General features: G+C 62.7%; 45 protein-coding genes (1 of these 45 running past the window's edge). 33 read left to right on the top strand and 12 right to left on the bottom strand.

Annotation, left to right across the window (positions count from 1 at the left end):
* The 3 genes in view from GX444_10700 to GX444_10690 are tightly spaced (at most 18 nt apart) and all read right to left on the bottom strand, a layout consistent with a single transcriptional unit that may run on beyond the window.
* Positions 1-401, bottom strand: partial view of a hypothetical protein gene (locus GX444_10700; GenBank protein ID NLH49059.1) — the 5' end (the start) only. The gene continues 1,099 nt to the left of window position 1, outside the view; only the first 401 of its 1,500 coding nucleotides appear in the window; its start codon is at positions 399-401; the stop codon falls past the left edge of the window.
* Between the two features lie 3 nt (positions 402-404).
* Positions 405-1,166: an outer membrane lipoprotein-sorting protein gene (locus GX444_10695; protein ID NLH49058.1), complete on the bottom strand. Its 762-nt coding sequence runs from the start codon at positions 1,164-1,166 to the stop codon at positions 405-407.
* Between the two features lie 18 nt (positions 1,167-1,184).
* On the bottom strand, positions 1,185-4,100 hold the full coding sequence (locus tag GX444_10690; GenBank protein ID NLH49057.1) for an MMPL family transporter: 2,916 nt from the start codon (positions 4,098-4,100) through the stop codon (positions 1,185-1,187).
* Between the two features lie 267 nt (positions 4,101-4,367).
* Between GX444_10690 and GX444_10685 the strand changes: the two genes are divergently transcribed.
* A complete protein-coding gene (locus GX444_10685; protein NLH49056.1) occupies positions 4,368-6,683 on the top strand; it encodes a TonB-dependent receptor in 2,316 nt (771 codons plus the stop codon).
* On the opposite strand, the gene GX444_10680 is transcribed toward GX444_10685, so the two are convergent.
* From GX444_10680 to GX444_10670, 3 genes are read right to left on the bottom strand one after another with little or no spacing between them, the layout of a single operon-like run.
* The gene (locus GX444_10680) at positions 6,664-8,604 is read right to left on the bottom strand and encodes a DUF2723 domain-containing protein (protein ID NLH49055.1); all 1,941 of its coding nucleotides are present in this window, start codon (positions 8,602-8,604) and stop codon (positions 6,664-6,666) included. The two genes, GX444_10685 and GX444_10680, sit on opposite strands and share 20 nt — an antisense overlap.
* The gene (locus GX444_10675) at positions 8,601-10,334 is read right to left on the bottom strand and encodes a hypothetical protein (protein NLH49054.1); all 1,734 of its coding nucleotides are present in this window, start codon (positions 10,332-10,334) and stop codon (positions 8,601-8,603) included. The genes GX444_10680 and GX444_10675 overlap by 4 nt, the downstream gene beginning before the upstream one ends.
* Complete coding sequence (locus GX444_10670) at positions 10,331-12,049, bottom strand: glycosyltransferase family 39 protein (protein ID NLH49053.1); 1,719 nt, start codon at positions 12,047-12,049, stop codon at positions 10,331-10,333. The genes GX444_10675 and GX444_10670 overlap by 4 nt, the downstream gene beginning before the upstream one ends.
* An 84-nt stretch (positions 12,050-12,133) precedes the next feature.
* Here GX444_10670 and GX444_10665 point away from each other — a divergent pair, with 84 nt between their 5' ends.
* From GX444_10665 to GX444_10585, 17 genes are all read left to right on the top strand, one after another.
* A complete protein-coding gene (locus tag GX444_10665) occupies positions 12,134-14,251 on the top strand; it encodes a hypothetical protein (protein ID NLH49052.1) in 2,118 nt (705 codons plus the stop codon).
* 81 nt (positions 14,252-14,332) lie between these two features.
* Positions 14,333-16,054, top strand: a complete 1,722-nt coding sequence (gene lnt / locus GX444_10660; protein ID NLH49051.1) for an apolipoprotein N-acyltransferase — start codon at positions 14,333-14,335, stop codon at positions 16,052-16,054.
* 18 nt (positions 16,055-16,072) lie between these two features.
* A complete protein-coding gene (locus tag GX444_10655) occupies positions 16,073-17,158 on the top strand; it encodes a peptide chain release factor 2 (protein ID NLH49050.1) in 1,086 nt (361 codons plus the stop codon).
* Between the two features lie 64 nt (positions 17,159-17,222).
* Positions 17,223-18,713 (top strand): lysine--tRNA ligase, encoded by a 1,491-nt coding sequence (gene lysS, locus GX444_10650; GenBank protein ID NLH49049.1) that lies wholly within the window; start codon positions 17,223-17,225, stop codon positions 18,711-18,713.
* Positions 18,714-18,717: 4 nt separating this feature from the next.
* Positions 18,718-19,983, top strand: a complete 1,266-nt coding sequence (locus GX444_10645; protein NLH49048.1) for an FtsX-like permease family protein — start codon at positions 18,718-18,720, stop codon at positions 19,981-19,983.
* Between the two features lie 4 nt (positions 19,984-19,987).
* Positions 19,988-20,671 carry an ABC transporter ATP-binding protein gene (locus tag GX444_10640; GenBank protein ID NLH49047.1) on the top strand — a complete coding sequence of 228 codons (684 nt, stop codon included), beginning with the start codon at positions 19,988-19,990 and terminating at the stop codon, positions 20,669-20,671.
* Positions 20,668-22,965 (top strand): outer membrane protein assembly factor BamA, encoded by a 2,298-nt coding sequence (gene bamA / locus GX444_10635; GenBank protein ID NLH49046.1) that lies wholly within the window; start codon positions 20,668-20,670, stop codon positions 22,963-22,965. Before GX444_10640 ends, bamA begins: the two co-directional genes overlap by 4 nt.
* A 15-nt stretch (positions 22,966-22,980) precedes the next feature.
* Positions 22,981-23,502: an OmpH family outer membrane protein gene (locus tag GX444_10630; GenBank protein ID NLH49045.1), complete on the top strand. Its 522-nt coding sequence runs from the start codon at positions 22,981-22,983 to the stop codon at positions 23,500-23,502.
* Between the two features lie 90 nt (positions 23,503-23,592).
* Positions 23,593-24,612, top strand: coding sequence for a UDP-3-O-(3-hydroxymyristoyl)glucosamine N-acyltransferase (lpxD, locus tag GX444_10625; GenBank protein NLH49044.1), 1,020 nt, complete (start codon positions 23,593-23,595; stop codon positions 24,610-24,612).
* Positions 24,613-24,615: 3 nt separating this feature from the next.
* Positions 24,616-25,401 carry an acyl-ACP--UDP-N-acetylglucosamine O-acyltransferase gene (gene lpxA, locus GX444_10620; GenBank protein NLH49043.1) on the top strand — a complete coding sequence of 262 codons (786 nt, stop codon included), beginning with the start codon at positions 24,616-24,618 and terminating at the stop codon, positions 25,399-25,401.
* 44 nt (positions 25,402-25,445) lie between these two features.
* Positions 25,446-26,363, top strand: coding sequence for a Gfo/Idh/MocA family oxidoreductase (locus tag GX444_10615; protein NLH49042.1), 918 nt, complete (start codon positions 25,446-25,448; stop codon positions 26,361-26,363).
* A 1-nt stretch (position 26,364) separates the two neighbouring features.
* A complete protein-coding gene (locus tag GX444_10610; GenBank protein ID NLH49041.1) occupies positions 26,365-27,186 on the top strand; it encodes an LpxI family protein in 822 nt (273 codons plus the stop codon).
* 16 nt (positions 27,187-27,202) lie between these two features.
* Complete coding sequence (locus GX444_10605; GenBank protein NLH49040.1) at positions 27,203-28,861, top strand: hypothetical protein; 1,659 nt, start codon at positions 27,203-27,205, stop codon at positions 28,859-28,861.
* Position 28,862: 1 nt separating this feature from the next.
* Positions 28,863-30,722 (top strand): lipid-A-disaccharide synthase, encoded by a 1,860-nt coding sequence (gene lpxB, locus GX444_10600; protein ID NLH49039.1) that lies wholly within the window; start codon positions 28,863-28,865, stop codon positions 30,720-30,722.
* Positions 30,712-32,490, top strand: coding sequence for an ABC transporter ATP-binding protein (locus GX444_10595; protein NLH49038.1), 1,779 nt, complete (start codon positions 30,712-30,714; stop codon positions 32,488-32,490). The genes lpxB and GX444_10595 overlap by 11 nt, the downstream gene beginning before the upstream one ends.
* A 6-nt stretch (positions 32,491-32,496) precedes the next feature.
* Complete coding sequence (locus tag GX444_10590; GenBank protein NLH49037.1) at positions 32,497-34,032, top strand: glycosyltransferase family 39 protein; 1,536 nt, start codon at positions 32,497-32,499, stop codon at positions 34,030-34,032.
* 10 nt (positions 34,033-34,042) lie between these two features.
* Positions 34,043-35,305, top strand: coding sequence for a 3-deoxy-D-manno-octulosonic acid transferase (locus tag GX444_10585; protein ID NLH49036.1), 1,263 nt, complete (start codon positions 34,043-34,045; stop codon positions 35,303-35,305).
* A 14-nt stretch (positions 35,306-35,319) separates the two neighbouring features.
* Here GX444_10585 and GX444_10580 read toward each other — a convergent pair whose 3' ends face one another.
* From GX444_10580 to GX444_10570, 3 genes are all read right to left on the bottom strand, one after another.
* Positions 35,320-37,911 carry a HEAT repeat domain-containing protein gene (locus GX444_10580; protein ID NLH49035.1) on the bottom strand — a complete coding sequence of 864 codons (2,592 nt, stop codon included), beginning with the start codon at positions 37,909-37,911 and terminating at the stop codon, positions 35,320-35,322.
* Between the two features lie 55 nt (positions 37,912-37,966).
* Positions 37,967-40,183 carry a tetratricopeptide repeat protein gene (locus tag GX444_10575; GenBank protein NLH49034.1) on the bottom strand — a complete coding sequence of 739 codons (2,217 nt, stop codon included), beginning with the start codon at positions 40,181-40,183 and terminating at the stop codon, positions 37,967-37,969.
* A 116-nt stretch (positions 40,184-40,299) separates the two neighbouring features.
* Positions 40,300-40,545: a hypothetical protein gene (locus tag GX444_10570; GenBank protein NLH49033.1), complete on the bottom strand. Its 246-nt coding sequence runs from the start codon at positions 40,543-40,545 to the stop codon at positions 40,300-40,302.
* A 335-nt stretch (positions 40,546-40,880) separates the two neighbouring features.
* Between GX444_10570 and GX444_10565 the strand changes: the two genes are divergently transcribed.
* From GX444_10565 to GX444_10495, 15 genes are all read left to right on the top strand, one after another.
* On the top strand, positions 40,881-41,057 hold the full coding sequence (locus GX444_10565) for a hypothetical protein (protein NLH49032.1): 177 nt from the start codon (positions 40,881-40,883) through the stop codon (positions 41,055-41,057).
* 530 nt (positions 41,058-41,587) lie between these two features.
* A complete protein-coding gene (locus tag GX444_10560; GenBank protein NLH49031.1) occupies positions 41,588-42,574 on the top strand; it encodes a hypothetical protein in 987 nt (328 codons plus the stop codon).
* A gap of 128 nt (positions 42,575-42,702) precedes the next feature.
* Positions 42,703-43,317, top strand: coding sequence for a 16S rRNA (guanine(966)-N(2))-methyltransferase RsmD (gene rsmD / locus GX444_10555; protein NLH49030.1), 615 nt, complete (start codon positions 42,703-42,705; stop codon positions 43,315-43,317).
* Positions 43,305-43,805: a pantetheine-phosphate adenylyltransferase gene (gene coaD, locus GX444_10550; protein NLH49029.1), complete on the top strand. Its 501-nt coding sequence runs from the start codon at positions 43,305-43,307 to the stop codon at positions 43,803-43,805. The genes rsmD and coaD overlap by 13 nt, the downstream gene beginning before the upstream one ends.
* Before the next feature lie 16 nt (positions 43,806-43,821).
* Positions 43,822-45,012: a pyridoxal phosphate-dependent aminotransferase gene (locus GX444_10545; GenBank protein ID NLH49028.1), complete on the top strand. Its 1,191-nt coding sequence runs from the start codon at positions 43,822-43,824 to the stop codon at positions 45,010-45,012.
* Between the two features lie 97 nt (positions 45,013-45,109).
* Positions 45,110-47,146, top strand: coding sequence for a hypothetical protein (locus GX444_10540; GenBank protein NLH49027.1), 2,037 nt, complete (start codon positions 45,110-45,112; stop codon positions 47,144-47,146).
* Between the two features lie 72 nt (positions 47,147-47,218).
* Entirely contained in the window at positions 47,219-47,551 is a 333-nt protein-coding gene (locus tag GX444_10535; protein ID NLH49026.1) for a cytochrome c3 family protein, read from the top strand.
* Between the two features lie 158 nt (positions 47,552-47,709).
* Positions 47,710-48,297 carry a hypothetical protein gene (locus GX444_10530; GenBank protein ID NLH49025.1) on the top strand — a complete coding sequence of 196 codons (588 nt, stop codon included), beginning with the start codon at positions 47,710-47,712 and terminating at the stop codon, positions 48,295-48,297.
* Positions 48,298-48,510: 213 nt separating this feature from the next.
* Positions 48,511-49,107 (top strand): ribonuclease HII, encoded by a 597-nt coding sequence (locus GX444_10525; GenBank protein ID NLH49024.1) that lies wholly within the window; start codon positions 48,511-48,513, stop codon positions 49,105-49,107.
* Positions 49,104-49,520 (top strand): YraN family protein, encoded by a 417-nt coding sequence (locus tag GX444_10520; protein NLH49023.1) that lies wholly within the window; start codon positions 49,104-49,106, stop codon positions 49,518-49,520. The genes GX444_10525 and GX444_10520 overlap by 4 nt, the downstream gene beginning before the upstream one ends.
* Position 49,521: 1 nt before the next feature.
* Complete coding sequence (locus GX444_10515) at positions 49,522-50,967, top strand: HAMP domain-containing histidine kinase (protein NLH49022.1); 1,446 nt, start codon at positions 49,522-49,524, stop codon at positions 50,965-50,967.
* A complete protein-coding gene (locus tag GX444_10510; protein NLH49021.1) occupies positions 50,964-52,343 on the top strand; it encodes a sigma-54-dependent Fis family transcriptional regulator in 1,380 nt (459 codons plus the stop codon). The genes GX444_10515 and GX444_10510 overlap by 4 nt, the downstream gene beginning before the upstream one ends.
* A gap of 6 nt (positions 52,344-52,349) precedes the next feature.
* A complete protein-coding gene (locus GX444_10505) occupies positions 52,350-53,405 on the top strand; it encodes a hypothetical protein (protein ID NLH49020.1) in 1,056 nt (351 codons plus the stop codon).
* Entirely contained in the window at positions 53,402-54,499 is a 1,098-nt protein-coding gene (locus tag GX444_10500) for a hypothetical protein (protein ID NLH49019.1), read from the top strand. Before GX444_10505 ends, GX444_10500 begins: the two co-directional genes overlap by 4 nt.
* 165 nt (positions 54,500-54,664) lie before the next feature.
* The gene (locus GX444_10495) at positions 54,665-55,444 is read left to right on the top strand and encodes a hypothetical protein (protein NLH49018.1); all 780 of its coding nucleotides are present in this window, start codon (positions 54,665-54,667) and stop codon (positions 55,442-55,444) included.
* A 755-nt stretch (positions 55,445-56,199) separates the two neighbouring features.
* Here GX444_10495 and GX444_10490 read toward each other — a convergent pair.
* The 3 genes from GX444_10490 to GX444_10480 form a co-directional block, all read right to left on the bottom strand.
* Positions 56,200-56,850, bottom strand: coding sequence for a hypothetical protein (locus tag GX444_10490; protein ID NLH49017.1), 651 nt, complete (start codon positions 56,848-56,850; stop codon positions 56,200-56,202).
* A gap of 175 nt (positions 56,851-57,025) precedes the next feature.
* Positions 57,026-57,463 (bottom strand): hypothetical protein, encoded by a 438-nt coding sequence (locus GX444_10485; GenBank protein NLH49016.1) that lies wholly within the window; start codon positions 57,461-57,463, stop codon positions 57,026-57,028.
* Positions 57,456-57,671: recombinase family protein (locus tag GX444_10480; GenBank protein ID NLH49015.1), on the bottom strand; the 216-nt coding region annotated here is incomplete at its 5' end. The genes GX444_10485 and GX444_10480, both read right to left, overlap by 8 nt.

Below are 57,671 nucleotides of genomic sequence, written 5' to 3'. Positions count from 1 at the left end.
ATGCGCTGTTTGCCGATTTTCAGGTCCAGGTCCTTCACGCCGAGGCCGGAAACCTGCAGGTAGGCTTCATCCAGTTCCAGCCGCACGGGATCGGTCTGCGACCGGTCCTGCTGCTGGTCGATGGTCAGGGTGTGATCGTCGACGCGCTCGTCGATGCCGATGTTCACCAGGTGCAAGCTGCCGTAGACCATCGCCATGCCCGTCGGGATGGCGGTGACCTCGAGGCCCAGCACGTTTTCGTTGTAGTTGAATTCGCTGGGGCCCTCGATGGTGGCGCGGTTGATGGACTCGAAGAAGCCGCTCCAGGTCAGACCGGCCTTGGGCGCGGCGCCGGCCGCGGCCGCCCACAGGCAGAGCGTCGGCGCGAGCAAAAGAAGCCAGGACCGGAAGCGACGGGCCATCCGTTATTTCTCGGGGCGCCGCAGGTAGCGCGTGGTGAAGATGTCCTCGCTGATGTTCGTGTCGTATTCGACGTTGGTCATGTCGATGGTCGTGTAATGGCCGGAAGCCAGGTCGGTCATTTTGACGTGGCGCGGCGCGGTGTAGCCCTTGATGGTGGTGAAGTTCTCGCGGTCCTCGGTCTTGACGTGCTTGCCGCTGATCTTGTCGAAATATTTGAGCTGGGTGATGAGCAGCGTGTTGCGCTGGAGGGTGATCTCCAGCTTGGAATAGCTGAGCATCTTGTCCGGCTTGGGCGTCAGTTTCAGCAGGTAATTATCGGCCGTCGTTTCCAGCAGGTCGGCGTTGTAATCGTTGGAGAGGTGGGTGGTGGACAGGTCTTCCTGCGAGAAATCGGCGCCCATCAGCGACTGGTTGCGCACGTGCGAGGCGATACGGCGGACCTTTTTGTAGGCGGGCAGGTAGGTGAAGCTGGTCTGGTCGTCGATGACCAAGACCGCCATGCCGCGCTCGGTGGCCGGTTCCATGAACTTGGTCATCCGCTTCTTGTCCTTCTGCCAGACGCGCAGGACCCGTTTTTTCTCGATGCCGCTCTTGTCGACCAGAATCATGGTCATGTCGAATTTGAGATCTTTCATCGCGTTGGCGACGTCGTCGGCTTTGCGCAGGATCGCGTTACCGTCCATCTCCTGGGCGTGAGCGGTCGCCGCCAGCAGGCACCCGACGCCCAACAAAACCGCCAAAGACAACCGTTTCCAGTTGAACATGCTGATTTCCTTTCTCGATCAACTTTTCGAGCCGCGCGCCGCGTCGCGGAGCCAGCGGGGGCGAAGCCGCCCGAGCGCCGCCGGATAAACCGTAAACGTCGCCGCCGCGGCGACGACCAGGGCTAACGCAATCAACAACCCAAACCGTTTTTGGGGAGTCATTTCTGAAAAAACCAGCACCAGGAACCCCAGTGCGACGGAAAGCGCGCTCATGCTAATGGCCCGTCCGGTGGTCGTCAAGGCGCGCACCGTCGCGCCGGCCGGCGACGCGCCCGCCGCCGCCTCTTCCCGCAGCCGGGCGGTGAAGACGATCGCGTAGCCGACGCTGATCCCCAGGGCGATGCCCGAAATCATCACCGCGCTGTTGTCGAGCGGAAACCCGAGCGCGCCCATCACCCCGAAGTGGATCAGCACCGTCAACGCCGCCGGCGACACGGCCAGCAGGCCGCCGAGGGGCGAGCGGAGGTAGAGCGCCAGGAGGATCCACAGGACGGCGAGCACCAGGGCCAGCATTTCGAGCTGCACCGGCAGCAGCCGGGCGTCGAACTTGCCGGAAACGACCGGCCAGCCGGTCAGCTTGATTTCCCAGCGCACCGCCTCGCCGTCCGCCGGTTCGCGGCCGAGGATCCGGCGGTAGTTTTCGCGATCGGCGAAGACGTGCTGGGCGTTGACGCCCCACAGGTCGGCGCGCAAATCGGCGGCCAGGCGTTCCCGGCCGGGTTGGTCGAGCTTGAAACGGTAATCGTCGGCCAGCCAACCGAGTAATTTTGATTGGACTCGTTGATACCGCTGTTCGTTCGCGGCGCCCGCCGCCAGGTTCGCCAGGGCGTCCGCCGCGAACGAAACGCTGTCCGGATCCTCCTGCAGCACCGCCGGCGGCAGCTTGGCTTGCAGCACGACGGCGAAACCGGGGGCGGTGAACGTTTCGGCCAGGGACAGCGCCTCGGCCAGTGGCTCGGCGTCGAAATTTTCCGGCAGCGGGATGTCGCAATCGGCACCGCTCAGGTAATGCGCGGCGATTTTCCGGAATGGTTGCCGCAGGCCGCTTTCCAGCGCGGTCGACGTCGACATGGCCTCGACCAACAAACGCTCCACGGCCGGCAATTCGGCCGGCAGGTCCGGCAAAACCGGCCGCAGATCGAGGCGGATTTTTTCGGCCAGGTGTTTGGCCTGGTATTGGCGCAGCGCGTCCCGCTGCTCGCCGGTCAGGCCGGTCCAGGGGACGGCGAAACCCTCACGCGGGAATTCGCGGTCGAGCAGGTCTTGAATGGTTGTCAGGCTCGACGCGAGGACACGGGGATCGCTGGCGCCCAGGCGCGCCTGGACGACGGCGTTTTGCGTGTCCTTGTCGATGAAGGGGGCGATCATTTTCTGGCCTTGCAGGAAGAACCAGAGGTTGTCGATCTTCTCGCGCGAATCGGGCACGCCGGGCTCGCCGTGCATCAGCCGGTTGAGCAGCGCGACGACGTCGACGATCGACTGCGGGTAGTTGACGCCGGGCACCGAACGCAGCCGCTTCATCAGGCGATCCATCTGGTCGAGCACAACCGGATCGCGCACGTCCTTGGCCTGGAAATTGACGAAGAAAAACTGCGAGCCGCCGAACTTGTCGCGCAATAGCGCCTCGGAAACGCGGGTCTCGCTGGCGGGCGGAAAGTACGTCATCAGGTCGGCGTAAAGCGGAATCCGCGCCAGCAGCGCGCCCGCTGTCAGCACGAGCGCCAGGGCGACGAGCAACACGGCCAGGGACCGTTCGGAGGCCAGGCGGCCCAGGCGGCCGAGCAGGCCGTTTTCGGGCGCGGCGAACGGGCGGCGGCGCAGAAACGGCCGCGCCGGCCGGAGCGGCAGATAGGAAAGCAGCGCGGGCAGGAAGGTGACCGACAACAGCGCCGACACCAGCGAGCCCAGGGCCGCCGCGACGCCGAACTGCTTGAACAGGGTCATCGGCGCGATCAGCAGGGCCAGGAAGCCCAGCGCTGCGGCCAGTCCGGACAGGAGAATCGGTCCGTTCACCTTGCCCAGCGCCGCCGCGACGACGGCCCGCTGGTCGGTCGCGTCCACCGATCCTTCATAATAGCGTCCGAGCACGTAGATGCCGGCCGACGCGCCCGTGGCGACGATCACCACCGGCGCCAGCGAGGTCAGCAGGGTCAGCGGAATGCCCGCCAGGCTCATCAAGCCCAGCGTCCATCCGTTCGCCAGGGCCACGACCGCCAGCGGCAACAGCACGCCCCGCGCGCTGCCGAAGCCCAGGAAAAGCACGAGAATCACGACCGCCACGGTGATGGGGATCAGGCGGGTCATGTCGGCGTTGATCATCTCCTGCATGGAATCCATGACCATGGCGTAACCGCCGAAATACAATTTGGCCTTGGGCGCGGTCTGGCGGGCGACCGCCTTGACCTGCCGCGCTGCCGCCTCGCGGTCGGCGTCGGCTGCCAGGCTGACCGCGATCAGCGCCGTGCGGCCGTCTTCCGAAACCAGACTGCCGGCCAGGTTCGGATTGTGCAGCGCCGCCTGGCGCAATAGCGTCAATTCGTTGGGCTGCGTCGGCAAGGCTTCGGGCGGGATGAGCTGCGCGATTTCCACGGAATCGCCATTGCGCCGGGTGTCCAGGACGTTGGTCAGGCTGAGCGATTGCGTCACGCCCTCGACGCGTTCGATCGCGGCGGTCAGTTCGCGCAGGGTTTTCAGGTTTTCAGCGGTGAACAGGTCGGCCGTTTCCAGGGCGACCATATTGGTGAAATTGCTGCCGAAGCGCTCGCCCGTTTCCATGAAGAAGCGGACGTCGGGGTCGCCGGCCGGTAAAAAGTGAAAAATATCGTTGTCGCGGCGCAACTTGGCCGCCTGGTAGCCCAGTAGGAGGGTGAGCGCGACGATCGCCGCCAGAACCGCGGCGCGTTGCCGAAGAATGAAATCCGCTAGCCGTTGCATGGTCTGATCCCACCTCGGTCGATGAAAACAGCGCGGCGTTTCCGCCCGGAATCGCACCGCCGATCGATTGTTGCAAATCGGCGATCAAGCTACTTGAGGGTGGGGGATAAATCAAGCTGCCGCCGTAGCGAAAAGGGGCGGGTTCGGCACGAATCGCGGGATTTCCCGAGGATTTTCGGCGACGAATAGACCCAGGAACCGCGGACCGGCATTGAACTTTGCGCCGACCGCCGTTAAGGTAACCGGTGATTCCCGGGAGAACATGGCGTGCGACGTTTCGGTTTCTTCATTCTGCTGATTTGCTGGCTGGCGCCGGGCCTGGCGCTGGCCGGCTCGATCAACGGCCTGGTGACCGACGAGGACGGCACGCCCGTGATGGGCGCCGAGGTGAAGATCGTCGGCAAGGCCCGGACGGTGTTTTCCGATGAGAACGGCCGCTACGAACTGACCGACCTGCCGGCCGGCAACTACAACCTGCGCTTTCACACCGAGGGCTACGATCCCGCGACGCGTCAGGTCGGCGTCAAAGCGGACGAGGCCGTGACGCTCGACGTGCAACTGCGCTTCAGCGTGACGTTCACCCAGAAGGAAATCGTCATCACCGACCGCGCGCCGGTCGACGAAACCCCGCAGACCAGCGCCCACACGTTCACCCGCGAGGAAATCCAGAGCAATGCCGGCGCGTTGGAAGACATCACCAAGGCCATCCAACAATTGCCCGGCATCGTCTCCAACACCGATTTCACCAGTGACATGTACGTGCGCGGCTCGGAAAACTACGAAAACCTGATCGTGCTCGACCGGCAGTTGCTGGCCAACCCGTATCACTTCGGGATCGGCATGTCGATCATCAACACCGACCTGGTGAAGAACTTTACCTTCTACGCCGCCGGCTTCCCCGCGCAGTATCCCTTCGCCACCGGCAGCGTGCTGGACATCACCTACCGCGACGGCAACCGCGATCACGTCGATGGCATCGCGGAGGTTTCGCTGCTCTCGGCCTCGGCGCTCGCCTCGGGCCCGGCCGGCAACCAGGTGACCTGGACCGTTAACGCGCGGCGCAGCTATTACGATTACATGCTGCGCCTGCTCAACTGGACCGACGTTCCGATTCCGGTTTTTTCCGACGTGATGCTGCGCGCGACGTGGGAACCCAACGACATGCACCGCCTGGTGGCCCTGGCCATCCGCAGCGAGGACGGGGCACGGGCGAACATCACCGAGGACAACCCGTCGATCGTCGACGAGGGTTCCGCCTACTACAATCAGATCACCCAGGTGTACGGCCTGAATTACAATTTCCTGCCCAATAGCTGGTTTTTGTCGAGCACCTCGGCCAGCTACCAGTTGCTCAACGCCAGCGGCAACGTCACCTCGGGCGCCAACAGCTATTTCGGCCGGGCCGACGCCGGCGGCTTCTACGTGAACGAGGACGTGCAGTTCAGCGTGCCGCGCAACGTCTTCAAGCTCGGCGGCGTCTACGGCCGGGTCGACCTGGACATCGGCGCGAAATTCCCCCTGTCGGAATACACGCCGGGCGCGCGGTCCTCGACCGAAAACAAGTACTACAACATCGAGTTTTCCGACTCCAAGCCCAAGCAGCTTTATGGGTTCTACGTGCAGCACGAGGCGGAAATCGTGCCCGAGCGGCTGCGCACCAACATCGGGGCGCGGCTCGACCGCTTCATGGCGACGAAAAACGGGTGGGTGTTCAGCCCGCGCGCCAGTATGTCCACCAACCTGACGAAGAGCACGGTCCTTAAAACCGGCTGGGGCATCTATTTCCTGCCGCCTTACAACAGTTTCGTTTCGGACGAAAAACTGGGCAACCCGAACGTGCGGGCGGAAAAATCGACCCATTTCGTCGTCGGCCTCGAACAGGGCGTCGGCGAAAACATGATGGTCCGGCTGGAAACCTACTACAAGGAATTCGACGACCGGATCTATCAGGACATGAGTGGCTCGGCGGGCAGCTTTCTCGAACAGACCGACTTCGTGTTGCAAAACGAAATCCCCGACATCCTCTACACCAATTCCGGTTTCGGCAATGCCCAGGGCCTCGAGGCGTTCTTCCAGAAAAAGCTGTCCGGCTGGTGGGACGGCTGGGTCGCCTATTCCGTCTCCGAGGTGCGCTACAACGACGGGATGGGCCGCTACGGCTGGTATTACCCGGAACAGGATCAGCGGCACACCCTGGCGCTGGTGGCCAACGTCCGCGCCCTGCAGGATTGGGTCTTTTCAACCAGCTTCCGCCTGACGACGGGCCGACCCAATACGCCGGTGGAGGGCTGGGAAGAGGAATTCCCGCGGACGTTCCTGCGCTTCTGGCAGGCGGAAAGCGGCCCGCTCAATTCCGACCGGTTCCCGCTGTACGACCGGCTCGACGTCCGCGCCGAACGCACCTGGCACTTGCACAAGCGCCTCGACCTCGCGGCGTTTGTCGAGGTCTACAACGTTTACAACGAGCGCAACCTGTACGGCTACTATTACGAGAACGAACAGGGGCTCGACGAGCCGGTGCGCAAACCGATCTACCAGTTGCCGTTCCTGCCCTTCGGCGGCATCAAGGTCTCGCTGCTTTAGCCAGTTCCCACTCGCGGGCCGCCTCGGCCGGCCGGCCGGCCGCTTCCAGAATCAAAGCCAGATTGTGATGGTGCCGCGCTTCGCGCGGATTCAGGGCGATGGCCTGGCGGTAAAGGGCGACGGCCTCGTTCAGGCGGTTTTGACGGGCGAAGAAGTTGGCGTTTTGCGCCAGCGCGGCGTCGTTGGCCGGATCGGCCGCGCGGGCTTTTTGATAGGCGGTTTCGGCCGATTCCGGTTGCGCTTGATTTTCCGCGAACCGCGCCAGCCGGACGTAATAGACGCTGTAATCGGTCGCGACGGTCTGCGTGTGATGGTCCCGCACCAGGTCCGGATCGAGAATGGCGGCCGTTTGATAAAAGCGCCAGGCCTCTTGCGGCCGGGCCGGCGGCGTGACCCACCAGGACAAGGCGCCGTCGTAGATCGGCGGTTGTCGCAGCCGCAACTCCTGCAACGCTTCGTCGTCGGCCGGGTTGGCCACGTGATCGAACACGAAGGCGAGCGGCAGCCGGCGATCGTCGAGCAGGTTGGCCACCGTCGACAGAAACAGCGGGTCGTGCAAGCCGGCCGCGACGTATTCCGGCCGCATCCGGATGGTGTCCGGCGGCAGGGTGCGGCCCATTTTTTCGACGACCCAATCCCCGCGGAAACCGCCGCGCGGCAGCACGGTCACGGTGGGTCGCCGCCGCTCGCCGATTTGCAGATACCAGAGCGGAAAGAGATTGTTGTCGCCGCCGACGAACAAGGCGTAGCTCGGCGCCGGATGGCTCAGCGCGTTCTGCCAGGCCTCGTAAGCCACCCAGTTTTTTGCTTGCTGATTCGCCGAGTAATGCTTCAGCGCGGGAAAGGCGATCAGCAGCACGAGCAGCAACTGAAAGACGCGCGAAAGCCAGGGACGACCGGCGGTTTCGGCCCGCGCTTCGAGTTCGGCGAGCGCCGCGCCCAGACCGACGGCGACGACGAGATAGGAACTGATCAGGTAGCGGCGCACCTGGAAGATTTCATCCTCGCCGATATAGTTGATGCGCAACAGCACGTTGAGCAGCGCCATCAGGAACAGGCCGAGCACGAAAACCGCGTCGCGCCGGGCCAGGACGATCAGGCCCAGACAGCCGAGCAGGAAAGCCGCCGCCCCGAATTCGTCCGGGAAGCTGGCGGCGATGACCCGCAGTATGGCGAGCTTCGGTCCCCAATCGGGATTGAACATTTTGCCGGCGTACTGGCGTTGCAACAGTGAATCGAGCAAGCGCGACGGCGTGCTCGGATCGCCCCAGTTGAGGGCCGGCCCGGTCGCGGCGCGGATCGGCAGATAGAGATAGATCGAGACGCCCAGGGCGACGAGGACAATACCCAGCAGCCAATCCCGACCTTGCAGCCGGCGGCGATGCGCGGCCACCCAGGCCAGCGGCACGGCGGCGACGACCAGCAGGATTTCGTGATTACCGAGCCCCAGGCCGAAGAGAAACGCGGCGGACAGCAGATAACGGCGGTCGAAAGTCTGCCGCCAGCGCAGGGAAAGATAGAGGACGCCCACGGCGAAAAACGTGTTGAGCGGGTAGGCGCGGATTTTCAACGACTGTTCCCACAGCGTGTAGGTGACCGCGAACAACAGGGCGGCCGCCAACGCGGCCCGGCGGCGGCCGGTCAGCGCCAGCAGAAAGCGGTAAAGCGCCCAGACCGTCAGCGCGCCCCAAAATGCGGAAAAGAAGTTGCCGCGCCAGGCCAGATGCGCCAGCGGCACTTGCGCGAAGGCGTGGCCGAGGGTCGCCAGCAGCGGATAGCCCGGCACGTGCGGAATCGCCAACAGGGCCGCGCCGAGGGTCAGTTCGCCCGAATCGCCCAGGTGGATGGTGGGTACGAGCGTGGCGAGGTACAGCGCCAGCGGCGCGAAGAAGGCGAGGATCTCGTCGCGGCGGCGCGTCAAGACTCTTCCTCGTAGCGCAGCACGAAAACCGCCCACAACAACAGCGTCAGCGCGGTGGCCACGGCGATCAACTGGCCGATCAGGCGGATCGGCGTGTCGGCGAAATGCAGTTCGACGAAGTGCCGCCCCGGCTCGACGGTGACCGTCATCCGGCCGGTTTCCGGCTCCGGGCGCACCAGCGTCGCCACGCCGTCGACTTTCGCTTCCCAACCCGGGAAATAAAAATGATTGAATAAAACGTCCTGCTGAACGTTGGCCTGCACCTCGGCGATCATCTGCCCGTAACCCCAGCGCGAGCTGAGCACGGTCAGTTCGTCGCCGCCTGACTCGGCGGCGTTGTCGGGCAGGTGGTCGGGCACCTTGACGCAGGTTTTCGGCAGGTAATCGTTGCTGGCGGTGCTGGTCACGCCCAGCCGGCGGATCGTCTCAATGTCCAGAAACCGGTCGGGACGGACCAGGTTGGAGTCGCGGGCGGCGGCCGCGGCTTCCGGCGCGAAGACGAAGGCGAAGGAATTTTTCGCCGTGTCCTGAAAAACGTAGCGCGCGCGGCAGAAGGAAACCGAGGCCAGCAACGCCAGAAGCACGAGCAGCCAGCTAAGGTAGGGCCGGGTTTTTTCCGCGGCCAGGCCGAACGGATACGCCGCCAGAACCGCGCCGAAAGCCGAGGCCGGCAGCAGGAACCGCCAGGGGAATTGCACGAACGAGAGCAGCGGGAACCATCCCCACAGCCAGGCGGACGCGCCGACCGTCATGAACAGGCAGGCGGCCGCGGCGGCGAGGAAGAAGATCGCCGGGCGATTGGCGGTCAGCTTCTTGCGCACCGAGGGAAGCGCCAGAATCAACAGCGCCGCGATCAACGACAGCCAAAGCCATTCGCCGTACATGAATCCCATCCGGTCGTTGAAACCGGCCTGGCTGCTGCCGTAATCCCAGTGTCGCCGTAAAAGCTGCCAGAAGGCCAGGAAGTGGTGGCGGTACTCGAAAAAACCGCCGGTCAGGCTCGGCGCGGCTTGCACGTATTTCACTTCCCACATGGCCGGGAGCCAGAAAAACGCGCTGAGGCCGATGCCGTACATCAACGAGGCGGCGGCGCGGACGGCCTGACGCCGGCTTTCCGGTCGGACCATGACGAACAGCAGTAGAAACGGGCTGGCGATCATCGCGGTGATGTTGTGCGTCAGAATCAAGCCGGCGTAGGCCAACGCGGCCAGCACGGGGCCGTAGCGTCCCTCGGCGCGCTGGGTGCGCCACAGGCCGAGCAGGATCCACGGCATCCAGGCGAAGGCGGCGAATTCGGCGATGCCGTGCCGCACGTAAATGTCGGTCAGCAGGTAGGGCGCCAGGCCGTAAACCGCCGCGGCCGCGAACGCGCCGTCCGGATCGAACACCGCGCGGGCCAGAAAATACATGCCCGCCGCCGCCGCCAGCCAGAAGAGCAGGTAGGCCAGCTTCAACGCCCAGAAGGCGCTGCCGCCGATCACGTGCAACAGTTCGATCACGTAATAGGTCAGCGGCGCGTAAAAATTGAACAACGGGCTACCGTAATGAAAGTAAAAATCGGGCAACCAGCGCGGCGTGTAGTCGCCGTTGTGGGCGGCCTCGTGAAACGCCACGATCCGCACGAGATCGACGTAGGTGCTGTGGCCGGCCACCTGATAGGGCCGCAGCAGGGGCCAGACCGCCACCAGGAGAACGGCCGCCAGCAAGGCGAGGGTGATCGCGCGTTTCAAGGTTGGCCGCCTCCCGCGACTGGTTCCGGCGGGGAATCCGCCTCACCCTTCGTTTCGGCCGGCGGCAAAATCGCCGGGTCCGCTGCCGCCAACTTTTCCAGCGTCGCCGTCGCGCGCGCTTCGTCGCCCAGGTGCCGGTAGGCCTTGGCCTGATAGTAGAGAATCCAGGGGTCTTTCCGGGTCGTCCAGGCCGTTTCGTATTCCTCGGCGGCGCGGGCGAAATTCTTTTGCAGGACGAAATGGTTGCCCAGGATTTGATGCACCAGCCCGGGCTCGGTGCGCGGCAGCAGCGGGGTCACGCCGAGGTAGAAAATCAATCCGGCCGCGAGCCACCCGCCGGCCGCGAGAGAGAGTTGGCGGCGCGCCGGCGGTTCTTCCCGGCGGACGGCGAAAAGCACGCCCGCCCAGACGGCCAGCAAGAGCGCCAGGGCCAGCCCGGTCGCGACCCGGTCGGGCAGACCCAGCAGATTGCCCGGACCGATTCCCTCGCGCAGCATCGGCGCCGCGAAATCCCACAGCGGATTGACGAGCCGGTCCTGCATTTGCGGATCGGAAAACGCGCCGGCCCAGACCAGCAGGCTCGAGAGGACCGCCAGGCCGAGGTAGGCCCCGCGCCAAAGCGGTTTCGCGCCGGAGGCGAAGAGCGCTCCGGCCAGCAGCAACGGCCCGATGATCGGCGTCACGTGGCGCGGGCCCAGGCAGGCGCCGCCGCCGGCCTCGAAGTAGCCCGCGAACAGCGCCAGGTAGCCCGCCGCCATCGCCGCCAGCAGCCAGCCCTCGCGCGGTTGGCGGCGGATCGTCGGCCCGAGGCCCGCCGCGCCCAGCAGCAGCAAGGGGCTCCAGAAAAACAATCCCTTGCTCGGCGAAAAGGTCAGGAGCAGCAGGTTGCCGAGCGTCGGCCGGCCGATGCCCATGAAGCCCGACGCCATCGCCGCCGTGTAATGGGCGTCTTTTTTCGCGAGGTCGTACCCGAAGCGAAACGGTGCGCCGAACGCCGCGAGGTTGTAAGCGCCGATAACGGCCAGCGGCAGCAGGGCGCCGAGTGCGGCGAAGGCGGCGACGCGGCCGAGACGCCGCTCGAACGTCAGCAGGTAAAGCCCGGCGAACAGTCCGAGCAGTGCGGTCGGATATTCGAATAGGATGGCCAGGCCGAAGAAGAAGCCGCTCAACGCCAAGGCGTCGAGTTTTTCGGGCTCGCGCCGGTAGGCGATCAGGTACAGGACGCCGAGCGTCACCGCGTTGGCGGCGAACCCGTGCCCGTACAGCATGAAGAAATAGGGATACGCCACGGTGCCGACGCCGTAGGCCGCGACCGTCGCGGCGGCCATGAGCGGCTCCACGCCCAGTTGCGGCAATCGCCGGTTCAGTTGCCGCATCGTCAGCAAGGTGAAGAGCGTCAGCGTCAGCAGGCGGCAGAGGTGGCGCGCGGCGTCGAACGGCAAGCCGAGCGGCCGGACGAGGAAATAGGCCGGCATCAACGCCAGCGTGACGCCGGGGGCTTTGTCGCTGTAAACCCGGCCGTCGTAAACCGCGGCGTCGTTCGTCCGCTTGGCGTACGGACCCAAATCCAGATCGCCCAGATCGATGGCCTGCACGGCGGTGGCGAAGCGGCTCATGACGTTGCTGCCCGCGACCCGCGTGGCCGGTAACGCCAAGAGCAGAAACAACAAGAGCCAAACCGGCCCCGTGATGTTGTGCCGTTTCGCCGGCGACATACTTCCCCCGAGATCGTTTGTTTCACTATAACATAGTGATTCCCGTCTTGTGAGTCGACCGGATCGCGTGGCAAGATGCCGCCGATGACGCTTCATTTGGTTCATCCGCTGATCGCTGTCGCCTGTCTGGTGCCGCCTTTCTGGCTGGCGCGGCGGCTGAGCCGTCGATTGCTGCCCGGCGCCGATTCACTGCAAACCCTGATGGCCGCCCTGTTGATGGCCTTCGCCCTGGTGGCCGGGACCGGCGGCCTGCTCGGTTGGTGCGGTTGTTTTTCGCTTTTCGGTTTCGGGTTCGTCGCGCTGGCGACGCTGATCGCCGCGGTCCTCCTGGGCCGTTGCGAGCGCCCCCGATCCGGCGGCGAGGATCCCGCCTGGCCGGCCGCGCCGGCCTGGATGCGGTTCGTCGGCCTGCTCGCGCTGGCGATCGTCGCCGGCGCGGTGGGGGCCCGGCTGGCGCAACCGGTCGTCGAATACGACGCGCTGACCTACCATCTTCACTTTCCCGCGCAGTGGCTGAACGCGGGCCGGATTTTTCTGATCGACACGCCGTACGGCGACGCGGCGCCGGCGTACGCGCCGGCCTGGGGCGAGGTGTGGTTCGGGTGGTTGATGGCGCCTTGGCGCGGGGCCGTGACGAACCTGACGCAATTCAAGCTGAGCGGCGTCGACGCCGTCGCCAAGATCGGGCAATTGCCGTTTCTGGGCTTGGCGATCGCCGCGCTGCTGTGGCTGGGGCGTTCGCTGGGCGGGCGTTCGGCGGCCGTCTATTGGCCGGCGCTGCTTTTCTGTTTCGTGCCGTGGGCCGGCCGCCAGGCGTCCGCGCCGGCTGTCGATCTGTTCATGGCCTCGTTCTTTCTTTCGTCGCTGGCCTGGTCGCAAGATTATCGAATGTCCGGCCGGCGGGCCGCGGCCGCGCTGGCGGGGTTGAGTTTAGGCCTGGCGTTCGGCGTCAAGGCCGTGGTTCCGGCTTACGCGCCGCTGATCGCACTGCCGTTTCTCGTCTTCGCCGCCGGGCGGCGCGACGGCCGGGCGCTTTTCGCCTGGCTGCTGCCGCTGCTGGCGTTTGGCCTGCCCTGGTATCTGCGCAATTGGGCGCTGACCGGCAATCCGCTTTTCCCCCTCGATGTTTCGGCCTTCAGCCGGCACCTCTTCGCCGGGGCCTATACGCGTCAGGCCATGCTGCAAAGCGCCTTCCACGTTCCGGGACCGGGAGCGGCACTGGCGGTGGCGACGCACGCCTGCGGGCTTTGGCTGGCGCCGCTGGGCCTGGCCGGGATCGTCGCCGGAATGGTTGCGGCCTGGCGGCAGCCCGCCTGGCGGCCGTTCGCCTGGATCGCGCCGGTGGCGCTGGTCTGGCATTTCCTCTTCGTGCCGTTCAGTTCCCAGGACCGGTTTTTACTGTGGGTGGTGGCGCTGGCGTTTTTACCGCTGGCGGCCTGGCCGGAACGCGGCCCCTGGCCGAAGGTTCTGGCGGCGGCGGCTTTGGCGGGAATCGGTCTGACTTTGATCGGGCCGGGGACGGATTTTTCCCTTGGCCTCCTGCCGGTACGGGCGCGCGGGCTGCTGTCGGGCGAGGGCTGGGGCGTCGGTTTGCTAGTGTTTGCCGTCGCGGCCCTGGTTTTATGGATCGGCCGGTGGCGGGGGGCGGGTTCACCGACCCCGTGGGTTCTGGCTTTCGCTCTGGCGGCGACGCTGGCGACCATCTTCGCTTCGCCGCACGGCGGGGCGTTTGTCAAAACCGAAATCTCCACGTTCGGCGATTTGCCGCTCGCCGGTTACCTGCCGATCTGGCGCGAGCGCGGGCAGGTGGTGGCCTATGCCGGGACTAATCGGCCCTATTACCTCGCGGGGCGCGACGGGACGAACCGGGTCGTTTCGGTTCCCTCGGACGGCTGCCTGGATTGCCGGCTGCACGATTACGTCCGGCGTCTGCGAAAGGGCGGGTTGTTGGATCGCTCGCGGGAAAAAGCTCCCTGGCGCGAGCACAATCCGAGTTACGAGGCTTGGCGGGCGGCCTTGGAAGCAGCGGGGGTGACGATGTTTTTCGCGGAAAAACTGGCGGCGACCGAAGCGGTTTATCTGGCCCATGAGCCGGACGGTTTCCCGCCCGAATGCGCCTGGGCCCGCGAGCATCCGGAACGGTTTTCGCGATTGGCCGCCGGGCCGGATTTCGAGCTTTACCACTTCCGGCCGCAACCCTAATCTTTCTCCGCGAATAGCTGTTTTTTTTCAAACGCTTTTGCTATTATCCGCCGACTTTGAACACCCGAGAGCAAAGAGCCGATGACGAAGACGATGACGAACAAGGATTGGCGGTCGCGATTGCCGGCCGGACTGACCGCCCATTGGCCGGGCGCGCTGGCGATTCTTTTCTACCTGGTCGGGTTCGCATTTTTCCCATTTCTCAACTGGTTGCTGATCTCGCCGCTCTTGCTGGGTGTTTACCGCTGGGTAAAAGCGGAGGATTGGCCGGCGCTGCTGACGGGGCTGCTCTACGTCCTTTGTTTCCCGCACGCGCGGCTGGGTTTCCTGGGATTCGTCTGCCTGGCGCCGGTTTTGTACGCCGCGCTACGCGATTCGGGGCGCCGCGCGTTGTGGCTGGGCTTCCTGGCCGGCACCGTCGGCAACCTAGGCAAGTTGTACTGGCTCGTTTATACGATTTCCTATTTTTCGCCGATTCCCTTCCCGGTGGCGGTGCTCATTCTGCTGTTGCTTTGCTCGACCCTGGGCTTGTTCTGGGGACTGCAATTCCGGCTGCTGCATTGGGCGGTGCGCGAGCGGCGACTGCCGCTGTGGCTGGTTTTCCCGGCCGGCTGGGTGTGCTGGGATTTCTTCCTGATCTGGTTCCTCGGCGGATTCCCTTGGGAAGTGCTGGGCGACGCCGCCTTTCACATCCCGGTTTACAACCAGACCCTCGATCTGGTCGGTTCGTTCGGTCTGGGTTGGGTGTTCGCGTTCGGCAACGTGGTCGCCGTCGAGCTGTGGCGATTTGTCCGCAAGGAACGGCCGTTTCCCACGGCTTTCGCGGCGGCGCTCGCCGCCTTGGTGGTGGCGGGTTTCCTTTACGGCGCGGTGCGGACGCCGCAGATCGAACGCGCGATGCGCGCCGGCCGGACCGTCAAGGTCGGGATGCTGCAGGGCAACGTCGATCAATCCATCAAATGGAAAGCGGGCTTCCGCGAAGAGATCATGGAAAACTACGCGCGGCTGGCCGAGGAAACCAAAAACGACGGCGCCGAGTTGATCATCATGCCGGAAACCGCGATCCCGCGGCGGCAGGACCGCATGATGAGCCTGCATCCCGAAATCAGCCGCTACGCCACCGACACCGAGCGCTACGTGCTGACCGGGGTGCCGAGCAAGGCGATCCGAACCAACGTCGACGACCCGCGCGGGCCGGACATCCGGTACAACAGCGCGGTGTTGATTTCACCCCAGGGCGATGACTTGCAATGGTACGACAAGAACCGCCTGGTGCCCTTCGGCGAATACATCCCTAAAAAGCACTGGCTGGAGAGGATCGCCGGGCGCAACATCACCGGGACGCTGAATTTCGAGCCGAGCGGCCGCTACGCCCTCATGCCGTTTCCGGGCGCGCCGTTCGCGGTGTTCATCTGCTACGAGGCGGTGTATCCTTCGACCGTGCGCCGCCTGAACCGGCTGGGTGCCCGGTTCCTGGTGACCATCACCAACGATGCCTGGTTCGGCAACACCAGCGCGCCTTATCAGCACTGGGCGCAGGTGGCGATCCGCGCCATCGAAAACCGCCGGTACGTGGCGCGCGCCGCCAACACGGGAATTTCGGGGATCATCGATCCCCTGGGCCGGACGTTGATGGCGACCGACCTGTACCGCGAGGCGGAGTTGGTCGGTTCGGTCGGCGTCATGGAACTTCATTCCCTTTACGAACGAATCGGCGACGTCGCGGCCTATGCCGCCCATGCCGTTTACCTGATTGCCCTGGCCGTCGGGTTGGCACTGTCGCGGCGCCGGGGCAAGGAGTAGTGGACATGATCGAGGAATTTGAAAGTCGAGCCGAAGCCATCCGAAAGAAATTGGACGAACTTCGGAGGTATCTTTGATCTCGAACCCAAGCAAGCGCGGCTCGCCGAACTGGAAAAGCTGACCGCCGCCGAAGACCTCTGGACCAACAGCGACAAAGCCAAGGCCCTGCTCAAGGAAAAAAGCGATATTCAAAAGGAAATCGACGAGTGGAACGCGCTCGTCGCCGAAATCGAGGAACTCGAGGTCACTTTTGAACTCGCGCGGGAAAGCCAGGATCCCGAACTAGCCGCGGAAATCCCGGATAAAATCGTCAAAGCCGAGACCGACCTGCGGGAAAAGGAGCTGCAAATGCTCTTTTCCGAGGAGGCCGACTCCGCCGACGCGATCCTGGAAATCCACTCCGGCGCCGGCGGCACCGAAGCCGCCGACTGGGCCTCGATGCTCCTGCGCATGTACCTACGCTGGGCGGAGCGGCACGAGTTCCAGACCGAGAGCATCGACGAACTGCCGGGCGAGGAAGCGGGGATCAAGAGCGCCACGGTCGAAATCCACGGCCGGAACGCCTACGGTCTGCTGAAAGCCGAAAACGGCATCCATCGGTTGGTGCGGATCAGCCCGTTCGACGCCAACGCCCGGCGGCACACCTCGTTCGCCAGTGTCTTCGTTTACCCCGACATCGAGGAGACCATCGAGGTCGAGGTCGATGAAAACGATTTGAGAATCGACACTTACCGCGCGGGCGGCGCCGGCGGACAGCATGTCAACAAGACCAGCAGCGCCGTGCGGCTGACCCACTTGCCGACCGGCATCGTCGTGCAGTGCCAGAACGAGCGCAGCCAGCACCGCAACAAAGCGACCGCCATGAAGGTGCTCAAGGCGCGGTTGTATCAGCGAAAATTGCAGGAAAAGGAAGAGGAAAAACAGGCGATCAACGCCCAGAAACGGGAGATCGCCTGGGGCAGTCAGATCCGGTCGTACGTCTTGCAGCCCTACCGGTTGGTCAAGGACCTGCGCACCGACGTGGAAATGGGCAATGTCGACGCGGTTTTGGACGGCGATCTGGACCGATTTATCGAGGCTTACCTGCTTTCACAAAAAAAGTGATCGCTTGACAGGTTACCCCGGTTGTCACTAGGGTAACTGGATTTTTAAGAGGTTAAGAAGAACGATGTCCGAGGATACCAATCGACTAATCGAACAGCGCAAGGAAAAGATCCAGGCGCTCCGCGAAACCGGGGTCAATCCATACCCGTTGTCGGTGTCGGTCACCCACACGACGGCGCAATTGCGCGAACTTTACGGCGAGAAATCGGCCGAGGAACTGGAAACCTGCCCGGACCGGGTAACGATCGCCGGCCGGATCAAGGCGGTGCGCGACTTCGGCAACGCCGTGTTCGCCGACGTTTTCGACCGCGCCGGCAAGATCCAGGTTCTGCTCATTAAAAAGCTCGTCGGTCCGGATAAACATGCGTTTTTCAAAAAGTTCAGCGATGTCGGCGACATTTTCGCCTTCACCGGACAACCCGCCAAAACGCGGACCGGCGAATTCACGCTGGCGGCCTACGATCTGAACCTGCTTTCGAAAAACGTGCGCCCGCTGCCGGAAAAATGGCACGGGTTGACCGACCAGGAAACACGCTACCGGCAGCGTTACGCCGATTTGATCGCCAATCCGGAAGTCATGGACGTTTTTCGCACCCGGAGCGAAATCATTCGCTTAATCCGCGTGTTCTTCACCGAGCTCGATTTCATCGAGGTGGAGACGCCGATGATGCAGGCCCTGGCCGGCGGCGCGCTGGCCCGGCCTTTCATCACGCACCACAACGCCCTGGAAATGGACCTGTATCTGCGCATCGCGCCGGAACTGTACCTGAAGCGTCTGCTGGTCGGCGGTTTCGAACGGGTGTTTGAAATCAACCGCAATTTCCGCAACGAAGGCATCAGCATCAAGCACAATCCCGAATTCACGATGCTGGAGTTTTACTGGGCCTACGCGCAATACGAACGGTTGATGGATCTGACCGAGGAGCTGTTCTGCTTCCTGGCCGACAGCCTGTTTCAAAAACAGGAATTCACCTACCAGGACGCGACGATCAGTTTCGCCCGGCCCTGGGCGCGCCTGCGCATGGCCGATTCGGTGTTGATGCACACCGACCTGAAGGCGGAGGATCTTTCGCAGCGCGAGCGGTTGGCGAGTTTCTGCGAAAAGCACGAGATTCCGCTGGTCGGCGAAGCGGGCGTGGGCCGGCTGCTGACCGACATTTTCGAGGCCAAGGTCGAACCGCGGCTGATTCAGCCGACCTTCATTTACCAGTATCCCACCGAGGTCAGTCCGCTGGCCCGGCGCAACGACGCGAACCCGGACGTGGTGGACCGGTTCGAATTGTTCATCTACGGCCGCGAGATCGCCAATGCCTTCAACGAGTTGGCCGATCCGGAAGATCAGCGGGGCCGCTTCCTCAAGCAGCTCGAATCGCGGCAGGCCGGCGATGAAGAAGCACACGAGTACGACGCGGATTACATTCGCGCCTTGGAATACGGCATGCCGCCCGCGGCGGGCGAGGGCATCGGGATCGATCGCCTGGTGATGCTCCTCGCCAATCAGCCCAGCATCCGCGACGTGATCCTGTTCCCGCTGCTCAGAAAGGAACAGTCCTAGTCCCATGCGTTTCGCCCGGTTCGTCGGTCTGCGCTTCATGCGCCCGAAACGGCGGCAGATGCTGTTGTCCATCATCAGCCTGATCGCCCTGACCGGCGTGGCCGTCGGCGTCGCCACGTTGATCGTCGTGCTGTCGGTCATCACCGGCTTTCAGGAGGACATGACCAACAAGATTCTGGGCACGCTCAGCCACATGCTGGTCTTGTCGCACAACGGGCGCATCGAGGATTGGGAGCCACTGGTCGATAAAATCCGGGGCGTCGAGGGTATCGAGGCCGCGACGCCGTTCGTTTACGGCGAGGTCATGGCCGCAACGGCCGAAAACGCCAGCGGCATGATCCTGCGCGGCATCGATCCGGCGACCGCCGCCGGCGTCACCAGCATCGTCAGCAGCATCAAGCAGGGCAAGCTGGAGTTGCTGCGCGGCGAACAGGCGCCGTTGCAACCGCCGCTCGAGGGCGGCGGCGAACCGGTAAAATATCCGGGCATCATCCTGGGCCACGACCTGATGGTCACCCTGCGGGTTTTCCCCGGCGAGGAACTGACGATCGTCAATCCGATCGGCGACGTGGGGCCGTTCGGCGTGGCGCCCAAGACGAAAAAGTTCGTCGTGGTCGGCGAGTTTCAGAGCGGGCTCTACGAGTTCGACGCGAAGTTCGCCTACATCGACCTGGGCGTCGCGCAACAGTTCTTCAGTTCGGAAAACACGGTCAGCGGCATCGAACTGCGGCTGAAAGATATCTGGCAGGCTGACGCGGTGGGCGCCAGGCTGCACGCGCTGCTGGGCTGGCCGTTCTTCACCAAGGATTGGAAAACGATGAACAGCAACCTGTTTTCGGCGCTCAAGCTGGAAAAACTGGTGATGTTCATCATTCTGTGCCTGATCATCTTCGTCGCCTCGCTGAACATCTTTTCGGTGCTGTACATGATGGTGATGGACAAGCAGAAGAGCATCGCGATGCTGCGGGCGATGGGCGCGTCGGCGGGGCAGATCCGGCGCCTGTTCATGGTGCAGGGGATGTTCATCGGCGTGCTGGGCAGCCTGATCGGCGCGGGGCTAGGCATCGGCATCTGCCTGTTGCAGATGCGCTACCATTTGGTGGCGCTCGACCCGCGCGTCTATTTCATTGACACGCTGCCGATGACGTTTAAAGTGGCGGACTTCGCGTTGATCTTCGCGTCGTCGCTGGCGCTGAATTTCGTCGCAACGGTGATTCCGGCGCGCATCGCCAGCAAGCTGGACCCGGTCAAAACATTGCGGTACGAGTAACCAAATGCCCTTGCTCGATGTCAAAGCGCTGGCCAAAACCTATTACGAGGTCGGCGCGCCCCTGCCGGTGCTCCAGGATCTCGAATTGACGGTCGAGGCCGGCGAAATGGTCGGCATCGTGGGCGATTCGGGCGCGGGCAAATCGACGCTGCTGTATATCCTGGGCGCGCTGGAACGCCCCTCGGGCGGCGAGGTCTGGTTCGACGGCAAGCCGGTGTTTCACCCGGCGCCGTCCGATCCGGCCCTGGCCGAATTCCGGAATCGCGAGGTCGGGTTCGTGTTTCAGTTTCACGGCCTGATCCCGGAATTCGACACCCTCGAAAACGCGATGATGCCGGCGATGATCGCGGGGCTCTCGCGCCGGGAAGCCGGCGAACGCGCCCGGCAGATCCTGACGGACGTGGGCCTGGCCGAGCGGCTGCACCACAAGCCGGGCGAATTGTCCGGCGGCGAGCAGCAGCGCGTGGCATTCGCCCGTTCGCTGGTCATGCGGCCGCGCCTGATCCTGGCCGACGAACCGACCGGCAACCTGGACACGGCGACCGGCGAAAAGATCTGGGATCTGATGTTCGAGGTGAACAAACAGCGGGGTACGACCTTCATCGTCGTCACGCATAACGAGCGGTTGGCGGCTCGCCTGCCGCGGTTGCGCCGTCTGGCGAACGGCCGGTTGGAGAACCCGGAATGAAGCGCGGCGTGCTGCTGGGCCTGATTCTTCTTTGGCTGGCCGGTTTCGCGGCGACGGCCGCGGCGGAAACCCTCGTCGCCGGCGTCCGCATCGACGGCACCAAGCGCATCGAGGACGACGCCGTCACCGCCGTCATCGCCACCCGCCAGGGCGACGCGCTGGAACTCGACCGCCTCGACGCCGACCTGCGGGCCGTCTTCGCGCTCGGCTATTTCTCCGACGTGCGCGTCGAACTGGAAGACGCCCCCGGCGGCAAGACCGTCGTTTTCGTCGTCGAGGAAAAGCCGGCCGTCAAGGAATTCGTCTACGAGGGCAACGACAAGATCAAAAAAGACAAGATCGAGGAAGTCACCGACCTCAAGCCCAACACGATCCTCTCGATCGCCAAAATCAAGGAAAACATAGAGAAGATCCGGCAGCTCTACGAGGCCGAGGGCTTCTTCATGGTCGATATCAATTACGAAATCGAGCCGCTGCCGAACAACCGGGTCAAGGTGATCATCCGCGTCACCGAATACCGCAAGATCTACCTGAAGCGCATCGATTTCGTCGGCAACCAGGCCTTCACCGAGGAAGAGCTGCGCGGCGCGATCCAGACCAAAGCCGGCCACGTGATGAGCTTCATGACCAGCAAGGGCGTCTATCGTGAAACGATGTTCGCCCAGGACCTCGAACTGCTGCGGCGCTTTTACGCCAACCACGGCTATTTCGCCCAGATCGGCCGGCCGGTGGTGACGCTTTCGGCCGACAAACGCTGGATGTACGTGTCGGTCTCGGTCAAGGAAGGTCCGCAATTCTACGTCGAAAGCGTCGACATCGGCGGCGACCTGCTGTTCCCGAAAGACGAGCTGATGAAGCTGGTCACCGTCAAGCAGGGCGACGTCTTCGCCCGCGATAAATTCGACGCCTCGCTGGACGCGCTCAAGAACCGCTATACCGACGTCGGCTACGCGTTCGCCGAGATCGAGCCGGTGGTCGATCCCAACCAGGACACCCGCCGGGTGAAGATCAAGTTCAACGTCAACAAGGGCAAGCTGGCCTACATCGAGCGCATCGAGATTTCCGGCAACGACCGGACGCGCGACAAGGTCGTGCGGCGCGAATTGCTGATCAAGGAAGGCGACCTGTTTTCCGGCCCGGGCATTCGCCAGTCGAAGGAATACCTGATGCGCAAGGGCTATTTCGACGAAGTGGCGATCAAATGGCACAAGGGCTCCAGCGAGGAACAGGTGATCGTGGTCCTCGAGGTCAAGGAGAAGATGCAGGGCCAGTTCATCGTCGGCGTCGGCTTCTCGAGCCTGGAGAACTTCGTCGGCACGGCGCAGGTCAGCCACAACAACCTGTTCGGCTACGGCTGGAAATTCCAGTTGCAGGGCGAGTTGGGCAGCTATCGGAAGAACATCGTTTTGCAGTTCCAGGAGCCGTACCTGTTCGACACGCGCTGGATCTTCGGCCTGACCCTGACCAACACCGAGCGCGACTTCTTTTCCTTCCTGCGCCGCGACCAGGCGGGCACGATCAGCTTCGGCCGGCCGCTATACCTCGACATCCAGGCCCACCTGGCCTACAACTACTCCAACGTCGAAATTTCCAACGTCGCCAACAACGCGTCGCTGTTCCTCGTTTTGCAGGAAGGCCGGAAAACCACCAGCAGCCTGCGGTGGACCCTGATGCGCGACACGGTCAACCATCCGTTCGACCCGACCGACGGCTCGCGCCTTTCGGCCTCGGCGGAGTGGGCCAGCGAATCCTTCGGCGGCGACCTGAATTTCATCAAATACACCGGCCTCGCCCGGCGTTACATCCCGATTTATTGGGGCATTTCCCTGATGCTCAACGGCGAGGTCGGCTACGCCGACAACCTGGATCCGGGTCGCCTGCCGATCACCGAGCGGTACTTCCTGGGCGGCCTCAACAGCGTGCGCGGTTTCTATTCGCGCTCCCTCGGTCCCCGCGAGTTCAGCACGATCCCGCGGAACTACGAGGATCCGGCCAGCACCACCCAGGACGTGGAAAGCGTCATCGGCGGCAACAAGTACATGCAGGGCAACGTCGAACTGCTCATCCCGATCGTCAAACAACTCGGCATCAAGGGCGTGCTGTTCTACGATGCCGGCAATGCGTTTATCGAAGAACAATGGTATGATTTCACCCTCTTGCGACAAAGTTGGGGTTTCGGCGTGCGTTGGATCAGTCCGATCGGTCCGTTGCGCTTCGAGTGGGGCTTCCCCCTGTACCATCGCAAGGGCGAGGAAAATCAGGTCTTCGAATTTGGTATCGGCACCTTCTTCTAGAGAGGAGTGGTCCTCATGCGCAGGATAACGGTAGCGGTCATTTGTCTGGCGGTCGTGTTGGCCGCGGCGCCGGCCTTCGCCGGTAAGGTCGGTTTCGTCGATCTGCAAAAAGTGCTCGATCTGACCAAGATGGGCAAGGAAATCAGCAAGCAGATCGCCGCCCGCACCGACGAATTGAAAATCGAGGTGAAGAAAAAGGAACTCGAGGTCATTACGCTGCGCGATCAGCTCCAAAAGAGCGAGGCCGCCCTTTCCGAGGCCGCCAAAAAGGCGAAGTACGAGGAACTGCAGACCAAGATGGGCGAATACTACCAGTTGCAGCAAAAGGCCGGCTACGACCTGGAATCGGCGAAGCTGGAGTTGTTCAAAAAGGTGATCGCCCAGGTGAAGGATATTTCGTCGAAACTCGCCGTGGCCAATGGCTACGATCTGGTGTTGCTCAAGGTCGAAGACGTCATGACGGAAGGATCGGTCGTGTTGTACGGCGCGTCCTCGGTCGATCTGACCGACCAGATCATTCGGCAGATGAACCAGTAGACCGGGTGACGGCGGTCCGGCCGCGGCCGGCGGCGTCGCCGACCCGAACGCGGTGGGGCGCGCCGCGCCCGCCGTATACGGGAGAAACCCTTGAAGCTGCTGGATTTGGCGAAACTGGTCGGCGGTCGGGTGCATGGCGAAACCGATCGCGAGATTCGCGGCATCGCCCAGGCGGACGACGTTCGCGACGATGAAGCGACGTTTGTCGACGACCCCAAGTATTGGGCGCGGCTGGCCGGTAAAAACCCGGCGGTCGTGCTGACCGCGGCCTATTTCCCCGATCAACCCGTGACGCAAATCGTGGTGGCCGATCCGCGCCTCGCCGCCGTGCAAACGGCCCTGGCCCTGACGCCGGAAACGGCCGAGGCGCCGGGCGTCTCGCCGCTGGCCCTGGTCGATCCGACGGCGCGGGTTTCGCCCGAGGCGACGGTCGGCGCGTTCGCCTACGTCGGTCCGGGGGCGGAAATCGGGCCGCGCACCGTGGTGATGCCGCAGGTTTACATCGGCCCCGGCGCTAGCGTCGGCGGCGGTTGCCGCTTGCATCCGGGAACGCGGATCGGCGAACGCTGCCGGCTGGGCGACCGGGTGATCTGCCATCACAACGTGTCGATCGGCGCGGACGGCTTCGGCTATTTCCGGCAGGGCGACGTGCAGGTCAAGGTGCCGCAGAAGGGCCTTGTCGTGATCGAGGACGACGTCGAGATCGGCGCCAACAGTTGCATCGATCGCGCCACTTTCGGCCGCACGGTGATCGGCGCCGGCACCAAGATCGACAACCTGGTGCAGATCGCCCACAACTGCCTGATCGGCCGGCGGTGCCTGGTCGTCTCGCAGACGGGCCTCGCCGGGTCGGTGGTCGTCGGCGACGACGTCATCCTGGCGGCGCGCGCCGCCGTCATCCCCCACATCCGCATCGGCCGCGGCAGCGTGGTCGGGGCCAACGCGGGGGTGATGCGGGATTTGCCCGCCGACGCCATGGTCGGCGGCATTCCCGCCAAACATCACATGGCTTGGAAACGCGAAATGGTCGCGCTGGGCCGGCTTCCCGAGGCCTTGCGTGAATTGCAGCGATTGAAGGAGCGCGTTGCCGCGCTGGAAAGTGAGCAGTAACCCGTGATTCGCATTCATCCCACCGCAATCGTGGACCCCAGCGCCGATTTGGGGGAAGACGTTGAAATCGGCCCCTTCTGTATCGTCGAAGGCGAAACGGTCATCGGTCCGCGCACGGTCCTGCAGACGCGGGCCATGGTGCGCCGCTGGACGACCCTCGGCGCCGACAACAACCTGCTGCCCGGCGCGATCCTGGGCGGCGATCCGCAGCATCTCGATTACCGGGGCGCCAAGACCGAGCTGCGCGTCGGCAACGGCAACTGGATCGGCGAGTACGTCACCCTGCACCGGGCCAGCAACCCGTCGCTGACCACGGTCATCGGCGACCACAACTATTTCATGGCCTACACCCACGTCGGCCACGACTGCCACGTCGGCAACCGGGTCATCATGACCAACTACGCCGGCCTGGCGGGTCACTGCACCGTCGAGGACCGCGCCCTGCTCGCCGCGTTTTCCGGCGCGCACCAGGGCGTGCGCATCGGCACGATGGCGATGCTCGGCGGCGGCGCGCTGGCCGGACAGGACATCGTGCCCTACGCCATCGTCCAGGGCATTCCGGCGCGGCCGCGGGGCCTGAACGTCATCGGCATGCAACGCAACGGCGTTAGCGCGGAAGCCCGCGAGGCGCTGCACGAAGTCTATCGCATTCTGTTTCTGCTCAAGCTGAGTCTGCCCAACGCGCTGGAGAAAATCCGCGCCGAGGTGCCGTCGCTGCCCGAGGTCGAACACGTGCTCGAATTCGTCGCCGGCAGCAAGCGCGGCATCGCCAGGAGGAAAGAGAATTGAATCACGTCAAGCAAATCCGCGCCGGCATCGTCGGCGTGGGCCACATGGGCCGTTACCATGTCGGCGCCTACAGCGAATTGCATCAGGTGGAAATCGTCGGCGTGTGCGACAACGACCCCGCCAAAGCCGAGCAGGCCGCGGCGCCGTTCGAATTGCAAGCCTTCACGGACTACCGCGAATTGTTCGGCAAGGTCGACGTCGTCTCGATCGCCGTGCCGACCGAACTGCACTACGCGGTGACCAAGGATTTCCTCGAACACGACATTCACGTGCTGCTGGAAAAGCCGATGTGCCCCGACCTTAAACAGGCCGAGGAATTGTTCGCCATCGCCGCCCGGCGCAACCTGGTGTTGCACATCGGTCACGTCGAGCGTTTCAACGGCGCGGTGCAGGAACTGAAAAAGATCGTCTTCGATCCGTATCTGGTCGAAAGCCGCCGGATCGGGCCGTGGACGGGCCGCAGCGTCGAGGTCGGCGTGGTGATGGACCTGATGATCCACGACATCGACATCGTGCTGAATCTGGTCGACAAGCCGGTCCGCGACATCCAGGTGTTCGGCCGCAAGGTGTGCAGCGATTACGAGGATCTGGTCACGCTGCAACTCGAGTTCGAATCCGGCACCCTGGCGACCCTGCTGGCCAGTCGCGTCACCGAGGAAAAAACCCGGACGCTGACCGTGCACCAGAAAGACGCCTTCATCATGCTCGACTACGCGAACCAGGACATCCAGATCCACCGCCGCGCGTCCAGCAGCTACCAGATGACGCCCAGTCACTTGAAGTACCGCCAGGAAAGCATCCTGGAGCGCGTTTACGTGCACAAGGGCAACCCGCTCAAGTTCGAGATCATGCATTTTCTCGACAACGTGCAGGGCAACGGCGAACGGCTGGTGAGCGTCGAAAACGAACTGCGCAGCCTCAACATGTCGTTGCAGGTTTTGCAGATTCTGCGGGGCCGTTAGCATGAAACAACCGGCGCCCCTCGGGTTGCTCGCCGGCGGCGGCCGGCTGCCCATTCTGGCCGCGCAAGCCGTCGCGGCCGCCGGCCGGCCCGTCGTCGGCCTGCAACTGGCCGAAACCGGCCAGAAAGGCCTGTTACGGCATTGCGCCGCCGGCACGACGCTGAGCCTGGGCAAGGTCGGCGCGATCGTCGATTTCTACCGGCAACACGGCGTCGCCGAGGTGCTGGTGGTCGGCAAGGTCGAAAAAAAGCTGAACTTCGCCGAGATCGAATTCGACGCCCTGGCCCTGGAAGTGCTGGCCACGATGGCCGGCCGCCAGGATTCGTCGATTTTCGCCGCGGTCGCGGACATTTTCGAAAGCCACGACATGCACGTGGCCCGGCAGACCGACGTGCTCTCGTCGCTGCTTGCGCCGGAAGGGCACCTCGCCGGGCCCGTGCCGAGCGAGCGGATCGCGGCGGATATCGCGCTGGGATTTTCGGTCGCCTCGGTGGTGGCCGATTACGACATCGGCCAGACCGTCGCGGTCAAGCAGGGCGTGGTGGTCGCCGTCGAGGCGTTCGAGCATACCGACGCCTGCATCCGGCGGGCCGCGCGATTGGCGGGCAAGGGGCAGGTGATCTGCAAAGCCGCGCGTAGCCGGCAGGATACGCGGTTCGACGTGCCGGCCGTCGGACCGGCGACACTGCGCCAGATGGGCAAAGCCGGCGCGTCCTGCCTGGCGCTGGAAGCCGGCTGGACCTTGTGGCTGGACCAGGAAATCTGCCGCGCGGAAGCCGCGCGCTTGAACATTTCGATCGTCGGCGTGACGCGCCGGCGATAAGCGGCGGGAGACGATGATGCGCTACGGTTGGTGGCTAATCGTATTGATGGTGGCGATCGGCTTTACCCTTCCGGCCTGGGCCGAGGACAGCGGCGGCAGCCAGGGGCAGGAAGGCGGCGACAATCCGCCGGCGGCGACGCCGGTGCCGCCGCCCGTGCCGCCGGCCGTGCCGGGCGATCCGCAACTGGCGGCCAAAATCGCCGAACTGGAAAAGCAGATCCAGGAACTCGAAAAGCGCCTCGACAACCCCAATCCCAAGCCGGCGCGGATCGGCAAGCTCGACTGGGAAAAGGACCGCGAGGGCTTCGCGCTGCCCAACGGCTGGTACGTCACCTGCCACGGCGAGTTCCGCAGCCGCGCGCTGGTCGAGGCCAACACGCTGAACGGTTACACGAATTTCGCCGGCGAGCGGGTCTATGCCTACAACCCGAAATCGACCTTGGCGAACGATTACGGCTGGTGGGACCAGCGCTTCCAGATGCGGACCGTGTTCAACTTCGGTTCGACCGCCGATTTGATCATCATGCTGCAACTCGGCGACATCGTTTGGGGTTCGCACGCGCCGGTGCTGGGTTATACCGCCCGCCATCAGCAGAAGTTCGACCAGGTCGATCTGTTTTTCCGCGAACTCTACACGCGGATCAACCTCGACCCGATTCCGATGTACCTCGTTTTCGGCCACATGCCGGTCAACCTCGGCAACCGCCTGATCATGGGCAACGAGCACGACGGCGCGTACACCTATTTCGGCCCGAAATGGCTGGAATTCGGAGCGGGCGCGGTGCGCCAGTACGAGGGCGAAAATTATGAAATGAGCATGCGCACCAACGACGACGAGGACACCTTCTTCGGCTGGATCAACAGCCGGATGACCGACGACCACTTCCTGTCGGTTTTCGGTTGGGCCAACGACTGGAAAGTCACGCGGTATCCCAACCGCCCCGATCCCGACAGCCCCTTGTTCAAATTGCCGGCCTTCACCCAGGAAAAGTACACGAGCCAGGACAGCCAGCAGTGGGATGTCGGCGCGAACTACGTCGGCCGGTTCGGCCCGGTGACCGTCAACGCCGAAATCGATCAGCAGTTCGGGCGGATCATCGCCAACGACGACGTGCCTGACGTGGAAGACATCAATTTCAAGGGCAACGCGGCGTTTTTGAAGACCGATTATAAAATCGATGACAAGGACACCGTCGCGCTTTCGCTGGGCTACGGCTCGGGCGACGATCCGAAAACCGTCGACTACGAGGGCTTTTTCGCGCCGGACAACGATTTCGGCATCCGCGACGAATACATGGACGAATACATCCAGCGCGGCTACTTCTCGGTGTACGAGCATCTGGCGCCGGGCGCCGGCGTCCCCGGCCACCTGCGCGACAACTGGGGCACGGGCGGCCTGGAAAACACGATTTTCGCCAATCTCGGCGCCGATCTGGGCTTCCAGGACAACCACCACTATTACGTGAGTTGGGGCTATCTTCGCGCCGCGCGGCCGAACCCGGAAACGGACGACGCGGAAATCGGCTGGGAAATGGACGCGCGCGTCGATTACCTGTTCAGCAACAATGTCGTCTTTTCCATTTACGGCGGCCACCTGTTCATGACGGGCGAATATTTCCGCCCGGACGCCCACGACGCCGCGCAGGTCTACTTCGAATGGAAACTGGTTTGGTGACGTGCTGGAAAATTTAGCCGGTCTGGATCGTTACCTATTCTGTTCCATCAACGAGGGGTGGTCGCGGCCACCCCTCGATTTGTTTTTCGGCCTGTTCACGAACCTGGGCCAGGGCTGGCTGATCACCTTGCTGGGTTTGGCGGGCCTCTATCTCTTCGACCGCAAGAATTTTCCGAAAAATTTTCTCGTCATCGCCGCCGTCATGCTGCTGGGCAACTGGTTCGTGCACCTGATCAAATCGTGGGTCGCCCGGCCGCGCCCGCTGCACGACCCGGGCCTCGGCGCGATCGAGGCCGAGGCAGTGAAGACGCAGGTGCTCGGTTGGCTGCCGCGCTGGACGATCCCGCTCCAGCCGCTCGATCCGCGGGTGATCGCCGGCCGGTTTGCCGAATTGCACATCGTCGGCCCGAAATACGGCTGGCGGTCATATCCGAGCGGCCATGCCGCCGCCGCCTTCGGCGCGGCCGCCGCGCTCATCTACGTGTATCGCCGCTGGTGGTCCTGGCTGCTGCTTGTCCCGGCGGCGCTGGTGGGCCTGAGCCGGATTTACGTCGGCGTGCATTTTCCGCTCGACGTGCTCGTCGGCGGGGCGATCGGCGCGGTGAACTCGGTGGTGTTGCTGGCCTGGTGGCGGCCGTATACCGGCCTGGGCCTGCGCCGGCCCGCCCGGCGGCGTCCGTCCGTCTCGCCTCCCGGTCAGCCGTTGGTGATGCTGGTGGCGGGCGAGGCCAGCGCCGACGCCTATGCCGCGAACCTGATCGCGGCGGTGCGGCGGCTGCGGCCCGGGGCGCGGTTCGTCGGCGTCGGCGGCGAGCGGACGATCGCGGCGGGCCTGCGACCGATCGGCAAGGCCGAGGAAATCGCGATCGTCGGGTTCACCGGCGTGCTGACCGGCCTGTTCGCCCTGCGACGCATCTACCTCGGGTTGCTCCGGGTGATGGACGCCGACCGGCCGGATCTGCTCGTCTGCCTGGATCTGCCCGACTTCAACCTGGCGCTGGCCAATCAAGCGAAGGGCCGGGGCATTCCGGTGCTGTACTACATCAGCCCGCAGGTTTGGGCCTGGCGCACCGGGCGGATCGCGACGATCGCCGATCGGATCGATCACCTGGTGCCGGCCCTACCGTTCGAAAAGGACCTCTACGAGCGGCGGCACGTGCCGGTAAGCTATTTCGGCCACCCGCTGCTGGAGATCAACCGACCGCAATACGCTTCCCGCGAGGAAGCCCGGCAGGCGTTCGGCCTGGCGCTCGACCGTCCCGTGGCGGTGCTGGCGCCCGGCAGCCGGAAAAACGAAATCAAGTACCTGGCGCCGGTGTTGGCCGAGACGGCGCGGCTGTTGGCGGCACGCGAGCCGCGGCTGCAATTCGCCGTGCCGCTGGCGCCGACGGTGGACGAAGGCTGGGTGCGCGGGATTTTCGCGGCGGCCGGCGTGGAAATCACTTACACGCGCGGCGATTTCAACGATCTGCTGGCCGGGGCCGATCTGGGCGTCATCACCAGCGGCACCGCGACGCTGGAAGCCGCGCTGGCCGGGTTGCCGCACGTGATCGTCTATCGCGGGCACCCGCTCAATTACGCGATCGCCCGGCGGGTGGTGCAGGTGGACAAAATCGGTCTGGCGAATATCATTCTCGGTCGAACGGCGTTCCGCGAACTGATCCAGGACGAGTGTCGACCGGAAATCATCGTCGAGTCGGTGCTGGCGTTGCGGGAGGGGCCGGAACGCGAAGCCGTCCGGCAGGCGTGCGGCGAATTGCGGCGGCTCCTGGCGCCGGGCGAGGTCAGCACACGGGTCGCCGAGCTGGCGTTGTCGATGGCGGCCGAACGGCCGACGGGAAAGACGGTTCATGGCGAATAAAGTGCGGATCAAATTCTGGAAGGGCGAGGGCTGGCAACAGTTCCGGCGCTTGCTGATCTATTTCAAGCCCTACTGGAAACTGATCGCGATCGCGTTCGTCTGCGCGCTGATCGTCGGCAGTTCCGGCGGCGCGACCACCTACCTGGTCGAGCCGACGATGAACAAGATTTTTGCCAACCCCGACAAGGACGCGGCGCGAATCTACCTGGCGCTGATTCCCCTCGCGGTGATCGCCATTTTCGTGTTCAAGGGCATTTTCCGGTTTCTGCAGAATTACATTCTGCGCATCGTCGGCCAGCGGGTGATCCGCGAAATCCGCAACCTGCTCTACGAGCACTACCAGGCGCTTTCGGTCGATTACTACACCGACACCAACACCGGCGTGATGATGAGCCGGATCACCAACGACGTGACGATCATGGAACGCGCCGTCCCCGCGCTGACCAACCTCTTCCGCGAGCCCTTGCAGATCGCCTTTCTCGCCGGCGTCGCCATTTACATGTGGTGGCAGATGGCCTTGATCGTCATCGTCATTTTCGCGGTCAGCGCCTATCCCGTGGCGCGCTTCGGCGGTAAGGTCCGCAAATACACCCGGCGCGGCCAGGAGCGCATGGGCGTGCTGAATTCGATCCTGAAGGAAAACTTTTCCGGCATCCGCGTCATCAAGGCGTTCGCGATGGAAGCCTACGAGACGATGCGCTTCCGGCGCGAAAACCAGCGGCTGTACGAAACCAACGTCAAACGGGTCGTCTTCGACGAAATCAGCGCCCCGGCGATGGAAGCACTCGGCAGTCTGGCGGCGGCGGCCGTCATTTTTTACGGCGGCATGCAGGTGGTCAACGGCACGATTTCGAGCGGCGAATTTTTCAGCTTCGTCGCCTCGATGGGCATGATGTACGAGCCGATGAAGCGTACCAGCCGCATGTACAACGATTTCCAGGGCGCGCTCGGCGCGTCCGACCGCGTCTTCCAGGTGCTCGATACCATGTCGACCATCGTCGACGAGCCCGACGCGATCGAGATGCCGCCGATCCGCGAAAAGCTGGCCCTCGAAAGCGTGCATTTCCGGTATCCGGGCGAGAAGAACGACGAGGTGCTTTGCGGCGTCGACCTGGAAGTGAAGGTCGGCCAGACGGTGGCGATCGTCGGCGGCAGCGGCTCGGGCAAGACCACGCTGATCAACTTCTTCCCGCGGTTTTACGACCCGAACCAGGGGCGGGTCACGGTCGACGGCACCGACATCCGGCGCTTCACCATGTCCAGCCTGCGCCAGCGGATCGCCATGGTGACCCAGGACACCTTCCTGTTCGACGACAGCATCCGCAACAACATCGCCTACGGGCAGAGCGAGGCGGACCTGGAGCGGGTGGTCGCGGCGGCGAAGATGGCCTACGCCCACGAGTTCATTTTGTCGTTCCCGCGGGGCTACGACACCTCGATCGGCGAGCTGGGCGTGCGGCTGTCCGGCGGCCAGCGGCAGCGGCTGGCCATCGCCCGCGCCCTGTATAAAAACGCGCCGATCCTCATCCTCGACGAAGCCACCAGCAGCCTCGATTCGGAATCCGAGCGCGAGGTGCAACGCGCGCTGGAAAACCTGATGGAGGGCCGCACGACCATCGTGATCGCGCACCGCCTGTCGACCATTAGACGCGCCGACCGGATCGTCGTGCTCAAGGCCGGGCAACTCGTGGAAGACGGCAGCCACGAGGAATTGCTGGCGCTGGGCGGCGAATACGCCCGCCTGTACAACCTGCAATTCCAGGAATAGACGACCGTGCGACGCCCGTTTCTCCTGCTGGCGATCTTGCTGACCGGGCTGTCGGCCCTACGCTGGGCGGCCGGCCTGGGCGCGGACCTGATTCCCGACGAGGCATATTATTGGGCCTGGAGCCTCCGGCCGGCGGCCTGTTATTGGGACCAGCCGGGCGGTATCGCCTGGGCGCATTATCTGTGGGGCTTGCTCTTCGGCAGCGGCCTGGCCAGCCTGCGCGCCCTGGCGGTCGGCTGTTCGCTGCTCGTGTCACTGCTGCTGTACCGGCTGCTGCGGCGCGTCCTGCCGGAGCGGACGGCTTTCTGGAGCGTGCTAGTCCTGCAAGTCGTGCCGCTCTTCTCGGCCGGCGCGACGCTGATTCTGCACGACAGCCTGCTGCTGGTTTTCGCGGTCTGGGCCGTCGACGTCTGGTTGCAAACGCTGTTGGAAGACCGGCCGAAACTTTGGCTGCCGTTCGGCGGGCTGGCGGCGCTGGCCCTGTACGCCAAGTTCAGCGCGGCGATCCTCTTCGTCGGGTTGGCGCTGGCGACGCTGCTGCATCCGACCGGGCGGCGGCATCTGCGCGCCTGGCAACCCTACCTCGGCGCGATGCTCGGCCTCGTGCTGTTTTTGCCGGTTTTGACCTGGAACGCGAACCATCGCTGGGTGGCTTACTACGCGGTGCGCCGGTTGTCGTTCGACCCGGACGTCGTCGACTGGCAGCGCCTGGTTTCGCTGCTGGATTTTCTCGGCGGCCAGTTGGGCGTCGTGACCCCGGTGCTGGCGGTCCTGGCGCTGGCGGCGGCCTGGGCGGTCCTCCGGCGGCGGGGGCCGGAAACAGCCGCGCGCCTGCTGCTGGTCGCGCCGGCGTTGACGATACTGGCCTATTTTCTCGTCAATTCCCTGCGCGCCAAGATCCAGGCCAATTGGCCGGCGATCGCCTGGCTGCTGCTGGTGCCGCTGGGCGTGGATCTGGCCTTCCGGTGGCGCGAGCGGCGGCCGCGCGCCGCGCGTTGGTGCCTCGGCGCCGGTGTCGGCCTGGCGCTGCTGACGACGCTGTTGTTTTACGCGCAGGTCTTTACCGGCGCGCTGCCGCTGAAGCCGGATATCACCGATCAGTTTTACGATTGGCGCGGCCTGACCCGCTTCGTCGCGCAGACGCGCGTGTCGATCGGCCGCCCCGAGATCCCGCTGGCGGCGCGCAATTACCAGACGGCCGCCGAACTGCTCTATCATCTGCCCGACCGGCCGGATTTTTACATGGCCGATTTCGCCCATCGCGGCAGCCAGTTTTCGCTGTGGCAGGATTATGAAAAACTCGTCGGCAAGGATGTGCTGTTCGTCGACGAGGGTTTTATGCCCGGCAAGTACAAGCGGCATTTTTCCGAGATCGTCGATCTGGGATCCTACGGTCGCCGCCGCGGCAAGAAGGGCATCGCGACCTATCATTTGATCTGGGCCAAGGGCTTCCACATGGCGGGGCCGGAAGTCGAGTACATGGAAGACGCCGTGACGCACCACATCTGGCGCGCCAAAAAACGCGAGGCGCGAGGCAAGTAGGGGCTGCCGGTTGATTTTGTCGTTGTACGCCGTTTTGGGAATAGTTCTGCTGCCGGTCGCCGGGCTGGTCGTGCTGGTCGGCTGCCTGCTCAAGCCCGATTGGCGGCCGGGCGTGGCGGCGCGCTTCGGTTGGGCGCCGCGCACTGCGGCGCGGCCGATCGTCGTCTGGTGCGCCTCGGTTGGCGAGGTGAACACCGCCCAGCATTTGATCCGTGCCCTGCTGGCGGCCGGCGCGGCCCCGGTGACGGTCACCGTTTTCACGCCCAGTGGCCTGGCGCGGGCGCGGGAATTGTTCGGCGAGTCGGCGACGGTTTGCCTGGCGCCGCTCGACATTGCGCCGGTGGTCGCCGGCTGGCTGCGCCGCCAACAGCCGCGTCTGGTGATTTTGTTCGAGACCGAAATGTGGCCCTGGTTCATTCGGTCGGCCCGGCGCCGCGACATTCCGGTGGCCGTGGTCAACGGGCGGCTTTCCGATCGGAGTTTCAAATCGTATCGACTTCTGCGCGGCCTGCTGACGCCGTCGCTGGCGCGGCTGAACCTCGTGCTGGCGCAGAACGAGGAATTCGTTTCGCGGTTCGTGGCGTTGGGCGCCGCGCCGGAACGGGCCGGTGTTTCGGGCAGCTTGAAATTCGACGTGGAAACGGCCGGCGCGCCGGACGAGGACGTTCGCGCGCTTTATCGAGGCTTCGGCGCGGGCCGGCGGCTGCTGGTCGCCGGGTCAACCCACGCCGGCGAAGAGAGCCGGTTGGCGGAAACGTTGCGGCGGTTGCGCCCGACCTGGCCGAACCTGGCGCTGATCGTCGCGCCGCGGCATTTGAAGCGGTGCGACGAAGCGGCGCGCGACCTGGAAGCGGCGGGTTGCCGCGTCGTTCGCCGGTCGCAAGCCCGGCCGGAGAACGTCGCCGCGGCGGACGTGTTGCTGATCGACGTCTTCGGTGAGTTGTCCTGGGCTTACGGTCTGGGCGAGGCGGCGTTCGTCGGCGGTTCGTTCGCGCCGGCGGGCGGCCACAACGTGCTCGAGCCGGCGGCGCTCGGCGTGCCCGTGGCGGTCGGTCCGCTGACGCCCAATTTTCGCCAGGAAGTGGAAGCGTTGCGGCAGGCCGGCGTGCTGCGGCAGGTGAAGGACGGCGCGGAATTGGCGGCGGTATTTCACGAGTGGCTGGCCGATGATTCCCGGCGGTTCGCCCGGGGGGAAACCGCCCGGCTGACGGTTCAAAAGCACCAGGGTGCGACCGCACGCACGCTGGCCGCACTACAACCCTTTTTGTCGTAATCCGCGAATACGCCTCAGCCCATTTTTTGCATGGCCAGTTGCGCCGCCCGGGCGATATCCGCGTTGCCGTCGCGCACGTGCTTGCCGATCAAGGCTTTGGCCTCGTCGCCGCCGATCTCGCCGAGGGCGCGAATGACGGCCAGGGTGATCCGGTCGTTTTGCTTGGCTTTGAACAGGCCCGAGAAGCCGCCCGGTTTGAGGATTTTTTTCAGCGCCGGCAGGACGCGCGGGTCGGGTATTTTGCCGAGCGCCGCGATCAGATCGGCCGCGTAGGCCTCGTCCTTGTTGATCATGTCGGGTTCCGTTTTCGCCAGCATGAATTCCAAGCCGGCGGCGGATCGCGTCAACGCGAAGTGCATGAACAGCGAGCGCTGCGCGGCCGCGTCCATGTCGGGCAGGGCTTGCGCCAGGGCTTCGTTGGCGCTGGGCGTGCCCAATTTCATCAGGGTCGCGTAGCAGGCCTTGCGGACCTGGACGTTCTCGTCCTTCAGATGGCGCGCCACGACGCTTTCGGCGTAGGTGTCCTGCAGGTCGCCGACCAGCATGATCAGGTTGCGCACGAAATACCAAGGCAGATTGGGCGCGTTGAGGAAATCGCGCACCAGCGGCGCCGCCGATTCGGCCATGCGGTTGAGCACCGAGAAGGTCTTCTTCCGGATGCGCATTTCCTCGGAATCTTTCATCAGGGTCAGCATCAGCGGCGCGATCCGCTGCGGATCGACCACCAGCAGAACCTGCAGGGCGTGATCGGACTGCACTTCGTCGGCGCCGGCGAATTTTTCGATGAGGTGTTCCATCATGCCTTCGTGCGCCAAAATTTTATCCTGGGCCATACTCAGGAATTTTTCCTTGGCGGGATCCGACTCGCTCTTTTTCAGCGTCTCCAGGTTCTTGAAGATCTGGATCACGACGTTCATCTGGCCTTCGTCGATCAGGCGGTTCAGATCGATCACCAGGGTGGCGAGATAGGCCGCATAGACTTTCGTTTCTTTCTCCTGGCGGAAGCCGCGCAGCAGGAAGGCGTAGAGGGTGGAATGGAGCGTGACGTTTTTCATGTCCAGCAGCGTCTGGCTGATGCGGACGATGGTCCCGGCGATTTTAATGCGGACCTCGGGCGATTCGCTGTTGAAATTCTGAAACAGGCGTTCGAGCAGTTTTTTCGCCACGTCGGGGCGCTTGAAATCGATCAATCGGACGATGAGATCGGGCAAAAAGACCTGCACCTTGTCGTCCAGCAGGTACGAAGGTTCCTTCGCCAGCAGCCGGCGGACTTTCAGGATGAGCAGCTTTTCCGGGTCGGGCGCTTCCTTGATGATGTTGCGGGCCATGCTGATGGCGCGGCTCGCTTTTTCTTCCAGTTCCGGCGACGGCTGGTGCTGCCGGATGTGATCGAGGATCAGTTTCAGCGTATGTTCCGATTGCGCCAGGTACTCGGGACTGGTTTCGAAATCGCGGGGCGAGAGGCCTTCGACCAGCGAATTGTATTTCTGCAGGAAGAAATCGATGATCGCCGATTTTTTGCGGATCGACAGGGTGGTGAGAATCTGGTTTTTAAGGTTGGCGTCCGCCGGCGCCTCGTCGGCCAGCGAGGTCGCCATGATCCGCGAGAGAGTGTGGATCTTGAAGTTGGCGATGATTTTCAGCAGGTCGCCGGTCAGCTTGCTGCGGATTTCCGGCTGCTTGAACGAGAGAATGACGTGGCTGATTTCCTCGAAGGTTTTCGTCAGCTTTTCGGCCCGCTCCTCGCGGGCGGCATCCAGCGCGTCGGCGCGCACGACGCGTTCCTCGGATTCGACGGCCTGTTGCAGGTCGGGGCTGAGGTTGAAGGCGACGCCGCCGGCCGTCGCCGGCCGTTCGGCATAGGTGGCCTGCACCTCGTCGCGCGCTTCCTCCTCGCCGATTTTTTCGAGCGCGTCGGCGAGCGCCGGGCCGAACTTCAGGTAGTCGACGACGTTCTTGTCTTTCACCTCGTCGAAGTTGATCTGCTTTTTCAGGCTGGCGAGCCGCTCCTTCGTGAGGTCGAACTCGCCGTGTTGCACCTTGCCCAGCAGGTACTTGACGAACGTGCCGTCCTGAAAAGACTCGGGTGAAACGCTGCCCCGGTCCATCATTCCTTCGAGCGCCGCGATCTCCGCGACGACCTGATCCTTGCGTAGGGCGACGAACACCTTTTCGTCGAGGGTGATGTTTTCGACGTTCTTGGCTTTGAGCAATTCCGCCAGGTTGCCCAGCTTTTTGAGTTCCTCGGGGGTGCTGCCGAGCAATTCGATGAACTGCTGCAATTCGCTCGCCTGCAGCCCGCGCTGAAACGTCATGCTCCGGATATTGCGCTCGATCATCGAGTGCACGAACTTGGCGACATAGGCGAGGGCCTGGGATTTTTCCGACAGTCGCTGGTCGTTGACCAGCAGTTGCCGCTCGCTTTCGCTCAGGGTAAAGGAATCGATTTCCTTGAAGATCAGAGCGAAGACTTCCATCCCGCGCTCCAGGGCGACCTTCACGATCGTCGAGCCCGGCGGGTAGCGTTTGATGTTGATGATGGTGCCGCCGATGGCATGAACCGATTCGACGATGAGATCAAGCAACTCGGCCGATAGCTTGTCCATGTGACACCCATGGTTATTTTGATGTAATTCGGCGCTCCCACGATTGTCAATCATTTTAATGCAAGGCGGTCGCGTTCCGCAACAGGACCTCGTATTTTTTCATCGAAGTCAGTACCTTGCGCACGTAACGATTGGTTTCCTGGTAGGGAATCTCCGCCACGAAGACGCTTTCCGCGCTACCCGGTTTGTTGCGCAGCCATTTGGCGACCGCTTTGGGGCCGGCGTTGTAGGCCGCGACGGCGTAGGCGGGCTCGCCGCCGAGTTGCTCCAGCAGGTGGTGGAGATACCAGCAGCCGAAGCGGATATTCGTCTCCGGGTCGTACAACGAGTCCTCGTCGAAGGGCTCGCCCAACGCCGCGGCGACGGCCTCACCGGTTTGCGGCATGATTTGCATCAGGCCGACCGCGTAGGCGGGCGAAACCACTTTGGGCCGATAGCCGGACTCGTGCAGGATCACCGCGAAGACCAGCGCCGGGGGCACCTGGAACTGCCGGGCGTACCGCGCGACCAGATCGGGGTAGCCGACCGGCATGACGAGCGGATAATAGGTGGTCAGCAGGGATTCCGAACCGCTTTTCAGATAGCTCAAGACGCCGTTGCGGCCGGCGATGTTGCGGGCCAGGTCGTAACGGCGCGAGTCCCGGCACAACCGCGCCAATTCGACGGCGTGATCGGGCGACAGCTTATCGGGGAGGGAAACCCAATCGAATTCGGCGGCGGCCGCCCGCCAGAGGCCGACCTCCGCCAGATCCACGAGGTGCCCGAAGCGGCTGGTCAACTCGTCGTATTCCCGCCACCATCCTGGCGGGACGTTTGCGAGCGGCGCGTTCTGCGGGTTGGCGCGGTCCAGTTGGCTTGCCAGATCGGTATAGGCGCTTTTCCGGGTCTTGAGTAATTCGCCGGCCTGCCAGCCGAAATATTCGGCGGGCGCCTGGCTGTTGAGTTGGCGCAGGAGCTTCAGGCCCGCCGCGGTTTGTCCGGTTTCGAGCAACAGGCGGCCTTGCCAGTAGCGATAGCGATCCGCGTCCTTGAGGCGGCGGACCTTGCTCATGCCGGCCAGCCGGGTGAGCGCCGTTTTGGGCTGATCGCCGCGATAGGCCGTCCAGGCGGCCAGCCAGCAAGCCAGTTCGTTGCGGCCGCCGGTCTGCTGGCAGCGATGGCTGAAATGGCCGAAGGCCTGTTGATAATTGCCGTCCTCGATCGCCAGCCAGGCCAGTTGATAGCCGGCTGTCTGCTGGTAGGCGCCGCCGTTTTTCGCGATCCAGCGATAAGCCGACCGGGCGCCGTCGGCCTGTCCCAACCGGGTGTACAATTTGGCCAGATCGTAATGCGCTTCCGCCGATTCGCCCGCGGTTCCCGCGGCGACCATCGCTTCGTAATAAGGCAAGGCCAGTTCGTTGTGATGCGTGCGGTACAGCGAAAATCCGGCTTTGCGAAACACCTCGTCCGCCGGCGAAACGGTGTCGCCCGCCCGCTGGCGCGCCTTGACCGCCAGGTCGAGCGCCGGGCCGGACTGCTCGAAAGCGCCGCTTTGATGCCAGGCGAGGCCGAGTTTGCCGGCGTACTGCGCCTGCTTTGGCCAGTCGTTCGGCACGGTCCAATCCAGGTACAGCCGCAGGGCGCGCACCGTATAGAGGTTCGGCCCCATGCCGTTGAGCACCTGTTGCAATATCGCCGCGGCTTCCTCGGTGCGGCCCAGTTGCCGCAGGTCGCTCGCGGCCTCGATCCATTGCTCGGCGCGCCGGTCCGGATCGTCGGCGTTGGCGGCGGCTTGTTTGTGCAGAAACAGGGCTTGTTCGTATTGGCCGGTTTTGGCGTAGGCCCGGGCGGTGCGCTTCAGGACATCGCGAGCCACGGCGCTTCCCCCGTGATCGCGCCGCAGCGCGGACAGCGATTGGAGGGCGCCGCCGTAGTCCTTGAGGGCGAATTGCGACCGCGCCGCTTCATCCAACGCGCCGTCGGCGATCGCGGGACAGGCGCGGGCGGCGAGTAAAAACATTTGCGCGGCGGCAGCGTAATCGCCGACCGTCTCTTTTTCACGGGCCTGGGCGACCAACTGGCGCGCCTGGGTTTTGCCGGCGGCGGTCGCCGGCGCGGCGCCGCTCGGGTCGGGGGCGGAATGGCCGGGATGATGGGAACGGGCCCGCTGGCCGGCGCGCGGCGAAGCATCGAGGAGCCAGGCGGCGGCGACGGCCAGGATCAGCAGCAAACCGAGTAAAACGACCGCCGGATGTCGCGGCAAACGGCGGTTCGCGAAGCGTTGTCGATTCATGGTCGAATGGTTGCCCGGCGGCGCATTCCGCCGCTTGAATTGTCAGGGAAGTCGAGTGGGTCCGTCGCGGCGATCGCCACCGGCGGGCCGATCGCGCCGAGCCGGCACAAACGGCCTCAGAGCCCGATGCGATGCGATTTGGCGAAGCCTTGGATAACCAGACGCGCTTTTTTGATGTTTCCCAGGCGAAAATGTTTTTTCCGCGTGCCTTCGAAATCGTCCTCGCTGATGACCTCGTTGCGGATTTCGCGCTCCAGGTTCATCAGATTGTTCAGCATGTTGCGCAACTGATCCGAGGTGCCGTATTTCTTCAAATTGGTGATGTTCAACTGAAAAAAACCGTCCGCGATGGCTTTGGCCAATTCTCTGGGACTTCCGCCGACGCCCACGATCACTCTCCTGGTTTTGATTTTTATCCACCCTAGCGAAATGGGACCGGCGACGCAAGAGAGAAATCGAGCATTGTATTAGCTTAGCGACTTTGTCCCCTGTAACTGCTTAGCGATTATGTCCCCCATGAAGAAGGACATGATTTCGATGGCTCCCCGGGAGTTACAGCGGATCAGGTTGTCGGATCGTATTCAGGAGAGGCGGCGGCCTCTTCTGCAAGACGCGCGCAAAAAGCGCTGCATTTCGATTTATCGGACCAATGGCGACTTCATCAAGCTTCCTGGCAAGTAGAATCCCCCCATCGATTATGAAGAAGCACGGCATCTCCATCGCCAAGACGAAGTCGCAATTCATGGCCCTTCGAATGGACTCAGGGCGGGGTGAGCAAGGTCGAATCCCTGCGGAACTGGAGAAGCTCGAACCCAACCCCGCCAAGCCGCATTTCATGCTCAAGGGCGAGGAACTCGAAGTAAAAATCAAGTAGTTCGGGATTGGTAAGCTCAAGCCCAAGGAGATGATGGCGAAGGACCTGTCCACGGTCTATCGGTTCTTGAAAAAGCGGATTGAGGAAAACATGAGATTGACAAAGGGTTGAAAGGGCATCAACAATTTGTGCGAGAATAATTTTCCTTAATGGTATAATTCAATCCGTCTTTTCCTGGAGTGCCAGTTGAAAGTCGATCCTTGCGATGGCGGTGAGGTGACGAGCGACAGGCGATAATGAGGTGGGTTCTGCTGTGTTTCGACGGTCTCACTACATCCTGAGCTTTAAAAAGCGTGGAGAGCAACCCACCAATGGGTAACTCAGCGTGGATCATCGAGCCGATAAGTGGAGCGTGGAGGCGCGGGCTTCCACGGTCCCGTCCGAAATCCCATCGGACGATAGACCCTCGATGCTTCAGAAAACCCAGGCTCGACGTGCGAAAAACGCCGGTGCAAAGGAATGCGCCTTTGCGCTAGCAAAAAACGGCTTCAGTCCATTTCAGGCTGAACCGGCACAAAAGGACGGTAATCATGCGCTATTTGATAATTTACGTTCTGGTGTGCGCCGCTCTCCTCGCTTTTCTTTTTTTCCTCGGCTGCTCCCGTGAAGACGACTGCGATTGTTGCAAATGCGATTGCACCGGGTCGGACGACGATTCGCCTGTCGATGACGACGATTCATCGCCCGACGATGACAATGATACCGACGACGATAACGACGACACTACACCCGATATTTACATGGACGCTTGCACAAACCATGCGGCCCAGAACGACAGTTGGCAACCCGTGGCCGATAAAGCAACACTTCGCACCAGGTTTTTCAAGTTCGATCCGGAATCCGCTTACGAAATGCTGCTCGACGGTGCCGATCTGCATTTGCGGGTGCCGAGCGGCAATGAAGGAGCCTGCTGGATGCACCTGCCGGCCGGACACTACACGGCGACGCTGGTGATCGAAGACGCCAGCCGGGACACCCTCGAGTTCGACCTGGCGGTGAATACGACAAGTATGGTCAGCAATGTATTGCACGAAGTCAACGGTCCGGATATGTCGTTCTTTCCTCTGACGACAACCGCGCCGGACGTTCAGTGGCCGTTGAATATCCTCAACCTGCTGCAGGACATCAGGCCCCAGGCGATGGACGTATATCTGTGGCCGGCTGAAACGGATCAAATCAACTTCCGAACCATCACGCCGGACAAGGTTGCCGAAAATGTGGCCTACGGCGATTCGATCTCCCTGTTCGTAACGCCGACCTTTTCATCGTATACCGTTCTTTTACCCGCGCTGGTCTTTGCGATGATCCCCGCCGGCGCGACCATGAACCTGGACACCGTTACACCGGAGTTTGCGACTCCATGCTACGGATCGGTCGACGATCCGACCTTCATGGTGCTCAACATCTACGGCCTGTGCGCGGGTGACACGACCGAAGACGACCCGAACGGCTTCTGCCACGGACAGGGAGGCAACCCGGGCACCGAGTTATACTACCCTGGAGAGACATGCCTCTGACAGATCAGCCTGATTATACATAGCGTCATAAGTTCTTCGCATGCGGACGGCCTGCGAGCATTTCCAAATGCGATAAGGATTATGTTGAAACGCCGTCCGACTTTGATTAAGATGCGCGGAACCAACGGATGGTACAATGGGCTGAGGGGCCGGTTCGCCGGGAGGACGAAGCATTGCGCATCACCGGCGGGAGTTTGCGGGGCAGGCGGATTCACACACCCGCGTCTCGACATTTGCGGCCGGCGCTGGAACGGGTTCGCGAGGCTATTTTCAGCATTCTGTTGTCGCGCCTGCCCGACGCCCGGGTGCTGGACGCCTTTGCCGGAACGGGGTTGTTGGGCCTGGAGTGCCTGTCGCGCGGCGCGGCCGAAGTGGTTTTCGTGGAGCAGCATCGGCCCACCGCCGGCTATCTGGAGGAGTTGCTCGCGGAATGGCGGCTGGCCGACCGCGCCCGGGTGATGACCGCGGATTTCATCCGCGCCGCACACCACTTGGGAAAGGATGGTCCGTTCGACCTGGTTTTTCTGGATCCGCCGTATCCGAAACACCTGCTGGTCGAAGCGCTCCAGGCGACCGCCGCCGGCCGGCTGGTCAAGCCGGAGGGGCTGGTGATCGTCAAGCGGCATCCGAAAGAGGCGTTGACCGCCCCGGCGGCGTTTGCGGTGTATGACGAGCGCCGCTACGGCGATTCCATGGTGACCTTTTTCAAATTGCGAATGGAAGGGGAAACATGTCCAAGCTAGCCGTTTATCCGGGAAGCTTCGATCCGATCACCAACGGGCACGTCGATCTGATCAAGCGCGCGCATTGCGTGTTCGAAAACCTGATCGTCGCCGTGGCCGTCAATCCACGCAAAAAGACCTTGTTCACCGCCGCCGAACGGATCGAATTGATCCGGGAAGCGTTGGGCAACACAAAAATCCGCGTCGAGAGCTTCGACGATCTGTTGATCCATTACCTGAACCGCGTCGGCGCCAAGGTGGTGATCCGCGGGCTGCGCGCGATTTCCGATTTCGACTACGAATTCCAGATGGCCATCACCAACCGCAATCTGCAGCCCAACGTCGAAACCCTTTGCCTGATGGCCAGCGAACCGTACATTTACCTGTCTTCCCGCATGGTCAAGGAAATCGTTTTCTTCGGCGGCGACGTCTCCAGCATGGTGCCGCCGAATGTCCTGCAACGGCTGAAAGAAAAAGTCGATCAGGTGCAGCAGGAACACCTGTCCTAGGCACAAGGAGCGCGCCATGCCATTCGCCAAACGCATCGCCAAATTGAATCCATCGATCACCCTGGCCGTCGACGCCAAGGCCAAGGCGCTCAAGGCGCAAGGGTTGGACGTGGTGGGCTTCGGAGCCGGCGAACCGGATTTCGACACCCCGCCGCACATCCGCGACGCGGCCATCAAGGGCTTGAACGAGGGCCTGACTCGTTACACGCCGGCGGCGGGCATGCCGCAATTGCGCCAGGCGGTGGCGGACTTCTACCAAAGCCGGTACGGCCTGCCGGCGAGCCCGAAAAACGTGGCGATCTGCTGCGGCGCCAAGCACGCGTTGTACAATGTTTTTCAATTGCTGCTCGATCCGGGCGACGAGGTGATCATCCCCGCGCCCTACTGGGTGAGCTACCCCGAAATGGTCTGGCTGGCGGAAGGCGAGGCCGTGATTCTGCCGACCGACGAGAGCACTTCGTTCCGCTTGTCGGCCGAACAATTGCGCGCCGCCATCACGCCGCGCACCAAGGTGCTCGTGCTCAACAGCCCCAGCAACCCGACCGGCGCGACCTACTCGCGGCGCGAACTCGAAGCGCTCGCCGAAGTCGCGCGCGAGAAAAACCTGTGGGTGATCGCCGACGAAATTTATGAATACCTGGTCTACGACGGCTTTGAATTCGTCAGCTTCCCCACCGTCGGCAATGATCTGTTCGAACGCACGATCATCGTTTCCGGCGCCTCGAAAACCTACGCGATGACCGGCTGGCGCATCGGGTGGGCCGTCGGGCCGGAACCGCTGATCGAGATGATGAGCCGCCTGCTCAGCCAATCCACCAGCAACGCCACGAGTTTCGCCCAGGCCGGCGCGATCGCGGCGCTGAAGGGTTCGCCGGATATCATTCGGGAGATGGTGGCGATGTTCGCGAAACGGCGCAACGTGATGGTCGAGTTTCTGCGGAACATTCCGGGGGTGGAATGTTTCAATCCCGAGGGCGCTTTCTACGTCTTTCCGAAAGTCAGTTCCTACTACGGCAAGACCTACCAGGGGAAGACGATCGACGGTTCCCTGGCGATGTGCGAGTACTTGCTCGACGCGGTGCAAGTGGCCGCCGTGCCGGGCATCGGTTTCGGGCAGGATGCCAACATCCGGCTCAGTTATGCGACCTCGATGGATCAGATTGAAAAAGGACTGGAACGGATCCGGCGCGCTTTACTTGAATTGTGACCGGGTGCGTAAAATAAAATTCATCAATTTGTTGACTTTTTGAGTACAGCCCCGTACCCTTCCAGCAATGTTTCACTCATCGAGAGGGCGAACCCGCATGCGGAAAACGGGCTTATTTTTAGGTGTTTACGCGATCCTTTGTGGAATCGTGTTGGCGCTCTTCACACCCGCCCACGCCTGGGGCCAGGCAGCGCCGCCTCCGAAGCCGACCGCCGCCGAATGCATGGGCTGTCACGACGGCACGATCGACGGCGCCGGACCGGAAGATCGCGCCGGTATGGTGGACGCGGTGCCGCCCGACTGGCGGCCGGCTTATCCCAAGGCGGACCCGGCGCGCGCCGGCGTGGCGATGAAAACCGATCTGGAAGCGCTGAAAAAATCCGTGCACGGCGCGGATTGCCTGCTGTGCCACGCCGACATCGCCAAACTCAATCACGCGGCCAAACTTTCCGGCGTGCATTGCGCCCAGTGCCACGACGACTCGGCCAAGGCCTACGAACGGTCGGCGCATTTCAGCGCCCGTCAGGCCGGCAATTCGCTGGGCCCCGTCTGCGCCGATTGCCACGGCGGACACGCGATTCTTTCCTCGACCGACGCGAATTCCCGTACCAACCGGGAGAAGATGGCGCAGAATTGCGGCGCCTGTCACGCCAAGGGCAAAATGCCCGACCAGCCCCGCAATCAGGCGTTCGACGAATGGGCGCAAAGCATTCACGCCCAGCGCAAGGACGGCAAGAAAATCAACGCCACCTGCAACGACTGCCACGACAGCCACGAAGCGCAAATCTACGGCGGCAAAACCGGCAAGGCCAATCTTGCCGAGAATTGCGGCAAGTGCCACCAAAAGGAACGGCAGGATTTCGAACTGAGCGTGCACGGCGCCGCGATCAAGCGCGGCAACTTGTCCAGCCCGACCTGCAACGATTGCCACGGCAGCCACAACATCCGCGCGGTCAAAGATAAAAACTCGCAGGTTTACGGTTACCGGAGCGTGGAAAACGTCTGCGGCGAATGCCACCAGGCCGAGCGGATCAACGATCGTTTCGGCATCCGCTCCACGACGCAAAGTTACACCGGCAGCTTCCACGGCCTGGCGATGAAAAAGGGCGACTTGCGCGCCGCCGGTTGCGCCAGTTGTCACGGCGCGCACGCCATTCTTTCCAGCGCCGATCCGCGCAGTTCCATCCACCCGAACAATCTCGTCGCCACGTGCGGCGCGTGCCACCCGGGAATCGGCAAAGGCGCGGCCGTGGGCAAGGTTCACCCGTCGATCGGCGAAAACGCCGGCACGATCGGCGAGAAGGTTCAGTACTGGGTCCGCTGGGCCTACCTCGCGCTGATCCCGTCGGTGCTCGGCTTCATGCTGTTGCACAACCTGCTCGACTGGCTGAAAAAAATTCGGGCGCACGTCCGGCGGATGAAAGCGATGGGCGAATATGATCGCCTGAGCCGGAACGAACGCTACCAACACCTCTTGCTGATGTTCAGTTTCAGCCTGTTGGTTATTTCCGGTTTCGCTCTGGTCTTCGGCTGGACGATTCCCGGTTTATCGGGCGAACTGAATGAGACGATCCGCGCCTACGTGCACCGCTTCGCCGCGATTTTGATGATCATCTGGGCGATTTATCATACCTATTGGGTGGCCTTGACCCGCCGCGGCCGGGGTTATTTCACGGGCATGTTGCCGAACATGAAAGACGCCTACGACATGGTTTACATGCTCGCCTACAACCTGGGCCTCTGGAAAAAGAAGCCAAAATTCGATCGTTTTTCCTATATCGAAAAGATGGAATATCTGGCGATGGTCTGGGGGACGGTGGTCATGGTGCTCACCGGCCTGATGTTGTGGTTCGAGGAATTATTCCTGAAATTCCTTCCACTTTGGGCCATTGACGTCGCCAATATCGTCCATTACATGGAAGCCATTCTCGCGACACTGGCCATCATCATCTGGCATTTCTATTCCGTATTGTGCAATCCGGATGTCGCGCCGATGGCCACGCACTGGCTGACCGGCAAAATGACCGAGGAGCAGATGGAGCACGAGCATCCGCTTGAACTGGAGCGGATCAAACGGGAAGCGGAAATCGCCCGCAGAAAAAGCGCTAGCCAAGCCGACTTGAATATGCAATAATGAATACCGGTATCGGGGATGCAACCCTTGCATTAGCAAGTCTGTATTGGTTTGTCGATAAAGGAGGAACACATGAAGAGAGCATTGGCAGGGATCATCGCGGTGGCCTTTGTCATGGCTATCGCCGGCGCGGCGCTGGCCGTCACCGACGTCATCGAGATGTCGAAGGGCGGCGCGGCCAAAGTGGTGAAGTTCACGCACAAGGCGCATGCCGGTTATGCCGCCAACGATTGCAAGAAATGCCACCACACCGGTCAAAACACCAATTGCAAAGGCTGCCATGACGCCACCGGCTCGAAAGCCAACGGTCTGAAAGGCAAAGACGCTTTCCACAAACAGTGCAAAGCTTGCCACACGGCCGCCGGCAAAGGCCCGACCTCTTGTGCGGGTTGCCACGCCGGTTGATTGATTTTTAGTTTTGCTAAAACCCGGGGCTTGTCCCCGGGTTTTTTTATAGGCGCGACCGACGTTTGCTTGGGCAAGACCTGGCGGGCGAATCCCACTTGCTGGCATGTCGGCCGAACCGCGATTATAATTCGGCGAAATCAGCTTGCAGGTAATCCATGATGAGAGCGATCCGGCTGGCGACGATTCTTATACTCGGCTGCGCGGCGGCGGCGTGGGCGACGCCGGCCGGCGAGAACTATTGGCTGTCGTTCGGGCCGTTTCTGACGGCCGCCGGGCAGTTCCTACCGGAAAAAGACGACATCTCCGACAGCACCGACGCCTATCTCGGCGGCGGGCTGGGCTGCGGCCACATTGGCGATTTTTCGTTCATGCTGCAGGCGGAGGGCGGTGCCATGCCGGTTTCCCAAACCGGCCAACTGCGCGGCGAGGCGCGGCTCGGCTTCAAGTATCTCACCCTGGGCCCGAGCTTCGCGGTGACGATCGGCAAGTTTTCGGTCGTCTCCATCGGCCCGGCGGTCGCGTTCGACTACCCCATCGAAACCGGCGCGACGCCACGCGAGGGCAAGGTTCATCTGGCGGGCGTTTTTTACCGGCTGGATGCGCCGGTGGGCGACAACGCCGAGGGCTTGCAATTGCGGCACCAGGTCGGTTTGCGATTTTTGTTCGATGTCCAGCTTTTCACTCAGCTATTCACCAGGCCCACCAAATCGTGGTGGGGCGGTTCCTGGCAAACCTTTCCTTAAAAATTCCTCGCCGGCGACTAGCGAATTTTTGACACCCGCCGCTAAAACCGGTAAGCTAACGGCATTCATGTGCCGATAACGGCCGGTAATTTTGGCGGAATCGGGTCCGCGGGCCGAAACCTCGAGCGAGGCCGGCCGCTCGTCGGCGGGGGAGGAAACGCGGGTTTGAATCAACCGGGCCTGGAACTGGAGCCCGCCGACCGGGTGGCGGACATGCTGTTGCACGAGCGGCTGTTGTGGCGGCGTCGTTTGTGCGTGGCGGGCATCGACGAGGCCGGCCGGGGTTGTCTGGCCGGACCGGTGGTGGCTGCGGCGGTCGTGCTGCCGCCGGACGCCGACCTGCCCGGCGTGACCGATTCCAAGCTGCTGACCGACCGGGAACGTCGCGAGCTGTTGCCGCGGATTCTTCGCGCCGCCCTGGGCGTCGGCGTCGGCGTGCGCAGCGCGCGGCGCATCGACCGGACGAACATCCTCGCGGAAACCAAACAGGCCATGCTGGCGGCGGTCGCGCATCTGCCGGTCCGGCCCGATTTTCTGTTGATCGACGGCAACCAGCGGCTGCCGACCGTGCTCGAACAGCGGACGATCGTGAAGGGCGATCGGTTGAGCCTGTCGATCGCCGCGGCGTCGATCGTCGCCAAGGTGACGCGCGACGACATCATGCTGCGGTTGCACGAACGCTTCGACGTTTATCATTGGCGCGAAAACAAGGGCTACGGCACGCCCGAGCACCTCGCCGCCCTGCGCCGGCACGGGCCGTGCTGCTTGCATCGGCAAACGTTTCATGGCGTCGGAAACGGCGAACCATGAGAGAATGGATCCGCCGCCTGTTGACCGGTTCGACCGGCGAAACGGCCGCCGCCGACGGGCGCGGGCAACGGGGACGGCAGGCCGAGGAGTTGGCTTGCCGCCATATTCGCCGGCGGGGCGGACGGGTGGCGGCGCGCAACTGGCGCTGCCCGGCGGGCGAGGTCGACCTGATCGTGGTCGATCGCCAGGCGCTGGCGTTCGTCGAGGTGAAAAGCCGCGCGGCGACGGAATTCGGCCGTCCGGCCGAGGCGGTGCATCGGCGCAAACGGCGCAAACTGGAGCAACTGGCCTTGTTGTATTGCCGGCAGCAAAAAATCGATCCGCCGGAGATCCGCTTCGATATTTTCGAAGTCGTCTGGTCGGAGCCGCCCGCCGTCGAATGGACGCGCGGCGCCTGGCTGGCGGGGGAATAAAATGGCGCGACGTTCGCTCCTGCGCCGCAGCATCCTGACCAAAATGCTGCTCATTACCCTGGCCCCGGCCACGCTGCTGCTGGCAGTGATCAGCGTCTATTTCTATTTCCAGGCCCGCACCAACCTCGAGGACGAGATGGGCCGGCGGCTGGTCGGCCTGGCGCGCAGCGCCGCGGCGGAAGTGGAGATTTCGCAGGTGCTGTTGTTCCAATTCGGCGACGAAAACGGTCATGCCTATCGCGGGCTGGTCGAGAAAATGCGCCGCCTGGCCCACGACAACGAGGCTTCGCGGATTTTCGTGACCCGCCTGGATCAGTCGATCCTTTTCGACACCGACGACCAAAGCCGCATCGGCCAGCAGATGTACCAATTGACCGGCCATCGCCGTGAACTCCGGCAGGTGCAGCAAGGCCTGGCGACCGCCTCGACCATGTTTCTGGCCCGGGACGGCTTGTTTTACAAAACGGGTTACGCGCCGCTACTGGTCGACGGCGCGCCGGTGGCGCTGGTCGGCGTCGACGCCGACGTGCGGTTTTTCGAGCCGCTACGCCGCGTCCGCCGCAACCTGTTCCTGTTCAGCCTGTTCGGCTTGCTGCTGTTCGCCCTGGCCGTGATCCTCTTCGCCCGCCGCCTGGTGCGCCCGTTGCGCCGCCTGGCCGGCATGGCGGCGCGCATCGGCGACGGCGATTACGGCTTGCCGATCGCGGAGGATACCGGCGACGAGATCGAGGTGCTGGCCGACACGCTCAACGACATGCGTCAGCGCATCGTGGAGCGCGACCGCTACCTGCAGATGATGCTGCGCGGCATCGCCCACGAGGTGCGCAATCCGCTCGGCGGCATGTCGCTGTATTGCGACATCCTCGGCGACGAATTGGGCTCCCGGCCGGACCTGGTGCCGCACGTCGACAAAATCCGGCAGGAGGTCAAATCCCTGGGGGCGGTCCTCAACGAGTTTCTCGACTTCACGCGCGAACAGACGCCCGATCCGAAAAAGGTGCCGCTGGACGAATTCATCACCGAATTGCTGCTGGTCTACGCGGGGATGGCCGAGCCGCTCGGCATCGCCCTGTACAAGCAGGTGGACGAGGCGATCCAGGAGGCCTACTTCGATCCGGACCTGGTGCGCCGGGCGTTACATAACCTGTTGCTCAATGCCATCCAGGCCATGCCCGAGGGCGGCAAGCTGACCGTGAGCGCGCACCTGCCGTCGGGGGAACTGCAAATCTGCGTGGCCGATTCGGGCAAGGGCATTCCGGAGGAGATCCGCGCCAACCTGTTCACGCCGTTTTTCACCACCAAGGAAAAAGGGACCGGTCTCGGCCTGCCGTTTGCAAGAAAAATCATGGAATCGCACGGCGGCCGGGTCGGGCTGGACAGCCGGGTCGGCGAAGGCACCCGCGTCTGTCTGGTGTTCCCGCAACCGCCGGTCGAGGAGAAGAAATGAGCCAGATACTGATCATCGACGACAACCAGACCATGCGCGAGGGCATGGCGGTCATCATCGCCAAACTGGGGCACAAGGCGTTCGCCGCCGGCAACGGGCCGGAGGGCCTGCAAATCTTCGAGATGAATCACATCGACCTGGTGCTGACCGATCTGCGCATGGAGGGCATGGACGGCCTCGAGGTGTTGGAGGAGGTCAAGTCGCGCAATCCCGATTGCGTCGTCATGCTGATCACCGCCTACGGCACCATCGAAACCGCGGTCGAGGCGATGCGCAAGGGCGCCTTCGATTTCATCACCAAGCCGTTCTCGCAGGACGAACTGCGCTTCCGGGTCGAAAAGGCGCTGGAACACCACCAGTTGGCCAAGGAGAAAAGCCGCCTCGAACACGAAAACGCCTACCTGCGCGAGGCCGAGCGCGCCGAATTTCGCCCCGAGGAGATGATCGGCAACTCGGAAAGCATGCGGCGCATCAAGGAAACGATCAAGAAAATCGCCGTCGGCGACTCCACCGTGTTCATCCACGGCGAAAGCGGCACCGGCAAGGAACTGATCGCCCGCGCGATTCACGAGGCCAGTTCGCGGGCCGAGGGGCCCTTCATCAAGCTCAACTGCGCGGCGCTTGCCGAGGGCGTACTGGAAAGCGAATTGTTCGGCCACGAAAAGGGCTCGTTCACCGGCGCCTACAAGCGGCGGCTGGGGCGGTTCGAACTGGCCGACAAAGGCACGCTGTTTCTCGACGAAATCGGCGACATCAGTCCGATGATCCAGTTGAAGCTGTTGCGGGTGATGCAGGAGCGCGAATTCGAGCGGGTCGGCGGCACGACGACGATCAAGGTCGACGTCCGCATGGTGACCGCCACGAACAAGGATCTGAAGGAAGAGATCAAGAAGGGTACGTTCCGCGAGGATCTGTATTACCGCATGCACATCATCCCGCTCGAGGTGCCGCCGCTCCGCGAACGGCTCGACGACCTGCCGCTCTTGATCCACCATTTCCTGACCAAGCTGGCGGCGCGCACGCGCAAGCAGATCCGCGCCCTCGACGACGCCGCCATGCGCCAACTCAGCGCCTACAGTTGGCCGGGAAACATCCGCGAACTGGAAAACGTCATCGAGCAGACGATGGTGCTCTGCGAGGGCGAAACGATCACCGCCGCCGATCTGCCCAGCTTCATCACCGGCGAATGCAAAGAGCCGTCGTGGCGCCCCGAATTGGGCAGCAAGCCGCTGCCCGAACTGCTCGACGACATCGAGCGGGATCTGGTCAAGGAAGCGTTCCGCCTGGCCGGCGGCGTGAAAACCGAAACGGCCCGGATTCTGGGCGTCAAGACCAGCGCCCTGTATTACAAACTCGAAAAATACGGATTGATCTGAACCCCGATGCAAAAGCGTTTTGCCGGAACCGATCGCCTTCGCCGCTGGCTTGCGGCGGCGTTCGCCTTGCTTTTCCTGGCGCTGGCCGGGCCGGCATTCGCCCAAGTCGAGCCGTTCGATCCGCCGACCGTCCGCCTGCTGAAGGCGCAGTACCAGCAATTGGTCGACGAATACCGCAGCCTCGTCGAAATGCAAAAATCACTACTGGGGCAGCAGGCGAAAATCGCCGACGAGATCGAAAGCATCCAGGAATCCAATCCGGGCCTGCTGGGCCGGCTGCGCCTCGAAAAACTGCTGGCCCGCAACCTCGAGCTTTCCAACCAACTCGGCGAGGTCGCCCAGCGCCTGTCGCAAAACGCGCTCGCCCGCCAGGCCAAGCGCGATGTCGTCTACCGCGCCTATACGGCGGAAATGGAGCTGGTCGTGCGCCAGTTGCGGGAAACGCCCGACCGCAAGGCCGCGACCGGGCTGGTGCACCGCTTCTACGTGCTCGAACAGAACCGCGCGCCGTGGTGGACCCAACTGTCGATCGAAAACGATTTCAGCGGGCTGGCGGTCGTCGAAAGCGAGAGCGACGGCCCCGACGAATTGCTTGCCAAGGCCGACATCCTGACCGACCTGGTCGGCAAGATCCGCCTGGCGAAGCGCGAGCTGGATCGCGAAATCCAGCGGTTGCAGCGGGAAGCCAAGCTGTCGCAGGAAATGAACCACATGGTCAAGGAAATGAACCTCTTCGAGGAAGGCACCAAATTCCTGCGCGAGACCACCAAGAGCAACGAACCCACTGTTTCGCCGCCGACCGAGGGCACCGAGGCCGGCACCCACGTGCCGCCGCTGACCCTCGAACCCGAAAAGCCGCCGGTCGGCGAGCGGGCGGCGCGATCGGTCGACGCCGACCTCCGGCGCTTGAAACACGAACGAGCCTTGCTCGACCGCCTGGAAAGCCAGTTTGCGGCCAAGGCGGACGAGTTGCGAAAAAAAGCCCGCGAGCTGCGCCGCCGCGAATCGTTCCGGCACGTGGACCCCGCGGACGAAAATCGTTGCGGATGGATGAGCACATGAAACCAAGACGCATCCGGCCTGGGGGGCGATGGTTGCTGCTCCTGTTCCTGGTCTGGCTCGCGGCGCCGCCGTGGGCCCGGGCCGGCGAGGTGGAGCTGAGCAATCGCGCGGCGATTTCGCTCGAGTACGACGACAACGTCTACAAGACCAACCGCGACCGGACGCTCGACGAACTGGGCCGGTTGTTCTACGACTTTGGTTTGCATTGGGCCATCACGCCGGCCAATCTCTTACTGACCAATTACCAGGTGGGGGGCAAACTCTATTTTCACGAGTCCGACGAAAGCGCCGTCATCAACCAGTTGCAACTGGGCTACACCAATTCGTCGCTTCCCACGGTCCAGATGGGAGTGCTCGGGTCGGTCAAGTTGCGCAACGTCGCCGACGCGCAGGAAGACTATTTGAAGTGGACCGGCCGGGCGTTCGCCGGCAAGACGTTTCTGCAAAGCCTGTACACCGGCGTGCACGCCGAGTACAGCGAGTTCGATTACCGCGGTTCGAGCTGGTACGACTACTGGACCCAGCTTTACGGCGCCGAGGCGCGCTACGATTACGAGCGCGTTTTCTCGGTCGGCCTGGGTTACGACTACGAAATCAAGACCTATCCGTATAAGGCGCTGAAGGACATCGGCGCGAGCGACATCGTTCTGGTGGAGGAGAACGATCTGCGCGTCGATCACCTGCACGAATTCAGCCTGAGCGGGCGCTATCAGAAGACCTTTTTCGAGACGCTGCCGTTCCTGGCCAATCTCACCTACACCTATCAGGTCAACGATTCCAACTCGTACGGCGACTCCTACAACAACCACCGCGTCATGCTGGGGCTGTCGCAGTACATCTTCCAGGATACCAGCGTGCATTTTCTGGGCGTGTTCCAGTTCCGGAACTCGGCCGAAAAGGTCTTGATCCCGCACAGCTACTCGATCGAGGAGGACGACGAGAACTACAACCAGATCGAGTTGCGGCTGACGCACGGCTTCAACGATTACCTGAGCCTGTTCGCCGGCTATCACCGGTATTGGAGCGATTCGTCCTTTGCCGATCTGAGCTTTACGAAAAACTTGTATGCCCTGGGTTTAACGGTTGATTTTTAGGCACGGAGTGCCGAATTCTTGAAAAAGCGTCACGGAAAGTTGACGAGCGAGGTTCCATGAGTGGCGTAACTGCCGATTATCGCGGCATTTTGGAAACGGCATGGAACTTGCTTTCTTATTTGATTGGTTGTAAAAACCCGTCTGGGTTTTGAAGGAGACGTTTCGGTGGCACGCGTATTTACATTCATTCTGCTCATTGCCGCCGTTCTTCTGCCCCTGGCTTGCGGCGATGACGGCGTAATTAAAGTCGGTTTCGACGAGGTGAACGAGAGCACCACGCCGCCCGAGGTGCAGGGCCGGGCATTGTTGGAAAACATGACCGAGCACAGCGGTATTTCGGTGGAACTCGAGGAAATCGACATCAACCTCATTACCGATGCCGAAGGCAAGTTTTCGCTGCTCAACGAACTGGCCGACGGCGAGTGGACCCTGCGCGCTTCCTATCCGTTCTTTTCCTCGAGCGAGCAGTCGTTCACGGTCGTCAAGGGAATCCCCGAAACCGAATTGGACAACATGGAGCTGACCCAGCAGATCGTCTTCGACGTGTTGCCCGACAAGCTGACCTACACCTACGGCGACACGGTTTTCATCACCCTCGAGGCGTTGAACGTCACGGACGAGCCGATCACGCTCTACTCGCTGACCAGCCCGATGGCGGCCTTCGCGGTGCGTTACGAGGGCACGACCGTCGTCGGCGGCCTGTTCCCGGGGCAGGGTTCCCAGGCGCAGGAAGTGACGCTTAATCCCGGCGAGGTGCAACAGTTCAGCCTGACCTGGATCATCGACAACTTCGACCTGGAACCGGGCGAATACAAGATTTTCGCCGTGCTGACCAACTCCGGCCTGTACCCCGATTACTTCTCGCCCAGCTCCGACCTCGCGGCCGAACTCAACGAGTCGCTCTTCCAGAAGCTCACCCCCGCCACGATCACCATCGGCGAATAGGGCGCTTCTCGCTTTAAAAATCTCCCCAGCCCCCGGCACAAAAGTGAAAGCCGACGGTCCGTCTTTCACCTTTTCGACACGACAATCTCCAATCGAATAATTTAGAAATCTCTCACCTTACTTGACAAACTAATTTTTTCTTGTACTCTACCATCTCAATCACGCCTTTGATTTTTCAACATCGATATTTGCGCGGAGCGAAACGAGACTCGGAGGAAGGTTCGACTCTTGTTTGCTCCACCACTTTCCCCTGAAAAGGACGGTCTCTCAGTTCTGTAGCCCCACCTCGGGGCGACTGCCGTTTGTGGCGTATAAGTGCAGGAAATAAAAGGATTTTCCAAGGTCCGCACCGCTCCGGGCGGCCTGCTCTGATCGGACTGACTCTCACCCCAAAACCCCTATTTTGCCCCCAAAAGGCCCCCTTTTCTCTCTCTTTCTCCATGTCGTTCGGACTTTGCCCATCAAGTCCGATCGCAAAGAAAATGTGGAATATCAATGGCTTGCGAGGCAGGCACGCTCTTTCCGAGAAACGCTTGGTTGGAGTAGCAAGCGGGACTGGCGTCGAAATGCGGTGCGCGAAGTCATGGCGTAAGCCGCTGATAATAAAGCGATATCTGGATTTTTACGCAGAATAGAGAAAGCGCGAAGCCGGAACGAGGATGGCGAAGATTATTTTACTTACGGAGCAACCCAGGCCGAGGCACCGCAAATTCGCCACTTTACGCCATAAAAATGCAATTAATAACCAGCTAAAGCTATTTATCCGAAATCGGCGGCTCCACGATGTCGTATTGAAGCACCCGTTTGTAGACCGCCGTGCTTGCAGGGTGTTCGCCCCACCCACCGCAGCGGTATTGAAATTCCGTATCACCCTTCTTGGAAACTGTCTTCACGGCTGTTTGAGCTTTCATGGGGTCCGTCCCGGCGGGTAGCGTTTCGATGCAGTCATGGTACGTTCCATCGTGATTCATGAGATAGCCGTCCACCACGCCTTTTTCGTCAGTCGGCCATACGCTCTCCAGCCAGACCCGGCCCAGGAGGCCGTTCTCGACTTTGTACCAGGTTTCGAAGACGAGGACCGAGTGATCCTTGAGGTGGACCACGTCGGCGAAATCCGCAGCGACGCAGACGCCTTCCACATCGGGAGACCCAGGTGCCTTATGGCTCTTGTAGCCTCCGTGAGTCTCCGTAGGAAACCCCGGCCCGCCCGTGTACCGGAGCTTGCCATCCACAGTAATCTCTACACGACCCGGACTCGCGATGTCGACGACGACCTTCTTTCCCAGGACCGTGAACTCCTTGGTCAGGTTGATGCCCGCCTTGGTCGAGGTGTCGGCGGCGAGTGCTGTCACCACGGTCAGTGCCAACACCACGCCGACCACGATGGAAAATTGCGCCCGTTTCATGGAAGTCCCCTCCGTGAAGTTGTTTGGTGCTTCGGCAGCCTCGATTCCTTCTTGTAAGGATCATAGCATATTTCCCACATTCGGAGGAGACTCATGTCACAATGTGTCATGTCACAATGCCGGGAATGGCTCTTGGTAAGGGCCAGAAGCAGAGTCGCGATTGGAGATGGATATTTTACAACGCTTTTTCGGGGAATCCGAAAGCCCGCCGCTGGTCTTCCCAAAGCTCCGGTGGTTGGCGACGAGTGAGCGTGGTGAGTGACAATCCAGACGGCTCGTTACCGTCCAGAATTGCCTCGATGATGTCGGGCGCAAGCAGCGTGAGATCGAGCATGCGGCTCACGTAGGAGCCGTCCACTTTGTTCGCCCGCGCGATCTCGGCGATGGACTTGGCCTTCCCTGACTCCAGCAGATCGCGCCAGATGTGGCCGCGCACGACGGCCATGACCAAGGCGTTCTGCGCCTGCTGCTTCGTCGGCGTCTTCCCCTCGTATTCCTGCGGCACGATGATTTCCTTGCGACCGCCGCGCCGTTTGAAGGTCATGGGGATGTGAACGACGATGCAGTCGCCGTCACGCCGGATCGTCGGTTTGCCGGGCGGTGTGTTAATCATTGGCGCACTCCTTCTCTTCCAGTTCGGTCGCCAGGGCATTCAAGCCATCGGGCCGGAAGCGTACCTCGATGCCGTCCTCGGCCAGCACCACGCGCTCGATCAGCAACTGCACGATCCGCGCTTGCTCGGCGGGGAATAACTCGTCCCAGAGCGGGTCCAGTTGGCGCAGAGCATCGGCGACTGTGGATTCCTCGATGACGTGCTTGCG

Source organism: Myxococcales bacterium (assembly GCA_012517325.1).
Taxonomy (GTDB): domain Bacteria; phylum Lernaellota; class Lernaellaia; order Lernaellales; family Lernaellaceae; genus JAAYVF01.
The sequence above is the reverse complement of the archived record's forward strand: the minus strand, read 5'-3'. Positions and strand labels throughout refer to the sequence as shown.

Excerpts from the sequence above, each read along its gene's own strand:
- GX444_10695 (NLH49058.1), bottom strand. The coding sequence starts at position 1,166 with ATGTTCAACTGGAAACGGTTGTCTTTGGCGGTTTTGTTGGGCGTCGGG.
- GX444_10690 (NLH49057.1), bottom strand. The coding sequence starts at position 4,100 with ATGCAACGGCTAGCGGATTTCATTCTTCGGCAACGCGCCGCGGTTCTG.
- GX444_10670 (NLH49053.1), bottom strand. The coding sequence starts at position 12,049 with ATGTCGCCGGCGAAACGGCACAACATCACGGGGCCGGTTTGGCTCTTG.
- GX444_10665 (NLH49052.1), top strand. The coding sequence starts at position 12,134 with ATGACGCTTCATTTGGTTCATCCGCTGATCGCTGTCGCCTGTCTGGTG.
- lnt (NLH49051.1), top strand. The coding sequence starts at position 14,333 with ATGACGAAGACGATGACGAACAAGGATTGGCGGTCGCGATTGCCGGCC.
- lysS (NLH49049.1), top strand. The coding sequence starts at position 17,223 with ATGTCCGAGGATACCAATCGACTAATCGAACAGCGCAAGGAAAAGATC.
- GX444_10645 (NLH49048.1), top strand. The coding sequence starts at position 18,718 with ATGCGTTTCGCCCGGTTCGTCGGTCTGCGCTTCATGCGCCCGAAACGG.
- GX444_10640 (NLH49047.1), top strand. The coding sequence starts at position 19,988 with ATGCCCTTGCTCGATGTCAAAGCGCTGGCCAAAACCTATTACGAGGTC.
- bamA (NLH49046.1), top strand. The coding sequence starts at position 20,668 with ATGAAGCGCGGCGTGCTGCTGGGCCTGATTCTTCTTTGGCTGGCCGGT.
- GX444_10630 (NLH49045.1), top strand. The coding sequence starts at position 22,981 with ATGCGCAGGATAACGGTAGCGGTCATTTGTCTGGCGGTCGTGTTGGCC.
- GX444_10615 (NLH49042.1), top strand. The coding sequence starts at position 25,446 with ATGGGCCGTTACCATGTCGGCGCCTACAGCGAATTGCATCAGGTGGAA.
- GX444_10610 (NLH49041.1), top strand. The coding sequence starts at position 26,365 with ATGAAACAACCGGCGCCCCTCGGGTTGCTCGCCGGCGGCGGCCGGCTG.
- GX444_10605 (NLH49040.1), top strand. The coding sequence starts at position 27,203 with ATGCGCTACGGTTGGTGGCTAATCGTATTGATGGTGGCGATCGGCTTT.
- GX444_10595 (NLH49038.1), top strand. The coding sequence starts at position 30,712 with ATGGCGAATAAAGTGCGGATCAAATTCTGGAAGGGCGAGGGCTGGCAA.
- GX444_10580 (NLH49035.1), bottom strand. The coding sequence starts at position 37,911 with ATGGACAAGCTATCGGCCGAGTTGCTTGATCTCATCGTCGAATCGGTT.
- GX444_10575 (NLH49034.1), bottom strand. The coding sequence starts at position 40,183 with ATGAATCGACAACGCTTCGCGAACCGCCGTTTGCCGCGACATCCGGCG.
- GX444_10565 (NLH49032.1), top strand. The coding sequence starts at position 40,881 with ATGAAGAAGCACGGCATCTCCATCGCCAAGACGAAGTCGCAATTCATG.
- GX444_10560 (NLH49031.1), top strand. The coding sequence starts at position 41,588 with ATGCGCTATTTGATAATTTACGTTCTGGTGTGCGCCGCTCTCCTCGCT.
- rsmD (NLH49030.1), top strand. The coding sequence starts at position 42,703 with ATGGTACAATGGGCTGAGGGGCCGGTTCGCCGGGAGGACGAAGCATTG.
- coaD (NLH49029.1), top strand. The coding sequence starts at position 43,305 with ATGTCCAAGCTAGCCGTTTATCCGGGAAGCTTCGATCCGATCACCAAC.
- GX444_10545 (NLH49028.1), top strand. The coding sequence starts at position 43,822 with ATGCCATTCGCCAAACGCATCGCCAAATTGAATCCATCGATCACCCTG.
- GX444_10540 (NLH49027.1), top strand. The coding sequence starts at position 45,110 with ATGCGGAAAACGGGCTTATTTTTAGGTGTTTACGCGATCCTTTGTGGA.
- GX444_10535 (NLH49026.1), top strand. The coding sequence starts at position 47,219 with ATGAAGAGAGCATTGGCAGGGATCATCGCGGTGGCCTTTGTCATGGCT.
- GX444_10530 (NLH49025.1), top strand. The coding sequence starts at position 47,710 with ATGATGAGAGCGATCCGGCTGGCGACGATTCTTATACTCGGCTGCGCG.
- GX444_10525 (NLH49024.1), top strand. The coding sequence starts at position 48,511 with ATGCTGTTGCACGAGCGGCTGTTGTGGCGGCGTCGTTTGTGCGTGGCG.
- GX444_10520 (NLH49023.1), top strand. The coding sequence starts at position 49,104 with ATGAGAGAATGGATCCGCCGCCTGTTGACCGGTTCGACCGGCGAAACG.
- GX444_10515 (NLH49022.1), top strand. The coding sequence starts at position 49,522 with ATGGCGCGACGTTCGCTCCTGCGCCGCAGCATCCTGACCAAAATGCTG.
- GX444_10510 (NLH49021.1), top strand. The coding sequence starts at position 50,964 with ATGAGCCAGATACTGATCATCGACGACAACCAGACCATGCGCGAGGGC.
- GX444_10505 (NLH49020.1), top strand. The coding sequence starts at position 52,350 with ATGCAAAAGCGTTTTGCCGGAACCGATCGCCTTCGCCGCTGGCTTGCG.
- GX444_10500 (NLH49019.1), top strand. The coding sequence starts at position 53,402 with ATGAAACCAAGACGCATCCGGCCTGGGGGGCGATGGTTGCTGCTCCTG.
- GX444_10490 (NLH49017.1), bottom strand. The coding sequence starts at position 56,850 with ATGAAACGGGCGCAATTTTCCATCGTGGTCGGCGTGGTGTTGGCACTG.
- GX444_10485 (NLH49016.1), bottom strand. The coding sequence starts at position 57,463 with ATGATTAACACACCGCCCGGCAAACCGACGATCCGGCGTGACGGCGAC.